This window comes from Nocardia sp. NPDC003183 (assembly GCF_053590715.1).
In genome coordinates this window covers 1-57,328 of the sequence record NZ_JBSFTG010000017.1, presented here as the reverse complement: position 1 = coordinate 57,328, position 57,328 = coordinate 1, and the positions used below count along the sequence as shown (strand labels likewise).

The 57,328-nt window shown below is 67.8% G+C and carries 50 protein-coding genes (1 of these 50 cut by a window edge); 23 read left to right on the top strand and 27 right to left on the bottom strand.

Annotated elements, in window-relative coordinates:
* Together ACWDXS_RS31035 and ACWDXS_RS31030 are read left to right on the top strand one after the other, a co-directional pair.
* Positions 1-693: the 3' end of a molybdopterin-dependent oxidoreductase gene (locus ACWDXS_RS31035; protein WP_449971187.1), read on the top strand. It extends 1,839 nt beyond the left edge of the window; the window shows 693 of its 2,532 coding nt (coding positions 1,840-2,532); its start codon lies beyond the left edge, outside the window; its stop codon occupies positions 691-693.
* A gap of 2 nt (positions 694-695) precedes the next feature.
* A complete protein-coding gene (locus tag ACWDXS_RS31030; RefSeq protein ID WP_378992749.1) occupies positions 696-1,271 on the top strand; it encodes a TetR/AcrR family transcriptional regulator in 576 nt (191 codons plus the stop codon).
* 1 nt (position 1,272) lies between these two features.
* On the opposite strand, the gene ACWDXS_RS31025 is transcribed toward ACWDXS_RS31030, so the two are convergent.
* Entirely contained in the window at positions 1,273-2,406 is a 1,134-nt protein-coding gene (locus ACWDXS_RS31025; protein ID WP_449971184.1) for a helix-turn-helix transcriptional regulator, read from the bottom strand.
* An 86-nt stretch (positions 2,407-2,492) separates the two neighbouring features.
* On the opposite strand from ACWDXS_RS31025, the gene ACWDXS_RS31020 reads away from it, so the two are divergent.
* Together ACWDXS_RS31020 and ACWDXS_RS31015 are read left to right on the top strand one after the other, a co-directional pair.
* Positions 2,493-2,963: a grhN gene (locus tag ACWDXS_RS31020; protein WP_449971181.1), complete on the top strand. Its 471-nt coding sequence runs from the start codon at positions 2,493-2,495 to the stop codon at positions 2,961-2,963.
* Positions 2,964-2,972: 9 nt separating this feature from the next.
* Positions 2,973-3,770 (top strand): MBL fold metallo-hydrolase, encoded by a 798-nt coding sequence (locus ACWDXS_RS31015; protein WP_449971179.1) that lies wholly within the window; start codon positions 2,973-2,975, stop codon positions 3,768-3,770.
* A gap of 3 nt (positions 3,771-3,773) precedes the next feature.
* Here the strand turns inward: ACWDXS_RS31015 and ACWDXS_RS31010 are convergent, their stop codons facing one another.
* Complete coding sequence (locus ACWDXS_RS31010) at positions 3,774-4,358, bottom strand: TetR/AcrR family transcriptional regulator (protein WP_449971176.1); 585 nt, start codon at positions 4,356-4,358, stop codon at positions 3,774-3,776.
* A gap of 105 nt (positions 4,359-4,463) precedes the next feature.
* Here ACWDXS_RS31010 and ACWDXS_RS31005 point away from each other — a divergent pair, with 105 nt between their 5' ends.
* Positions 4,464-5,300 (top strand): SDR family oxidoreductase, encoded by an 837-nt coding sequence (locus ACWDXS_RS31005; RefSeq protein ID WP_449971173.1) that lies wholly within the window; start codon positions 4,464-4,466, stop codon positions 5,298-5,300.
* 4 nt (positions 5,301-5,304) lie between these two features.
* Here the strand turns inward: ACWDXS_RS31005 and ACWDXS_RS31000 are convergent, their stop codons facing one another.
* The 5 genes from ACWDXS_RS31000 to ACWDXS_RS30980 are packed head-to-tail and all read right to left on the bottom strand — an operon-like array spanning position 5,305 to position 9,350.
* On the bottom strand, positions 5,305-5,781 hold the full coding sequence (locus ACWDXS_RS31000) for a nitroreductase family deazaflavin-dependent oxidoreductase (protein ID WP_387447009.1): 477 nt from the start codon (positions 5,779-5,781) through the stop codon (positions 5,305-5,307).
* A 51-nt stretch (positions 5,782-5,832) separates the two neighbouring features.
* Entirely contained in the window at positions 5,833-6,213 is a 381-nt protein-coding gene (locus tag ACWDXS_RS30995; protein WP_449971170.1) for a carboxymuconolactone decarboxylase family protein, read from the bottom strand.
* Positions 6,210-7,097: an NAD(P)-dependent oxidoreductase gene (locus ACWDXS_RS30990; RefSeq protein ID WP_387446586.1), complete on the bottom strand. Its 888-nt coding sequence runs from the start codon at positions 7,095-7,097 to the stop codon at positions 6,210-6,212. The genes ACWDXS_RS30995 and ACWDXS_RS30990 overlap by 4 nt, the downstream gene beginning before the upstream one ends.
* Positions 7,094-7,843, bottom strand: a complete 750-nt coding sequence (locus ACWDXS_RS30985; RefSeq protein WP_378992734.1) for an SDR family oxidoreductase — start codon at positions 7,841-7,843, stop codon at positions 7,094-7,096. The genes ACWDXS_RS30990 and ACWDXS_RS30985 overlap by 4 nt, the downstream gene beginning before the upstream one ends.
* Before the next feature lie 37 nt (positions 7,844-7,880).
* Positions 7,881-9,350 (bottom strand): aldehyde dehydrogenase, encoded by a 1,470-nt coding sequence (locus tag ACWDXS_RS30980; protein WP_449971167.1) that lies wholly within the window; start codon positions 9,348-9,350, stop codon positions 7,881-7,883.
* A gap of 119 nt (positions 9,351-9,469) precedes the next feature.
* Here ACWDXS_RS30980 and ACWDXS_RS30975 point away from each other — a divergent pair, with 119 nt between their 5' ends.
* From ACWDXS_RS30975 to ACWDXS_RS30950, 6 genes are all read left to right on the top strand, one after another.
* Entirely contained in the window at positions 9,470-10,063 is a 594-nt protein-coding gene (locus ACWDXS_RS30975; RefSeq protein ID WP_449971164.1) for a TetR/AcrR family transcriptional regulator, read from the top strand.
* 111 nt (positions 10,064-10,174) lie between these two features.
* Positions 10,175-11,527 (top strand): cytochrome P450, encoded by a 1,353-nt coding sequence (locus ACWDXS_RS30970; RefSeq protein WP_378630323.1) that lies wholly within the window; start codon positions 10,175-10,177, stop codon positions 11,525-11,527.
* A gap of 18 nt (positions 11,528-11,545) precedes the next feature.
* Positions 11,546-12,805 (top strand): cytochrome P450, encoded by a 1,260-nt coding sequence (locus tag ACWDXS_RS30965; protein ID WP_387446584.1) that lies wholly within the window; start codon positions 11,546-11,548, stop codon positions 12,803-12,805.
* Positions 12,805-14,049 (top strand): glycosyltransferase family 4 protein, encoded by a 1,245-nt coding sequence (locus ACWDXS_RS30960; protein WP_449971160.1) that lies wholly within the window; start codon positions 12,805-12,807, stop codon positions 14,047-14,049. The genes ACWDXS_RS30965 and ACWDXS_RS30960 overlap by 1 nt, the downstream gene beginning before the upstream one ends.
* Before the next feature lie 37 nt (positions 14,050-14,086).
* A complete protein-coding gene (locus ACWDXS_RS30955) occupies positions 14,087-14,818 on the top strand; it encodes a class I SAM-dependent methyltransferase (RefSeq protein ID WP_387446582.1) in 732 nt (243 codons plus the stop codon).
* Positions 14,808-15,830, top strand: a complete 1,023-nt coding sequence (locus ACWDXS_RS30950; RefSeq protein WP_449971157.1) for a prenyltransferase — start codon at positions 14,808-14,810, stop codon at positions 15,828-15,830. The genes ACWDXS_RS30955 and ACWDXS_RS30950 overlap by 11 nt, the downstream gene beginning before the upstream one ends.
* A 6-nt stretch (positions 15,831-15,836) precedes the next feature.
* Here the strand turns inward: ACWDXS_RS30950 and ACWDXS_RS30945 are convergent, their stop codons facing one another.
* Positions 15,837-16,493, bottom strand: a complete 657-nt coding sequence (locus ACWDXS_RS30945) for a class I SAM-dependent methyltransferase (RefSeq protein WP_449971154.1) — start codon at positions 16,491-16,493, stop codon at positions 15,837-15,839.
* 88 nt (positions 16,494-16,581) lie between these two features.
* On the opposite strand from ACWDXS_RS30945, the gene ACWDXS_RS30940 reads away from it, so the two are divergent.
* Positions 16,582-16,728: a DUF1059 domain-containing protein gene (locus ACWDXS_RS30940; RefSeq protein WP_378630312.1), complete on the top strand. Its 147-nt coding sequence runs from the start codon at positions 16,582-16,584 to the stop codon at positions 16,726-16,728.
* Here the strand turns inward: ACWDXS_RS30940 and ACWDXS_RS30935 are convergent, their stop codons facing one another.
* Genes ACWDXS_RS30935 through ACWDXS_RS30895 form a run of 9 tightly spaced genes read right to left on the bottom strand, consistent with a single transcriptional unit; the run spans position 16,729 to position 25,213 of the window.
* Positions 16,729-17,301 carry a hypothetical protein gene (locus ACWDXS_RS30935; RefSeq protein WP_449971151.1) on the bottom strand — a complete coding sequence of 191 codons (573 nt, stop codon included), beginning with the start codon at positions 17,299-17,301 and terminating at the stop codon, positions 16,729-16,731.
* Between the two features lie 18 nt (positions 17,302-17,319).
* Positions 17,320-18,276: an MlaD family protein gene (locus ACWDXS_RS30930; protein ID WP_449971149.1), complete on the bottom strand. Its 957-nt coding sequence runs from the start codon at positions 18,274-18,276 to the stop codon at positions 17,320-17,322.
* A complete protein-coding gene (locus tag ACWDXS_RS30925) occupies positions 18,273-19,307 on the bottom strand; it encodes an MlaD family protein (protein ID WP_449971146.1) in 1,035 nt (344 codons plus the stop codon). The genes ACWDXS_RS30930 and ACWDXS_RS30925 overlap by 4 nt, the downstream gene beginning before the upstream one ends.
* On the bottom strand, positions 19,304-20,374 hold the full coding sequence (locus ACWDXS_RS30920) for an MlaD family protein (protein WP_449971143.1): 1,071 nt from the start codon (positions 20,372-20,374) through the stop codon (positions 19,304-19,306). Before ACWDXS_RS30920 ends, ACWDXS_RS30925 begins: the two co-directional genes overlap by 4 nt.
* 32 nt (positions 20,375-20,406) lie before the next feature.
* The gene (locus ACWDXS_RS30915) at positions 20,407-21,414 is read right to left on the bottom strand and encodes an MlaD family protein (protein WP_449971140.1); all 1,008 of its coding nucleotides are present in this window, start codon (positions 21,412-21,414) and stop codon (positions 20,407-20,409) included.
* On the bottom strand, positions 21,402-22,400 hold the full coding sequence (locus tag ACWDXS_RS30910) for an MlaD family protein (protein ID WP_449971137.1): 999 nt from the start codon (positions 22,398-22,400) through the stop codon (positions 21,402-21,404). Before ACWDXS_RS30910 ends, ACWDXS_RS30915 begins: the two co-directional genes overlap by 13 nt.
* Positions 22,400-23,443: an MlaD family protein gene (locus tag ACWDXS_RS30905; RefSeq protein ID WP_378992713.1), complete on the bottom strand. Its 1,044-nt coding sequence runs from the start codon at positions 23,441-23,443 to the stop codon at positions 22,400-22,402. The genes ACWDXS_RS30910 and ACWDXS_RS30905 overlap by 1 nt, the downstream gene beginning before the upstream one ends.
* A gap of 4 nt (positions 23,444-23,447) precedes the next feature.
* Positions 23,448-24,314, bottom strand: a complete 867-nt coding sequence (locus ACWDXS_RS30900; RefSeq protein ID WP_378992711.1) for an ABC transporter permease — start codon at positions 24,312-24,314, stop codon at positions 23,448-23,450.
* Positions 24,314-25,213 carry an MlaE family ABC transporter permease gene (locus ACWDXS_RS30895; RefSeq protein ID WP_449971132.1) on the bottom strand — a complete coding sequence of 300 codons (900 nt, stop codon included), beginning with the start codon at positions 25,211-25,213 and terminating at the stop codon, positions 24,314-24,316. The genes ACWDXS_RS30900 and ACWDXS_RS30895 overlap by 1 nt, the downstream gene beginning before the upstream one ends.
* Positions 25,214-25,446: 233 nt before the next feature.
* On the opposite strand from ACWDXS_RS30895, the gene ACWDXS_RS30890 reads away from it, so the two are divergent.
* From ACWDXS_RS30890 to ACWDXS_RS30865, 6 genes are read left to right on the top strand one after another with little or no spacing between them, the layout of a single operon-like run.
* The gene (locus tag ACWDXS_RS30890) at positions 25,447-26,652 is read left to right on the top strand and encodes a cytochrome P450 (RefSeq protein WP_378992709.1); all 1,206 of its coding nucleotides are present in this window, start codon (positions 25,447-25,449) and stop codon (positions 26,650-26,652) included.
* Complete coding sequence (locus ACWDXS_RS30885; protein ID WP_378992708.1) at positions 26,652-27,449, top strand: SDR family oxidoreductase; 798 nt, start codon at positions 26,652-26,654, stop codon at positions 27,447-27,449. Before ACWDXS_RS30890 ends, ACWDXS_RS30885 begins: the two co-directional genes overlap by 1 nt.
* Entirely contained in the window at positions 27,446-27,673 is a 228-nt protein-coding gene (locus ACWDXS_RS30880) for a ferredoxin (protein WP_379295003.1), read from the top strand. Before ACWDXS_RS30885 ends, ACWDXS_RS30880 begins: the two co-directional genes overlap by 4 nt.
* Positions 27,673-28,224, top strand: a complete 552-nt coding sequence (locus tag ACWDXS_RS30875; RefSeq protein ID WP_378992706.1) for a Cif family virulence factor — start codon at positions 27,673-27,675, stop codon at positions 28,222-28,224. Before ACWDXS_RS30880 ends, ACWDXS_RS30875 begins: the two co-directional genes overlap by 1 nt.
* A gap of 5 nt (positions 28,225-28,229) precedes the next feature.
* Positions 28,230-29,468, top strand: coding sequence for a hypothetical protein (locus tag ACWDXS_RS30870; protein ID WP_387446568.1), 1,239 nt, complete (start codon positions 28,230-28,232; stop codon positions 29,466-29,468).
* 24 nt (positions 29,469-29,492) lie between these two features.
* Positions 29,493-31,103, top strand: coding sequence for an acyl-CoA synthetase (locus ACWDXS_RS30865; RefSeq protein WP_449971125.1), 1,611 nt, complete (start codon positions 29,493-29,495; stop codon positions 31,101-31,103).
* 15 nt (positions 31,104-31,118) lie between these two features.
* Here ACWDXS_RS30865 and ligA read toward each other — a convergent pair whose 3' ends face one another.
* From ligA to ACWDXS_RS30830, 7 genes are all read right to left on the bottom strand, one after another.
* Positions 31,119-33,110 (bottom strand): NAD-dependent DNA ligase LigA, encoded by a 1,992-nt coding sequence (gene ligA, locus ACWDXS_RS30860; RefSeq protein WP_449971122.1) that lies wholly within the window; start codon positions 33,108-33,110, stop codon positions 31,119-31,121.
* Positions 33,111-33,241: 131 nt separating this feature from the next.
* Positions 33,242-33,886, bottom strand: coding sequence for a LysE family translocator (locus ACWDXS_RS30855; RefSeq protein ID WP_449971119.1), 645 nt, complete (start codon positions 33,884-33,886; stop codon positions 33,242-33,244).
* Positions 33,887-33,935: 49 nt separating this feature from the next.
* A complete protein-coding gene (locus ACWDXS_RS30850) occupies positions 33,936-35,594 on the bottom strand; it encodes a bifunctional 3'-5' exonuclease/DNA polymerase (RefSeq protein ID WP_449971117.1) in 1,659 nt (552 codons plus the stop codon).
* A gap of 66 nt (positions 35,595-35,660) precedes the next feature.
* Positions 35,661-37,094, bottom strand: a complete 1,434-nt coding sequence (locus ACWDXS_RS30845; RefSeq protein ID WP_449971114.1) for an MFS transporter — start codon at positions 37,092-37,094, stop codon at positions 35,661-35,663.
* Positions 37,091-37,807 carry a hypothetical protein gene (locus ACWDXS_RS30840; RefSeq protein ID WP_378992698.1) on the bottom strand — a complete coding sequence of 239 codons (717 nt, stop codon included), beginning with the start codon at positions 37,805-37,807 and terminating at the stop codon, positions 37,091-37,093. The genes ACWDXS_RS30845 and ACWDXS_RS30840 overlap by 4 nt, the downstream gene beginning before the upstream one ends.
* A complete protein-coding gene (locus ACWDXS_RS30835; RefSeq protein ID WP_449971111.1) occupies positions 37,804-39,210 on the bottom strand; it encodes a condensation domain-containing protein in 1,407 nt (468 codons plus the stop codon). The genes ACWDXS_RS30840 and ACWDXS_RS30835 overlap by 4 nt, the downstream gene beginning before the upstream one ends.
* Positions 39,210-45,635, bottom strand: a complete 6,426-nt coding sequence (locus ACWDXS_RS30830; RefSeq protein ID WP_449971108.1) for a type I polyketide synthase — start codon at positions 45,633-45,635, stop codon at positions 39,210-39,212. The genes ACWDXS_RS30835 and ACWDXS_RS30830 overlap by 1 nt, the downstream gene beginning before the upstream one ends.
* A 272-nt stretch (positions 45,636-45,907) precedes the next feature.
* Here ACWDXS_RS30830 and ACWDXS_RS30825 point away from each other — a divergent pair, with 272 nt between their 5' ends.
* From ACWDXS_RS30825 to ACWDXS_RS30815, 3 genes are read left to right on the top strand one after another with little or no spacing between them, the layout of a single operon-like run.
* A complete protein-coding gene (locus ACWDXS_RS30825) occupies positions 45,908-48,118 on the top strand; it encodes an MMPL family transporter (protein WP_449971105.1) in 2,211 nt (736 codons plus the stop codon).
* A 17-nt stretch (positions 48,119-48,135) separates the two neighbouring features.
* Positions 48,136-49,704: an ArnT family glycosyltransferase gene (locus ACWDXS_RS30820; protein WP_449971102.1), complete on the top strand. Its 1,569-nt coding sequence runs from the start codon at positions 48,136-48,138 to the stop codon at positions 49,702-49,704.
* Positions 49,694-50,794, top strand: a complete 1,101-nt coding sequence (locus ACWDXS_RS30815) for an alpha/beta hydrolase (RefSeq protein ID WP_449971099.1) — start codon at positions 49,694-49,696, stop codon at positions 50,792-50,794. The genes ACWDXS_RS30820 and ACWDXS_RS30815 overlap by 11 nt, the downstream gene beginning before the upstream one ends.
* Before the next feature lie 64 nt (positions 50,795-50,858).
* Here ACWDXS_RS30815 and ACWDXS_RS30810 read toward each other — a convergent pair whose 3' ends face one another.
* Positions 50,859-52,067: an esterase/lipase family protein gene (locus ACWDXS_RS30810; protein ID WP_387446556.1), complete on the bottom strand. Its 1,209-nt coding sequence runs from the start codon at positions 52,065-52,067 to the stop codon at positions 50,859-50,861.
* Between the two features lie 229 nt (positions 52,068-52,296).
* On the opposite strand from ACWDXS_RS30810, the gene ACWDXS_RS30805 reads away from it, so the two are divergent.
* A complete protein-coding gene (locus tag ACWDXS_RS30805) occupies positions 52,297-52,944 on the top strand; it encodes a TetR/AcrR family transcriptional regulator (protein WP_378997051.1) in 648 nt (215 codons plus the stop codon).
* Positions 52,945-52,952: 8 nt separating this feature from the next.
* Here ACWDXS_RS30805 and ACWDXS_RS30800 read toward each other — a convergent pair whose 3' ends face one another.
* Together ACWDXS_RS30800 and ACWDXS_RS30795 are read right to left on the bottom strand one after the other, a co-directional pair.
* On the bottom strand, positions 52,953-53,765 hold the full coding sequence (locus ACWDXS_RS30800; RefSeq protein WP_449971095.1) for a DUF4129 domain-containing protein: 813 nt from the start codon (positions 53,763-53,765) through the stop codon (positions 52,953-52,955).
* 866 nt (positions 53,766-54,631) lie between these two features.
* The gene (locus tag ACWDXS_RS30795) at positions 54,632-55,447 is read right to left on the bottom strand and encodes an NAD(P)H-binding protein (protein WP_449971092.1); all 816 of its coding nucleotides are present in this window, start codon (positions 55,445-55,447) and stop codon (positions 54,632-54,634) included.
* A 237-nt stretch (positions 55,448-55,684) separates the two neighbouring features.
* Between ACWDXS_RS30795 and ACWDXS_RS30790 the strand changes: the two genes are divergently transcribed.
* On the top strand, positions 55,685-57,328 hold a 1,644-nt coding region (locus ACWDXS_RS30790; protein WP_449971089.1), incomplete at its 3' end, for a (Fe-S)-binding protein.

Below are 57,328 nucleotides of genomic sequence, written 5' to 3'. Positions count from 1 at the left end.
CTTCCGGAGGGGGAAGCCGCGCTGGCGCTGGCATGGGGATTCGCGCTGCTGTGCGTGATCTCCCAGCCCGACGCCGTGGCCAGGGCGGGGTTCACCGGATCCGGGTTCGGGCAGGCCGAGGAGTTGTTCGAGGCTGTGCGCGCGCACCCGGAAGGGGTGCTGTTCTCCGATGACCGCTACGAGGACGCGTGGCGCTACATCCAGCACGCCGACGGCAAGATCCACGCCGCCATCCCGGAACTGCTCGACGAACTGCGCGCGGTCTGCGCTGTCGACCCCGATTACACCAGCGAGGAGTACCCGTTCACCCTGTCCGCCGGTGAGCGGCGCGCGTTCACGGCGAACGTGATCATCCGCAACCCGGATTGGCGCCGCCGCGACCGTGAGGGCGCTCTGCGGATCGCGGTGGCCGATGCCGAGCGGCTCGCGCTGAGCACCGGCGATAGGGTGCGTGTGGTCACCGAATCCGGTTCGGCGACCACGTCGATCGAGATCAGCGAGATGATGCAGGCAGGACACATTTCACTCCCCAACGGCATGGGTGTCGCCTATCCGGGCGCGGACGCAGTCGTCGGTGTCGCGCTCAATACGCTGACCTCGACGTCGCGACGCGACAAGTTCTTCGGCAGCCCCTGGCACAAGAACGTTCCCGCCCGTATCGAGGTGCTCACGGCGCCGGTGAAGGAGGCCTGACGGTGGGAGCTCGCACCAACACTCGGCAGAAGATGCTGGGCAGTGCGATCGAACTGCTGCGCGAACGCGGCGCGGCGGGCGTGACCGTCGACGCGGTACTCGCTCGCAGTAGCGCTCCGCGGGGCTCGGTGTATCACCACTTCCCCGGCGGGCGCGCCCAGATCATGACCGAATCGCTCACTCTCGCAGGCGATACGATCAGCGCCCTCATCGAGGAGGCCGCCGAGCGGGGCGCCGCGGGGGTGCTGGCCGGGATCGCCGAGTTCTGGACGGCGATCCTGCTGACGTCCGATTTCGAGGCGGGCTGTCCGGTGGTGTCGGTGGCGGTAGGCGGGGCGCCCGAGGACCGCCACCTGCAACCCGAGGTCGCCGCCATCCTGCAGCGTTGGCACGACACCCTGGCCGTCGCGATCGCCGCGGAAGGCGTCGCACCGGCACGCGCCGAACGCTTGGCCACGATGGCGATCGCGAGCGTCGAAGGCGCGGTGATCCTGTGCCGTGTCCACCGCTCGACTACCGCGCTCGACGAGGTCGTCGAAGAATTGCGCGTCCTGCTCGCCACCGCCGTCGGCACCTAGGTCAGTACGTCGGCCAGGGCCCACCCCGGATCGGTTTGGTGGCGGTGACGCGCTGCTCGTTGTCCCGGAAGCGGGGTTCGTAGTGGGTGAAGAACACCTTGGCGACCAGGTCTCGCCGGCTGTGGACGCCGGTCTTGTCGAAAATGCTCTTCAGATGCTGCTGCACGGTGTGGGCGGAGACGGTCATGTCGTGGGCGATCTGCGAGGTCGAGGCACCCTGGAGCACCAGCCGGGTGACGTCGCGTTCACGCTCGGTGAGCCCATAGGCCGACATCAGCAGCGGGTAGATGCGGCTGGGGTGGGCCGGTTCGATGATCACCGCGACCCTGGTCTGTGCTGACGAGGTCAGGCGGGCACCGTGCAACACCACCCAGGTTCCCGACCTGGTCAGCGCTCGGGACACGAGTACCTCGTCGGGTCGGTCGTCCGCCGCGTTGCGGAGCGCGCGGGCGGCGAGTGTGATCACCGCACTCGGCAGTTTCTCCCGGTCCCAGTCGCCGTCGGGGAGGTCCGACAGCCAGCGCCGCACCCCGGCACTGGCCGATTCGACCTCCCACGCCGAGTTGAGCACCAGCAGACCTGGCGAGTCCGCGTATTCGGGTTCGCCTGCCTGCCCGATCAGTAGCGCCCGGCGCACGCCGTCGGCCAGGGTCGGCGCCACGGTGGCCACGAACTCCTTCTCGGTGGCGTCGAACATCGCGGCGCCGGGCTCGCGATAGAGCGCGAGCGCTCCCCACACCTCGCCGGATCGGGTGCGCAGTCGCGCGATCAATTCCTGATCCCCACCCATCGTCATATTGCGTTGCCACCGTTCACTTTTCGACGGGTCGCCGCCGACGGTTTCGTGCAAGGTCGACAGTCCGGTCGCCGACCTGACCACATCGACGATGCCGTGGCGTTCCTCACCGTATTCCGCGGCCAGCCACTGCGGCGGAAACTCGGCGAGGCCGAGATGGAAATGACTGGTCATCAGCAGCGACGCGGGATCGAGGGTGTACCAGCACGGCGTCCAGTAGTGCGGGACGGCGGTGGCCAGCACCTCCGTCGTCTCCTGCCACAGCGACACCAGATCGTGCGGCTCTCGGCACAACCGCCCGATCTTGTCGGCGGCGCGTTGCCTCGCATCCGTGCTCACAGATCAACGGTAGGCCGCGGCCGGACCAGGGGAAATACCAGATTTGTGGAATGTCGCGGCGACCGGGATATTCCTAGCCTCGGTGTATGACGAATACCGGAACCACACCTGTGCGCCTCAGTCCGCCACCACCGCAGTTGATGCGCCTGATCAATCCTGTCGTGCGGCGTATCTTGGCGACGCGATTGCTCGGCAGTCGCATTCGCCGGCAGGGAATGGTCGAATTCACCGGCCGCCGCACCGGCCGCACGCTGCGGATCCCGGTCTGCCTGCACCATGTCGACGACGAGACGCTGATCTTCACCGAGCGACCATGGCGCCACAATCTGGTCGGCGGCGCGCCCGTCACCACCACCCATCGCGGGCAGATCCGCCACGGTCACGCCGTGCTCCTCGATGCCGCGCCTGCCCGAGTCGGCGCCGCGATGCGAGCGGCCATGGACGAGGGCGCCAGCCCCTTCGAACTCGGGCTGAAGGTCACGCGCGGCTACGACCCGACCGCCGACGACCTCGCCGTCATTGCGCGCTCGATCATCCGGGTCGATGTCGAGGATTGAGGAAGCATCATGCGTATCAATCGAATCCAGCACGACATCACTGTTCTCGCCGATGAACTGGAGGTTCCCGGCATCGGCCATATCCCGGTCAACGCCTACGTTCTGCACGCGGCGGAACCTGTCGTCGTCGACACCGGTCTCAGCCTTCCCGACCGCGGGTTCATGGCGGCCCTGAGTTCGATCGTGGATCCGGCCGACGTGGAATGGATCTGGCTCACCCATCCCGATCGCGACCACACCGGATCGCTGTTCGACCTGCTCGATGCCGCCCCGAACGCCCGGCTGATCACGACATTCGCCGGCCTGGGCATCATGTCGTGCGCTCGACCGGTCCCGATGGATCGTGTGTACCTGCTGAACCCGGGGCAGTCCCTCGATGTCGGCGACCGACGCCTCACCGCGTTTCGCCCACCGTTGTTCGACAATCCGAGCACTGTCGGGTTCTACGACGAACGCAGCGAATCATGCTTCACCTCTGACTGTTTCGGCGCTCCGCTGCCCAGCGCCGAACTCGCGACCGCCGACGATGTGGGTTACACGCCGCCGGCCGCGATTCGCGCGGCACAGCATCTCTGGGCGGCGGTGGACAGCCCGTGGGTGCACGTCGTGGACGAGGGCAAGTACCTCGCCACCGTGTCGGCGCTGCGCGCCTTCGACCCGCGACGGATCCTCAGTACGCATCTTCCGCCCGCGGGTGGACGCACGTCGCAGTACTGGGACATGCTTGCCGAGGCGCCGCAGGCCGCGCCGTTCGTCGGTCCCGATCAGGCCGCGCTGGAACAGATGCTGGTGAGCTTCGAACCCTGATTGTCAGGCGGTGCGCAGGATCCTCAGCGCGGCTCGTTCGATGCGGTCGGCGATTTCGGAGTACGACTCGTAGCCCATGCCCGCCCGCACCAGCGCGCCCGCGTAGATGATCTCGAGCCATTCGATGACCTCGTTGTCGGCGTCGGGGCCGAGTGCGCGCGCGAGCCTGCTGCGGATCTCGATGCCGATGCGGGTGCGCAGGTGTTCGACATCCGGGTCCGAGCCCAGCAGCGCGCCGGTGACCGCACCGGACAACTCTTGTTCCTCGGCCACCAGCAGTGCGATGTTGCGCAGCTCGGCCAGCACCCGCACCGTCGGGTCGGGGTCCTCGCTCGCGGGCGAGTGCGAGGCCAGCAGGCGCCGCCAGAAGATCTCGGCGACCAGGTGCTCCTTGGAGGAGAAGTAGGTGTACGCGGTCGCGGTGGCGACGCCCGCCTCCGCGGCGACCAGCCGGATCGTCATGCCGGAGAAGCCATCGCGTGTCAGCACCACCAGCGCGGCCCTGGTCAGCCGTTCGACGGTGTCGGCCTGCTTCCCGGTCAATCGACGCCGGGTCGCTTCGAGGCTGATGGAATCGCTTTCAGACATGCGTCCGGATGTTACTCGCCAGTCCCGCAGCGTCGGTGAACCAGACCATGGCGGCGCGGGGGCCGGGGTTTATTCGTAACCCTGTCCAGAATACAATCTGGACACATGTCTGATGCATCGAACACGCCGTCCATCGCGGGCAAAGTAGTCGTTGTCACCGGCGGTGCGCGCGGCATCGGACGTGCGGTAGCGAGCGAACTGGCCGGGGCCGGGGCGGTGGTCGCCCTCGGCGATATCGATGCGAGCACGGTCGCGAGTACCGGGGCCGAGATAGGCGCGACCATGGCGCGACACCTCGACGTCACCGAACCCGCGTCGTTCGCGAGCTTCCTCGCCGAGGTCGAAAAGACCTGCGGCCCTGTCGATGTGCTGATCAACAACGCGGGCATCATGCCGGTCGGCCGGTTCACCGAGGAGTCCGACGAGATCACCCGCCGGATTCTCGGCATCAATGTCTACGGGGTCCTGCTCGGGACCAAGCTCGCGCTGCCCCCGATGCTCACCCGCGGCCGCGGCCACATCGTGAACATGGCCTCGATGGCGGGTGAGAACCCGACGCCGGGAATGGCCACCTACTGCGCGAGCAAGCAGGCGGTGCTCAGCTTCACCGAGACCATGCGCCTGGAACACCGCGGCACCGGCGTGCGGTTCTCCGCGGTGCTGCCGACGTTCACCCGCACCGAGATGATCGCCGGAACTCGCGCTCCGCGTGCGTTGCTCGCCGAACCGGCCGACGTCGCCGCCGCGGTCGCCGCCCTGATCGCCCGGCCACGCCGACGTGTCTCGGTCACCCGCACGGCAGGTGTTCTCGCCGCCGTCAACAAGCTGACCCCGCGCCCGTTCGGCGAGTTCATGGCTCGGCGGTTGGGCGTGCACCGCACCTTCATCGATGTCGACCGCGATGCCCGTCGTGCCTACGACGACCGGCTCGCGGCCGATTGAGGGCTCAGGTGCGCGACAGGATCACGACCGGAATCTCGCGGTCGGTCCAGGACTGGTAGGCATCGAAATCGGCGTAGAGGCCGGTCAGCAACGGCCACAGGCGCTGACGCTCGCCGGCGTCGGCCACGCGGGCCAGCACCGGGTAGTGCTCGCTGCGGATCCGGACATGGGCGTTCGGATCTGCGAGCAGGTTCCGATACCACTGCGGATGATTCGCGAGGCCGCCCTGGGAGCCGACGATGACCAGGTCATCGCCGTCGACGAGATAGAGCAGCGGCGCGGCGAAGATCTTGCCGGACTTGCGACCTCGATGTTCGAGCAGCAGCGTCGGCACCGGGCTGCGGAACCCGGCACCGATGCGCCAGGTACCGCCGACGCGGCCGTTGGTGCGGCGATAGACCCACGCCTGTGCGCGCGACCCGTATCGGATGATCCGGGTCGTCATCGGCGAGTTCAGCCCTTTCGGCTGATTCTTCGGCATAACCATCGTCCGCACGCTACAGCGATCGCGGATCGGCGATAACGGGGTCGATCATTTCTTGCGACGCTCCTGCGCGATCACCTTGCCGACGGTGCCGTCGAGCTTCGTCCCCGCGGGCCAGCCGACATAGTGGCACAGGAACAGCGCGATCTCCCGCAACTGTTCCTCGGACAGCTCCCCGTTGCGCAGAGCGGCGCCGATCTGGATCTCGGCGACATCGACATTGCCCTGCGCGGTGAGTGCCCCGAGCAGCAGCAGCCGACGCTCGCGCACGGTCAGGGCCGGCCGCGACCAGATGTCGGCGAACAGGTGGTCGGCGGTGACGGCGAAGTGCTGGCCGGGGCCGTCCTCGAATTCCCAGCCGTAGACCTCGGCCATCTTGGCCAGGCCACGCTTGCGGACGTCGGCGGGGGCTTCTCCGTGGGCGGTCATGAGATCTCCTTGTCGAGCGCGGGTTCGGCGACGCCGAGTCCCTCGGCGAGACGGGCGAGGGCCAGTTGCGCCAGTGGCAGGTCGACCGCGAGCCGGTCGCCGAGGTCGAGCGCGAGCGAGAGGTCCTTCTCGCCGAGATCGCGCACATGGCCCAGGATGGGGAACCAGAAGTCGTCGGGGTCGATCGGCGCGGTGGTGTCGCGCAGCATGATCGCGCCCGGCCCACCGGTCACCGCGTCGGAGTGGCGGACCACCTTGCCGAGTGCGGTGAGACTGAGCCCGGCGGCCTCGGCCAGGCGCTGCGCCTCGGTGGCCGCGGTGAACGAGATGAAGTGAAGGAGGTTGCGCGCCAGCTTCATTCGTGTTCCCGCGCCGACCGGACCGGCGTGCACGACGAGGTCGGCGAAGCACCCGAACGGCGGCCGGATCCGGTCCACCGCGGCGGCGCTACCGCCGACCATCACAGCCAGGCTCCCCCGGGTCGCGCCGGGTGCGCCACCGCTGACGGGCGCGTCGACGAATTCGACCTCGTGCTCGGCGCACCGGGCGGCCAGCTCCTGCGCCGTCCGGTCGCTGATGGTGGAGTGCACGGCAACCACCGTGCCCGGTGCCGCGGTACGCAGAATTCCCGAGGGGCCGGTGAGCACCTCGGTCACCTGCGCATCGTCGATGACCGTCACGCAGATGATCCGCGCGTGTGTCGCGACCTGCGCCGGCTCGGCGACCGCACGCGCACCCGCGTCGACGAACGGCTCGATGACCTCCGGCCTGACATCGCAGACCGTGAGCCCGCCCGGCCAGTCCAGCAGCCGCCGCGCGATCGGCGCGCCCATATTGCCCAGTCCGATGAATCCGACCGGGGCGCTGACGGATTCGGTCGTCATCGGATGATCTGCCCGCCGTCGACGTTGAGGATCTGGCCGGTCACCCAGCTCGCCTCGTCCGACAGCAGATACAGGCAGGCGCCGACCAGGTCCTGCGGGGTGCCCATCCGCTTGATCGGGATGCGCTTGACCATGTCCTTGACCATGTTTCCCGGCGTCACGGTCTGGGTGGCCTCGGTATCGATCGGACCGGGCGCGATGGCGTTCACTCTGATCCGCGAACCACCCAGCTCGGTGGCGAGTTGCTGGGTGAGGCCGTTGATACCGACCTTGGCCAACCCGTAGAACCCCGAGTACAGCCATGCGGCGGTGGATGATTGGTTGACGATCGAGCCGCCGCCCGCCGCGATCATCGGCTGCCAGACCGCGCGCGTCACATTGAGCGCGCCGTCGAAGTTCACGCCCATGAACTTCTTGTAGTAGTCCCACGGCACGGTGAGCAGCAGATCGAGCTTCATCTCGCCGTAGATGGCCGCGTTGTTGACCAGGTGGTTGATCGCGCCGAACTCGGCGACGGTGAATTCCGCCAGTGCGACAGCGGATTCGGGATCGGCGACATCGACGCGACGGAAGGCGGCGACCCCGCCGTCGGCGACGATCTGCTCGGCCACCTCCTCGCCGCGCTCGGCATTGAGGTCGGCGACAACGACATTGGCGCCTTCGGCGGCCAGTGCGCTCGCGTAGACCGCGCCGATGCCCTGCGCGGCGCCGGTGACGATCGCGGTGCGACCGGTGAAACGTGCCATGGTGTTCAGCTCCTGAGTGTGAATGGGGTCGGTGAGGTCAGGCGGGGGTGGCGATCAGCTTGGTTTCGAGGTATTCCTCGAAACCGGCGACGCCCATCTCCCGGCCGATGCCGGACTGCTTGTAACCGCCGAACGGCGCGTCCGCGTGGTACCAGAGGCCGCCGTTGACGCTCAGGGTCCCGGTGCGCACCCCCGAGACGACCCGGTCGAGCCGGTCGGGGTCGGTGCCCCACACCGAACCCGACAGGCCGTAGGGCGATTCGTTGGCCAGCCGGATCGCGTCGTCGTCGCCGTCGTGTGGAATCACGACGAGCACGGGCCCGAAGATCTCCTCCTGCGCGACGGTCGCGGTGTTGTCGAGTCCACTGATCAGCGTCGGTTCGATGAAGTACCCGCGTTCCTTGTCCGCGGGCCTGCCGCCGCCGACCTCGATCCGTCCGCCTTCGGTGCGGGCGATCTCGAGATAGCGCTCCACCCGGGCTCGCTGACGCTCGGAAATCACGGGGCCGCAGACGGTTCCCGGGTTGGTCGGGTCACCGGCAGCCAGGCCGCGGAGCGCGCCGGCCGCGGCGGTGACCGCGGCGTCGTAGGACTCGCGCGGCACCAGCAGCCGCGTGGTGAGGGCGCACCCCTGGCCCGCGTGGACGGCGACGGTGAACGCGGTGTAGCTCGCGGCGGCAGCGATGTCGGCGTCGTCGAGCACGATCGCAGCGGATTTGCCGCCCAGTTCGAGGAAGGTGCGCTTGAGCGTGGCCGACGCGCCCACCATCACCGAGCGACCGGTCTGGGTCGAGCCGGTGAAGGTGATCATGTCGACCCGCGGATCGAGGACCAGCTGTGCGCCGAGGCCGTGATCGGAGGAGGTGACGATATTGATCACCCCGGCCGGGATGTCGGTGTGCTCGGCGATGAGCGGGCCCAGCACCGCCGCGCACCAGGGTGTGTCCGGGGCGGGCTTGAGCACCACGGTGTTGCCCGCGGCCAGCGCGGGCCCGATCTTGGCCAGGTTGATCTGGTGCGGGAAGTTCCACGGCGTGATGGCGCCGACGACACCGACGGCCTCGCGCCGGATCACCCGGCGACTGGAGATACCCATCAGGTCCCGGGTGCCGAGATCGGTTTCCCACGTGTAGTTCTCGGCCAGGTCGGCGGCGTAGGACAGGTCCGCGATCGGCCCTTCCAGTTGCGGCCCGCTGGTGAGCATGACCGGTGTGCCGACCTCGGCGATCGTGATCGCCCGCAGTTCCTCGAGGTGCTCGCCCAGTACGTCGCGCAGCTGGCGCAGGCAGTGCGCGCGAAACTTCGGGTCGCGTGACCACTGCGTCTCGTCGAAGGCGGTGCGCGCCGCGGCGATGGCTGCCTCCATGTCGGCGCCGGAGGCGTCGGCGGCGTAGCCGAGCACCTCCTCGGTGGCGGGATTGATGGTCGCGAAGACACCGGAGCCACCCGGGATCAACTTGCCGCCGATCAACAGTGGTGTGCCTTCGGCGGGGACGAGGCCGTTCATAGCGAGGCTCCGATACGTGTCTGGACAGGTGTACGGAATATAGTTCGGTTTATCGATCAGACGCAAGACCATGACTCGTTCATTGGTCCGTACACCAGGCTGTAGTACCATCCAGACACATGTCCGAAATCGCGCCTACCGGCATCGAAGCAACTCGACGACGCTTGACCGAAAAGCAGGCCGATACGGTGGACCGCCTGACCCTCGCCGCCGTCGATGTGCTGTCGCGCGAGGGCTATTCGGGGACGACGATCCGGCTCGTCGCCGCGTCGGCGGGCGTCGGCACCGCCACCGCCTACACGTATTTCTCCTCCAAGGAACATTTGATCTCCGAAGTGTTCTGGCGGCGATTGGTCGCCATGCCACCGCTGGCGACCGGCGAGGCCGACCAGACCGCGCGCGTGGTCGCCGTTCTTCGCCAGGTCTCGATGCTGGTGGCCGATGAACCCGCACTGGCCGGGGCGGTCAGCAGCGCCATGCTCGGCGATGATCCCGACGTGCGGCACCTCCGCGTACGCATCGGGCGCGAGATCCGCCACCGGCTCGGCGACGCCCTGGGCACCAAGGATCCAGAGAGCCTGGCCGCGCTCGAATTGCTGTACTCCGGGGCGCTTCTCCAGGGCGGGATGGGCCTGCTGTCCTACGCGCAAGTCGCCGATCTGCTCGAGATCTGCGCGCGACGATTGCTGGCCACGCCCGCCACCGACAGCTGACACACCGTCCGCCGGATTCGGTGCGAACCTTGTCGCGCATCCGGAAGCCGTAGTACTGTCCAGACACATGTCCATTTAGTGTCTGGACAGTATTCCGGGAAGGACTTTCCAATGACGCTGGTCAAACCGCAGCGCGTGTCCGGAGGTGAGGACGAACACGGGCACCTGGCCGAGTTCCGTACCGATCCGATCGCCCTGATGCGACGCGTTCGCGCCGAGTGCGGCGATGTCGGATCCTTCGAGCTCGCCGGACGTGATGTCGTCCTGTTGTCCGGCGCCGAGGCCAACGAATTCTTCTTCCGGGCCGGCGACGACGATCTCGACCAGGGCGCGGCCTACCCCTTCATGAAGCCGATCTTCGGCGAGGGCGTGGTGTTCGACGCACCCCCCGAGCGCCGCAAGGAGATGCTGCACAACCAGGCGCTGCGCGCGGATCACATGCGCGGGCACGCGGGCACCATCGCCCGTGAAGTGGATCAGATGGTCGCGCAGTGGGACGACGAGGGCGAGATCGATCTGCTCGAGTTCTTCGCCGAGCTGACCATCTACACCTCTTCGGCGTGTCTGATCGGGGTGAAGTTCCGCAATCAGCTCGACGGACGTTTCGCGCATCTCTATCACGAGCTCGAGCAGGGCACCGACGCCCTGGCCTACGTGGACCCGTACGCGCCGATCGAGAGTTTCGTCCGGCGTGACGCGGCGCGTGCGGCGCTGGTCGAGCTGGTGCAGGCGATCATGGATCAACGCGAGGCGAATCCGCCCACCAGCAAAGACGATCGCGACATGCTCGATGTCCTCATCTCGGTGAAGGACGAGAACGGGGCGCTGCGGTTCTCGGCCAGCGAGATCACCGGCATCTTCATCTCGATGATGTTCGCCGGCCACCACACCACCTCGGGCACCGCGGCCTGGACGATCATCGAACTGCTGCGCCACCCCGAGACACTGGCCGGGGTGGTCACCGAACTCGACGAGCTCTACGCCGACGGCGCCGACGTGAGTCACCATGCGCTGCGCCAGATTCCGAATCTGGAAGCCGCGCTCAAGGAGACACTGCGACTGCATCCGCCGCTGATCATCCTCATGCGCCTGGCGCGCGGTGAGTTCGAGGTGTGCGGGCACCGCATCGAGCCCGGCGACATGGTGGCCGCCACCCCCGCGGTCTCCAACCGGATTCCGGAGGACTTCCCCGACCCGGACGCCTTCGATCCCGCACGCTATCTCGACCCACGCCAGGACGACATCCTCAACCGCTGGACCTGGATTCCGTTCGGCGCGGGCAGGCACCGCTGTGTCGGCGCGCCGTTCGCGCTCATGCAGCTCAAGGCGATCTTCTCGATTCTGCTGCGGGACTGGGAGTTCGAGCTCGCACAGCCGTCGGACACCTACCGCAACGACCATTCGAAGATGGTGGTGCAGTTGCAGCAGCCCTGCCGCGTCCGCTACCGCCGCAGGCAGCGCTGAGCGCGAGCGGAGGTCACTGTGTCCGCGACATCCATCCCCGCCGGATTCGATTTCACCGATCCGGCCCTGTGGGAATCCCGCAACCCCGTCCAGGAATTCGCCGAGCTCCGCCGGACCGCACCGGTGTGGTGGAACGCCCAGACCGACGCGCAGTCGGGCGGCTTCCGCGACGGCGGCTACTGGGTGATCACCAAACACGAGGACATCAAGGAGGTTTCGCGCAATCCGGAGCTGTTCTCCTCCGAGCGAAAGGGCTCGGTGATCCGGTTGCCCGGCGAGGTGACACCCGAGCAGATCGAACTCACCGGTGCCCTGCTGCTGAACATGGATCCGCCCAAACACACCAAGATCCGGCGCATCATCGCCAAAGGGTTCACGCCGCGCGCGGTCGAGGGGTTGCGCGCGGCGTTGACCGAACGAGCGGGCGCGATCGTGGCCGCGGCGCGCGCGGCCGGCGGTGGTGATTTCGTCGAACAGGTGGCGTGTGAGCTTCCGCTGCAAGCCATCGCCGAACTCGTCGGCGTCCCCCAGCAGGACCGCCGCAAGCTGTTCGACTGGTCGAATCAGATGCTCAACTACGACGACCCGGAGTACGGCGACGCCACGACCACCGACGCCTCGTCCACCGCGGCGATGGAGATCCTCGGCTACGCCTGGAACATGGCCGAGCAGCGCCGCACCGATCCCGCCGACGACATCGTCAGCAGGCTCGTGCACGCCGATCTCGACGGGGAGGCGCTGGGCTCCGACGAGTTCGGGTTCTTCGTGATCCTGCTCGCGGTCGCGGGCAACGAGACCACCCGCAACGCCATCACCCACGGGATGAAGGCGTTCATCGACAATCCGGATCAGTGGGAGCTCTACAAGCGACAGCGGCCACGGACCGCGCCCGACGAAATCGTGCGCTGGGCGACGCCGGTGACGGTCTTCCAGCGCACCGCGACCGCTGACACCGAGCTCGGCGGGCAACTCATCCGCGCCGGTCAGCGGGTCGGATTGTTCTACAGCTCAGCCAATTTCGACGAGGATGCCTTCGAGAGCCCGTTCCGTTTCGACATCTCACGCGACCCCAATCCGCATCTGGGCTTCGGTGGCACCGGCGCGCACTTCTGTGTCGGCGCGAACCTGGCCCGGCTCGAGATCGAGCTGATCTTCAACGCCATCGCCGACGTGATGCCCGATTTGTCCCAGGTTTCGGAGCCGCAGCGGCTGCGATCGGGTTGGATCAACGGCATCAAACACTGGCAGGTCAGCTACGAGTCGGGAACGGTGCACTGATGCGGATCGCGCTGCTGTCATATCGGAGCAAGGCGCATTGCGGCGGGCAGGGTGTCTACGTCCGATACCTGAGTCAGGGGCTCGTCGATCTCGGCCACCAGGTCGAGGTGTTCTCCGGCCAGCCCTATCCCGAGGATCTCGACCCGCGGGTGCGGCTCACCGAGGTACCGAGCCTGGACCTGTACCGCGACGAAGACCCTTTTCGCACACCGCATCCCCGCGAGATCCGGGATCGTGTCGACCTGCTCGAGCTCGCCACCATGTGGACGGCCGGGTTCCCCGAACCGCGCACGTTCAGCTTGCGGGTGGCCAAACTGCTGGCCGCGCGCGCCACGGAATTCGATGTGGTGCACGACAATCAGTGCCTGGGCTACGGTCTGCTCGCCATCGCCGAGCGGTTGCCGCTGGTGGCGACCGTTCACCATCCGATCACTCGCGACCGCGCGGTCGATCTGGCCGCGACCCCGTGGCGGCGCAAGCTGTTCGTGCGGCGATGGTACGGCTTCCTCGGCATGCAACAGCAAGTGGCACAGCAGATTCCGGACCTCATCACGGTGTCCTCGTCTTCGGCCGCCGATATCGCGCAGGACTTCGGCGTGCGGCCCGGACAGTTGCATACCGTCCCCCTCGGCGTGGACACCGACCTGTTCCGGCCGCGCGAGACACCGCGGGTGCGCGGGCGCATCGTCGCGGTCGCGAGCGCCGACAAGCCGCTCAAGGGCATCGCACACCTGCTGAGAGCCGTGGCCCGGCTGCGCCATACCTGCGATGTCGAGCTCCGGCTGGTCGCGAAGCTGGAACCGAACGGCCCCACCGAGAAGCTGATCGCCGAACTCGGTATCGCCGATATCGTCACCCCGGTCAGCGGAATGAGCGACGAGCAGCTCGCCGAGTTGCTCGCCTCTGCCGAGATCGCCTGCATTCCGTCGATGTACGAGGGGTTTTCGCTGCCCGCCGTCGAGGCGATGGCCAGCGCGACACCGCTGGTCGCCAGCCGGGCAGGCGCGCTGCCCGAGGTCGTCGGCGAGTGCGCCGAGCTGGTCGAGCCAGGCGATGTGGACGCACTGACCCGGGTGCTCGGCGAACTGCTCGACGATCCCGACCGCCGTGAGCGCCTCGGCGCGGCGGGTCGTGTCCGCGTTCTCGAACTGTTCAGCTGGTCGGCCGTTGCCGCGCAGACACTCGCGATCTATGACCAGGCGATCACCCGCCACTGCCCTACCCCGCCGGGCACCGCCCGATGACGACACCGCCCGACCCCGCGCAGCACCTGGAGGCCTCATGTTGACCGTCGATTTCGACCGCTTGGGCATCGGCCCCGGATCACGGGTGATCGACATCGGCTGCGGCGCGGGCAGACATTCCTTCGAGGCCTACCGCCGCGGAGCCGACGTCGTCGCGTTCGACCAGAATGCCGCCGACCTGGCCGATGTCGACATCATGTTCGAGGCCATGGCCGCGGCGGGCGAGGCACCGGAGTACGCCAAGGCCGAGACCGTGCGCGGCGACGCGCTCGATCTGCCCTACGGCAACGACGAATTCGACGTGGTCATCGCCTCGGAGATCCTCGAGCACGTCCCGCAGGACACACAGGCGATCGCCGAACTGGCGCGGGTGGTCAAACCCGGTGGCGCGCTGGCGGTCACGGTGCCGCGCTGGCTGCCCGAACGCATCTGCTGGGCGCTCTCGGACGAGTACCACGCCAACGAGGGCGGTCACGTCCGCATCTATCGCGCCGACGAGTTGCGCGACAAGATCACCGCGCGCGGTCTGCGCTACCACCACCAGGACTTCGCGCACGCGCTGCACGCACCCTTCTGGTGGCTGAAATGCGCTGTCGGCGTGCGCAATGACAAGCACCCGCTGGTGAGCGCCTATCACCGCATGCTGGTGTGGGACATGATGTCGGCGCCCGCGCTCACGCGCACCGCCGAACGTGTGCTGAATCCGCTGGTCGGCAAGTCGGTCGCGCTCTACTTCACGAAACCGGCGGTGCGCGGCGATGCCCGTTGAGCTACCGGCCGTTCCCGGGGTCGTCTCCGCGCGTGAGATCCGGCAGACCGCCGAATCCATCGCCACCGCACAGGAACCCGACGGTGCGATCCCCTGGTTCAGCGGCGGCCACACCGATCCGTGGGATCACATCGAGTCCGCGATGGCGCTCACCGTGGGCGGGTTGTGGGACGTGGCCCGTGAGGCCTACATCTGGTCGGCGAAATCGCAGCGCTCCGATGGGTCGTGGCCCACGCAGGTACGCGCGGGCGTGATCGAGAACCACGACGCCGACACCAACTTCTGCGCCTACCTGGCAACCGGTGTTCTGCACGCCCTCACGATCACCGGCGATACCGGGTTCGCCGCGGAGATGTGGCCGACGGTCCGCGCCGGCATCGACTTCGTCCTCGGGCTGCAACAGGGCGAGCACGGCGAGATCCATTGGTCGGCCGGCGAATCCGGATCATCGGGGGAAGCTCTGCTGACCGGCTGCTCCAGCATCTTCCACAGCCTCGGCTGTGCGGTGACCCTCGCCGAGCGGGTAGGCGACCCGCGACCGGATTGGGCGGCGGCTCGCAGCCGGCTCGGTAACGCCCTGCGCCATCATCCGGAAGCGTTCCTGGACAAGAGCCGTTACTCCATGGACTGGTACTACCCGATCCTCGGCGGCGCGGTGCGCGGCGCGGCGGCCACGGATCGGATAGCGCGGCACTGGAACGAATTCGTGGTCGCCGATCTCGGCATTCGCTGCGTGTCCGACGCACCGTGGGTCACCGGCGCCGAGACCTGCGAACTGGTGCTCGCCCTCGATGCCATCGGCGATACCGCCGCCGCGAGCACACTGTTCACCGCGATGCAGCATCTGCGCGATTCGGACGGATCCTATTGGACCGGACTCGTTTTCACCGACGGCAAGCGCTGGCCCGAGGAGCGCACCACGTGGACCGCGGCGGCGGTCGTGCTCGCCGCCGACGCCCTCAGCCGCACCACCGCGGGCAACGGCATCTTCCGCGACGCACTCCCCCGGTGATCCGGCTCAGTTACACGCGGCGGTTCGCTGCAGGATGCGCAGCGAACCGGTGACCGAGAGTTCGCGGAACTTGCCGCTGTCGATCGCGCGTCGATAGATGTTGTACGGCGCGCGACCACCGTCGGCGGGATCGGGGAAGACGTCGTGAATGGCGAGCAGCCCGCCACCGGCCACCCAGTGCACCCAGTTGTCGTAGTCACGCTGGGCGGCCTCCTCGGTGTGGCCGCCGTCGATGAACAGCATGCGCAGCGGGGCCCGCCAGATGCGGGCGGCGGCACTCGACGAGCCGATGATCGCGGTCACCGTGTCGGTGAGACCCGCGCGAATCATGGTGCGCCGGAACGTGGTCACGGTGTCGAAGACGCCGGTCTCCGGGTCGATCATGCTGGTGTCGTGGTATTCCCAGCCCGGCTGGTGCTCCTCGGAGCCACGGTGGTGGTCGACGGTGCACACGGTGGCACCGATTTCGCGGGCCGCGGCACCGAGATAGACGGTCGACTTGCCGCAGTAGGTGCCGATCTCCATGATGATTCCGTCACCCGCGTACGCGCGGGCGGCCGTGTAGAGCGCCTGTCCCTCTTCCGGCGGCATGAATCCGACGGTCTGTTCGGCGAGGGCGAACAGGTCGCTGGTACCGGCGGAGATCTCGTCTACAGCTCCCATGCGGGTGACGCTAACACATGACCTGGAATACAATCCGGACTACTGTCCGGAAAGATGCTCGGATAGCCGGAACCCAAGGAGAACATCGATGAAGACTCGTCTCAACTGCCCCTGTGGCGTCAGCATTCGCGGCACCGACGAGGCAGATCTGATCAAGCAGACCCAAGAGCACCTGGCCGCGAACCACCCCGGCCACGACTACACCCCGGACGAGATCCTCTTCATCGCCTACTGATCATTTCGTCGGCAGGGCGTTCTGCAGGCCGCCCACCTCGGTGATCTGCCAGTCGGAATTCCGGTCGACGGTGAGCGAATAGGTGACGGTGGTCCGCGTTCCCTCTGGCGTCTGGGCGCTGGTGGAGACCACGTCGAGGTAGGCATTGACCTTGTAGATGCCACCGGCTTCCGAGATCACCTTCGCCGAGAGCGGGTTCGCCTTCGACGTCCACTGCAGCGGGAGCAGGATCTGCTCCAACTGCGGTGCGGTGGCGTCGAATTTGGCGGCCAGAGACCCGGTGGTGCCGGTTTTGAGCCGGGCGAACCAGGCGGGCACGTCGCGGTAGTCGATCGTGGACGCGCCGACGCCGTAGCCGGTCGCGATCTGCTCCACGCGCTCGGCGTCGGCCGCGCGCGCGTCGCGCTCGGCGATCGTCGCCCGCGCCGAGAAGTACAGCGCCGCGAACGTGACGACCGCGGCGACGAGCACCGCGATCGTGCCGCTGACCAGGACGGTCGAGAGCCGGACGGAGACGGTGCGCGGTGTCTGTTCGTCGGCGGCGGTGGCTTCTACTTCGGTCGCTGTACTCATGGTCAGTCCTTTGTCCGGCTATTTGACGCCGAGGCGGAAATGCACGGTGCCGTCGGCGTCCACGTTCTGCAGTGCTTGGTCGATCAGGGTGCTGATGTCGATGGCCGGCGTCCGATGGACCGCGTCGGTGACCACCGGCCCGAGAAGCTGTCCCAGCGGGGCGATACTCGGGCCGATCTCGGTGATCAGGGCGGTGAGGTTGTCGAGGAAGGGGACAAGGCCGTCGCCGGTGAAGTAGTCCTCGACCGGGCGGCTTTCCACCAGCTCCGCACCGGACTCGACGATCGCGTTCAGCGTGACACCGAACTCGCCGAACAGCGGGCCCGCCGTGGCGAGCGACGGCCCGAGCCACGCCATGTCACCACCGAGGGCTTGGATATCGGCGAACAGCTGCCGGATCGCCTCGGTGCGGCTGAGCAACGTCGCCGCGAGCAGCGTCGATGACCGCTGCAGCGTCCCCATCGCGGCGTCGGTACCGGCGAGCGCGCGATCGAAGGTGTCGACCAGGTTCGCGATCGTCTCGGGTCGGAGCTGGCCGAGCAGCTCGACCAGCCGGGCCGAGAGCGCGGTGATGGTCGTCGGCAGGTGGACGCGGTCCGCCGCGACGACCTGGCCGTCCTCGAGATACGGGCCTGCCCCTGACTCCGGTGCGAAGGCGATGTAGGGCTCGCCCAGCGCCGACAGCTGCTCGATGCGGACATCGCTGGACACCGGGATGCGGTGGCGACTGTCGATCCGCAACCGGACGAGCACACCCCCGTCCTGTTTGCGCACCGACTCGGTGCGCCCGACCTGGACACCGGAGAGCAGGACCGGCGAGTTCGGCGCCAGCCCGCCCGAGTGCGCCAGCCGCAGATCCGCGGTGCGGTAGCTGATGCGCGGATCGAGCCGGAGCACACCGAGCGACATGTACCCGACCCCGAAGACCAGCACCGCCATGATCGCCGAGAGTGACACTGTCGCACGAAGGTTCATCGCACCAGACCGATCATTCGCAGGGAGTCGACGATCCGGGCGGTGTGGTCGCCGGGCGTGATCGACAGGTCGATCGCGGGTCCGTGCTGCGCGAACGGGACCAGGTCGGTGTTGATCAGGTCGATGAGCGCCTTCATGTTCGAGGGCGCGTCGGTGTCGAGGGGGCGGCTGCCGAGCAGCATGGGCACCACGGCGCGGGTGGTGTCGTCCAGGGAGGACAGCAGCGGGCCGAGCCACTGGACGCTCGGCGCGACCGGGCCGAGGGCGGTCAGCACGAAGATGACGCTGATCTGGGTGTTCACCGCATCGGTGGTGTGCTGGACGCCGTAGGGGGTGAGTAGCTCGTCGAGAATCGGCAGGTTGTGCCGCATCCCCTCGTCGACGGTGGCTTCCAGGCCGTCGAGCAGGGCGTCGACCGAGTTCAGGTGATCGCCGAGGTCGGTGATGTCGGCTCCGAGAGTGTCTGCGATTCTGGCTGTTTCGCGCGGGTCGTCGGGGAATACCCCGTTCGTCGTGCGCACGATGTCCTGGAAGTCGGTCACCGCACCGCTGCCGATGAAGGTGGACAATCCGGCCAGGATGTCCTCGATCGGCGGCGACTGGGTGGTGTCTTCGAGCGGGATGGTCGCGCCCGCTGTCAACTCGCCCGCGGTCGGGTCGGCGGGCTCGCTCAGGGCGATGTGGACGTCGCCCAGCGGCGTCTCCTGGCGCAGTTCGGCGGTGGTGCCGATTGGGAGCCGGACCGACCGCTGGATCTCGACATCGACGACGGCATACCCGGGCACGGCGGCCCGCTCCGCCGTGCCGGGGACGGGGTCGACCAGGGTGACGCCGGTGAGCCCGCCGACGCGGACACCCGCCGCGATCACCTTGGCGCCCTGCGGGAGATTGAGAACGTCGGCGAACTCGATCCGCAGCGGATAGGTGGGTCCGCCGACATCGGCTCCCGGCACGGGCAGATCGGCGGGCTGGAATCCGCAACCGGTGGCGGCGAACAGCACCGCGAGGACGAACAGGGCGACACGTTTCATCGGGCGCTCACCGCTCCCAGTAGGACGGGCATCGCGGAAATCGTCATCGCACCGCTGTCCGAAGGCAGGCACGGCTGCCCGGTGACGACCTGCACGGCCGCGCAGATCCGGTCCGAGTCCTGCTGGGCGAGTGCGAGTTTCGGCGGCGCGTAGCCGATGGTCAGCGCGCCGGTGGCCGGGTCGACAGCACCGGCGAAGCCACCGGCGACGGCAGGCGCCATCGCGATCACGTCGGCCAGCGAGCCGACCCCCGCCGCGATCATCCGCGACAGGTCGGGCACCGCGTCCAGTGCGCGCAGTCCGGGCGAGCCGAACATCATGATCACATCGTTGAGCTGGGGCAGCAGATCGGCGAGAGTGGCGACGATCGCGATGACCGGCGGAAAGGCGATGGTGACGATGTCGTTGAAAGTCTGCGGCAACCCGGTCACCGTCGTCTCCACCTGCGACCAGCCGCCGCGTGCGCGGTGGGCGAGCTCGGTGAGCGCGTCGAGCAACTGCCCGAGGTGACCGATCGCCGCATCGGGTGCGGCCAGTGCCCGGCTCAGCGCCACGATCACGTCGTTGATCTGCTCGCCCGTCCCCGCCGTTGCGCGTTCCAGGGCCGTGATCCCGGCGCCGAGGGCGGTCCGCTGCGCCGGATCGCCCGCGCCGTTGAGCTGGTCGGCCAGGCCGGCGAGGGCGTCGAAGGTCTGCGTAAGGCTCTTGGGCGTCAGGGTTTTGGTGATGCACGCGCTCGAATTCCAGCCCGGCCCGACAGGTTCGTTGCCGATGAGGGCCAGTCGGCGATCGGCGATCAGGGTGTCGCTGACCGTCACCGCCCCGACCTCGAGCGGCAGCTTCCGATCGGCGCGGACGGTGAATTCGACGCGCGCCGAGGCTCCGTCGACGCTGATGCCGGTGACTCGCCCGACCTGCACCCCCAGCACCGTGACGGCGCTGCCTTCGTAAAGTCCGATGCTGTCGGGCATTGCGGCGCAGTAGGCCCGCATCGGCGGGTTCGGTGTACTCAGTCGCAGACCCAGGGCACCGGCGAGGACGAGAGTCAGAACCACCGCGACCGACATCAGCCCACGCGATCCGAGTAGCTGTTTCGATATCAACAGCCGCCCCCCGGCAGTGGCACACAGACGGCGGGCAGCTGGATCGTCGCCCCGGACTGATCGACACTCACCCCGCCGCCCGGTGGGAGCAGCGGGAGCAACCGCTCCTCCAGTGCGCGTACGGAATCGAACAGGGCGCCCAGGCGCGTGCCGAGCTCTTCGAGCGCGGGGACCGCCGCGGCGAGCGGGGCCACCCGCTGCTGGATCGAGGCATCCCACGCGCGGCCGAGCGGCGTGACCTGTTTCAGCACGACCGCCAGATCGATCAGGGAATCCGCGACCACCACCTTGTTGGTCTGGATGATCTGCTCGAGCGTGCCGAGGGTGATGATCAGGTTCGCCAGCACATCGGCGTTGGCCCGCAGTGCGCTGAGGTACTCGTCGGCGATGGACAGGGTGCGCGAGATGTCCGCGTTCTGCTCGTCCAGGATCGCGACCACGTCACCGGCGGCGCGCACGGCCGAGCGCACCGCGTCCGGGCTCTTGTCGATCGCGGTGGACAGCGCGGCGAGATCGCGCCGGAAGACCTCGCCGTCGATGCGGCGCACCGGCTCCACCGCGTCCTGGAATGCCCGGGTCAGGTTGTAGGGCACGATCACTCGCTGCGCGGGCAGCACCGCATCACCCAGCGGTTGCGTGCCCGCGGGCAGTACCGCCACGTAGTAGCCGCCGACAAAGGTCAGCATCCGGATATCGAGGGTGGTCTGATCGCCGATGAACGCGTCGGCGGCGACTGTGAACCTCATCCGGACCCGGTCGGGCAGCAGGTCCAGCGAGGTCACTTTCCCGACGGGGATCCCGGCGAGCCGCACATCGTCGCCGACGCGGACCGAACCCGCCTCTGTCAGGTCGGCGGAATAGGTTCTCTGCGAGGTGGTTCCGGTGACATAGACGAAACCGATCGCGACCAGGAGCAGTACCGCGGCGCACATTCCCGCTATCCCCCAGCGCAATTCACCGGCGCGGGGATCGTTGATGGCGCGTCGGCGCGTTATCGGTGACACAGCACGATCCCCTGTCCGGCGATGAGCACTTGCAGCGGTGGCGGTGCGGTGGCGTCACCGTGCGAGCAGGTGAGGTCGGGCCCGGTCTGCGGAATCGCCCGCGTCATCGACTGGATGAGGCCGGGCAGGCTCTCGAACGCGGCCACCGCCTCGTACGGATCGGGGAAGGCTCGGGTGAGCGCCGCGTCGAGATCGCTGTTCGGCTCGCCGGTGACCCCGAAGACGGTCAGCATGCTGCGCAGCGGTTTCAGCACGCCGGGAATGCCGATCGAGAAGTCCACCAGCCCGGGCAGTTTCGCGGTGATGGCCATGAACAGGTTGGTCAGATTGGTCAGCAGCGTGATGGCGTTGCCCGACTTTCCGTCGAGATGATCGGCGACCTCGGCGAGGTTGCGCGCCAGGGTCGACAGGACCATTTGACGGTCGGAGGCGAAGCGGCTGAGCTTGTCGATGGCGCCCAGTGCCTGCCCGAGACCTGTGCCCTCGCCCTGGATCACGGCGAGGATGCTGGTCGCGAACTGGTTGAGATCCTCGGGAGAGAGTTCGGCCAGCACCGGCTGCAAACCCTTGAACAGACGGGTGATGTCGAAGTCCGGCACCGTCTCCGCGGTACTGAAAACCGACGCCGGATCACGTCGGCCCGTCGGCTGGTCGGGTTGCTCGACGCCCAGATACCGGAAACCCGTGAGGTTCTGGTAGCGGATGGCGATCCGGGAGTTGAGGAACAGCGTCCGATCCCGCGCGACGGTGAAGCGCACGCGGGCGAGCGCGCCGTCGAGCTCGACGGCCTGCACCTTGCCGACCTGCACCCCGTAGAGGCGCACGTCGTCACCGCTGCGCAGGCCGTTCGCATCGGTGAACAGCGCTGTGTAGGTGTCGGTTTCGCCGTCGACGGGTCGTTCGATCACGCGCAGGACACCGACCAGCACCACGGCCATCAGCGCGACCGCGGTGGCTACCCGGATCAGCAGGGCACGCGTCGTCATCAGCGCCCGCCCCCGAGCATCGCGGCCAGCGGCGCCGCCAGACCCGGCACACCGTCGAGCGCGACCTCGGCCCGGAGCACCGGGCCCTCGGGTGTGTCCTGGAAGGCTGTGTCGAGTCGGGTGAGCAGCTCGCTCAGCTGCTGCGCCGAACGCTGCGGGGTGCTGACCGAGGCGGCGAGTCGGTCGAGGACAAGGCTGAGCATCGGCAAGATCTCCCCGAAGTACTGCTGAGAGGTGCTGAACAGTCGCGTGACCGTCGGCAGCAATTGGTACTGGACGCCCTCGAACATCCGGCCGAACCGCTGGAGCTGATCGGGGACCGCCAGGTATTTGTTCGTGTACTCCGCGTTCAGCAGCGTCAGGCCACCGGTCAGCATCGGCGGCAGACCGGTCAGCGCCGAACCGAACTGTTCGAACAGCACCGAGGGCGGTAGCTGTCTGGTCTCCGCGTAGGAGCGGGCGGTCGTGCCGATCGCTTCCAGCAGCGGGGTGAACGCCGTGAGATCGCGGGAGACGGTGCTGAGCAATGCGACGAGTTTCGGTGTCAGTACCTCGTCGGTGAGTTGTCCCGTTGCTTTCAGCAAGGCGGAGAGCGTGGCGTCGTGTACCCGAGCAGCGTCGCGACCGGTCAGGTCGACGGTCGAACCGTCGACCAGCTCAGCACCGCCCACCGTCGAGTGCAGCTCGATGGCGCTGATGCCGAACAGGTTTCCCGGCGCGTAGTCGACGGCCAGCGCGTCGGTCAGGCCGAACAGTTGAGACCCGCTCAGCGTCAGCTCGATTCGCTGCTTGCTCCGGCCGGCGAAGTCGATCGTGTCGACCGAGCCGACCCGCACGCCGTCGAGCCGGACATCGGTGCCCTCCCCCACACCCTCGCCGACCGCGCCGACCAGCAGCGCGACCCGGATCTGGTCGGCGGGCACGCTGTCGGGCACCACGCGCCAGACCAGCACGGCGAGTAGCGCGAGCGCGATGGCGAGCGCGCCGAGGATCCGGGCGCGCAGCGGCCCGACTTCGGTTCCCGGCAGGGCGTAAGCAGGCATGGCATCACCCGGTGAACGTGACGGGGGATTGAAATCCCCACAGTGCGATGGTGGCGACCATGTCGAGCGCGATGATGGCCACCAGGCTCGCCCGAATGGCGCGCCCGGAGCCGATACCGACGCCCTCGGGGCCGCCCGTGGCGAAATAGCCCTGATAGCAATGGATCAGCACGACGGCGATGGCGAACACCATCACCTTGACGGTCGCTGCGAAAACGTCCCACCCGACCACGAACTGATCGAAGTAGTGGTTGTAGGTTCCGGTCGGTGTGCCGTGGATGGTCGTGACGATGAAGGCGCAGGAGGCGTAGCTCAGAATCAGCGCGACCACGAATGCCGGTGCCACGGCGAAGATCCCGGCGATGACCCGCGTCGTGACGACGAAGGGCACCGACCGGATCCCGAGTGATTCCAGCGCGTCGATCTCCTCGGAGATGCGCATCGAACCGATCTCGGCGGTCATCCGGCACCCGGCCTGGGCCGCGAAGCCGATCCCGGCCGCGATCGGCGCGAGCTCGCGGGTCACGCCGAAGGCCGAGATCAGGCCGCTGAGCTGACCCAGCGACAACAGGTTCAGCGCGCTGAACGCCTCGATGCCGATGGACGCTCCCATGGCGGCGCCGAGCAACAGCATCAGGGGCACCACGCCGCCGCCGATGATCACCGAACCGCGACCCCACGTCATGTCCGTCACCATCGTGACCGTCTGGCGCCGGTAGTGCACGAGCGTGTAGGGCACCGACGAGAGCACCTGCCAACCGAAGCCGATCACGAAGCCGATCGACTCGATCGGACCGAGTGGACGGATGCGGCGGCGCCGCAGTCTGCCCACCCAGCGCAGCCCGGCGGGATAGTACGGAGCGGCGCTCATCAGGCCATCCTCACCGGGAAGAACATGGTGACCACCTGGGTGATCACGGTGTTCAGCACAACGGCCGCGGCGATCGACATCACCACGGCCGCGTTGACCCCGTCGGCGACGCCGCGCGGCCCGCCCTTGGCCTCCAACCCGCGCTGACAGGCGATCACGACGACCAGGAACCCGAAGATCAACGCCTTGACCAGCGAGACCCACACGTCGATCGAGGTGGTGAAGGAACCGAAGGACTGCCAGTAGCTGCCCGGGGTGACGTTCAACGCCGATACCGCGACCACGAACCCGGAGCTGATGCCGACGAAGATGATCAAGATATTGAGCAGCGGCGCGACCAGCATCATGGCCGCGATGCGGGGCACCACCAGCCGTTGCACCGGGTCGATGCCCATCACCCGGAGCGCGTCGACTTCTTCTCGGATGGTTCTCGCCCCGAGATCGGCGGCGATCGCGGCGGCGCCCGCACCGCCGAGCAGCATCGCGGTGGCCATCGGCGCGCCCTGTTTGATGACGCCGAGACCACCCGCGGCACCGATCATCGAATCGGCGCCGAGTTCGGACACGATATTGCCCACCTGGGCGGAAACGATGACACCGAACGGAATGGCCATCAAAATGCTCGGCACCGCGGTGACTCTGATCAGAAACCAGGCCTGCGCGAGAGTTTCGTGTATCTGGAATCGGCCGCGAACGGCGTCGTTCGCCCCGAGATAGACGGCGCCGGCGCCCATCCGCAATGCCCGGCCGAGCGTCGCCACGCTCGAAAGGACGGTCTCGGAGAAGTTGCGCCGAATTATCCGGGCCGCACTCGCCTGTTCCGCCTCCGATACAGCCGGGTCGCCCGTGTCCGCCGCACCGACCCGAGCCGGTGCGACTTCGCCGTCTACCCCTGCCATGGCGGTGACCGTACCATATGATTTGGACCACATTCCAGACACTGGTCCAGATTTCTGACCGGCCTCGAAATCCGCCGACAACGGCCGGTCGAGGCCCTTCTTCAGCCCGGAAACCGTTGTGCTGAACTTGTGTCGATGGTACCGTCCAGACACATGTCCAGCTACCTGTCTCCTTCGGTGCGATCGACCCCAGCACCCGGCGGCGACGACCTATCGAAACCGGGGTATTCACGATGACGAGCGCCGCTGTGCAACCCCTGACTTTCGACCCGTACGACTACGGATTCCACGATGATCCGTATCCGACTTACCACCGCCTGCGCACCGAGGCGCCGCTTTATCACAATCCCGATCTCGATTTCTGGGCCCTTTCCCGGCATTCCGATGTGATCGCGGCTTTTCGGGACAGCAACCGGCTCTCCAGCGCCAATGGCGTCTCCCTCGATCCGGCGGCCTGGGGTCCGCACGCGCATCGGGTGATGTCGTTCCTGGCGATGGACGATCCACGGCATATGCGGATGCGCAGACTCGTCTTCAAGGGATTCACGCCGAAACGCGTCGCCGAGATGGAAGTCCGCATCCGCGAGATCACCCTCGAGCATCTCGAGCCCGCCCTCGCGCGCGGCAGCTTCGACTGGATCGACGACGTCGCGGGCAAGTTGCCGATGGACGTCATCTCCGAACTGATGGGCGTGCCCGAACCCGACCGTGCCGAGATCCGCCGGTTGGCCGATCTCGTGGTGCACCGCGAAGAGGGCGTCCTCGATGTGCCCGTCGACGCGATCGACGCCTCGATTCGGCTGTTCGGCTACTACGCCGACATGGTCGCCCAGCGCCGCGCCGCGCCCGCCGACGACCTCACCTCGGCGCTGCTGGACGCCGAAATCGACGACGACACCCTCACCGACGAGGAGATCATCGGCTTCATGTTCCTGATGGTCGTCGCCGGAAACGAAACCACCACCAAGCTTTTGGGCAACGCACTCTATTGGGCGGCGGCCAATCCCGCGGAGTACGCCAAGGTGGTCGCCGACCCGGAACTGGTGAGCGACTGGGTGGAGGAGACGCTGCGCTACGACACCTCCAGCCAGATCGTGGCCCGCACCGCGGCGGTCGACCTCGACTACCACGGCGGCACCATCCCGGCCGGCGCCAAGGTGCTGCTGCTGATCGGCTCGGCCAATCGCGACGCGACCGCCTTCGACGACGGCGACAGCTACGTGATCGACCGCAACGACAGCAGCGCGCTCGCCAGTTTCGGCGCGGGCGTGCACTTCTGCCTCGGCGCGCACCTGGCCCGGCTCGAAGCCACCATCGTGCTCGGCGAATTCGCCTCGCGCGTCACCGGATACGAGGTCGACGCCGACGGCATCGAACGGGTGCACTCCACCAACGTCCGTGGCTTCGCCAAACTCCCCATCACAGTAGAGGTCAGCTAGTGCCCCGATTCGAACCCCATCCCGACCGCAGGCCCGCGCTGATCGCCGGCGCGTCCTCCGGTATCGGCGCCGCGACGGCCGTCGCGCTCGCCGAACTCGGCCATCCGGTGACCTTGGGCGCGCGCCGGGTCGAGCTGTGCGAGGAGATCGCGGCCAAGATCCGGGCCGGCGGCGGCGAGGCGTACGCCCACCGTCTCGACGTCACCGATGCCGACTCCGTCGACGAGTTCGTGACGGCCGCCGAGCGCACGCTCGGCCCGACCGAGATCCTCGTCTCCGGCGCGGGCGACATCGAATTCTCCCTGGTCGGGGAGATGGACCCGGAACGCTTCCTGTTCCAGGTGCAGGTCCATCTCGTCGGCGCGCAGCGTCTCGTCCACCGGGTACTGCCCGGGATGACCGCGCGGCGCCGTGGCGATCTCGTCGTGATCAGCTCCGATTGCGCCGACAACCCGCGGCCACGGTCCGGCGCCTACAGCGCCGCCAAGAACGGGCTGGAGGCGATGGTCGGTCAGTTGCGCATGGAACTGGAGGGCACCGGAATTCGCGCCTCGCTGGTACGTCCCGGCCCGACCCTCACCGGGATGGGCATGGATTCGACTCCCGAGATCGTCGGGCCGGTACTGCAGGACTGGAAGGACTGGGGCCTGGCCCGCCACCCCTACATGCTGCGACCGCACCACCTCGCCGACGCGGTCGCGACGGTGGTCTCGGTCCCGCGAGGTGCCCACATGGTGCTGGTCGAGGTGCAGCCCGAGGCACCGCTGCGGCCGACGCCGGACGGAGGCGCGTCATGAGAATCGTGGTCGACCTCGACCTGTGTCAGGGACACGGCGTCTGCCAGGACGAGGCGCCTGCGGTCTTCACCGTGCCCAAGCGCGGCCCGGTCCAGATCACCGACGCCACCCCCGACGCCGCGGAGCACAAGGCCGTCGAGGCCGCGATCCGCTACTGCCCCACCCGAGCTCTGTCGATCGCCGACGGCGGCGAATCCGACTCCCCTGCGAAAGGCACAGACTGATGGCAAATTTCGAGCGGGCCGAACTCGACGAGATGGTTCGGCGCTGGGTCGTGGAGAACCAGCGATGTGAGGAAAAGGGCGACTGGAAGCCCCTCGCCGAGATGTACACGGCCGACGCCACCTACGGTTGGAACTACGGCCCCAAGCAGGAGTTCATGGCCGTCGGCCGCGACGAGATCCGCGACTACGCCCTGGGCCAGGAGATGCTCGGCCTCGAGGGCTGGACCTACCCGTATCAGGAGTTCGTCGTCGACGAGCGCAGCGGCACCGTCATCGGCTTCTGGAAGCAGATCAACGAGGGCAAGCGCGCCGACGGCCGCCACTACTCCCCCGAGGGCATCGGCGGCAGCTGGTTCCGCTACGGCGGCGACTTCCAATGGTCCTGGCAGCGTGACTTCTTCGACTTCGGCAATGTCTCGGCGATGTTCCTCGACATGATCACCGACAACGCGCTGTCGCCGGGCATGCACCAGCGCATCGAGCGCTCCGTCTCGCGGGACCCGCTGCCCGGCTGGTACCCCATCGGCGAATCGCCCGCTTCCCTGTGGTGACGTCGATGAGCAGGTACGCGGAGCTGTCCCGGGACCAGCTGGCCGCACTGGTCCCCGAACTGCTGCTGTGCGGTCACCTCATCGACCGGTCCGGGATGGCGCACACCATCGCCGCCTTCGGCCGCGAGGGAATGACGGCGGTCGCGATCGAGGAGTGGCAGCTGGCCAGTCCGATCTACACCCGCCGGATGCAGCGCGCGCTGCGCTTCACCGGCGACAGCGTCGAAACCATCTTCAAAGGGCTGCAACTCGACATCGGCGCGCCACCGCAGTTCATGGACTTCCGGTTCCGCGTCGATGACCACGATCACGGCGAGTTCTGGCTCGATCACTGCGGGGCACTGGCCGATGTGGAGCCGATGGGCGAGGAGTTCGTGGTGGCGATGTGCCACGACATCGAGGACCCCACCTTCGATGCCACGGCGCTGGCCACCAATCCGCACGCCCAGGTGCGGCCGGTGCACCGCCCACCGCGCAAGCCCGCCGACCGGACCCCGGTGTGCGCGTGGACGGTCGTCATCGATGCCGCGCACGTCCCGCCCGAGGTTCCCCGCAACGCCGCGCTGCTCACGAACTCCGTTGCCGCGCAGCTCGAGCTGGCCGACATCGACGTGGGTGAGGAGGGCAGGGCCGACTACACGGGGCCGCTGCTGAGTGATCTGCGGTTCGCCGATTTCTCCCATGCCGCGTTGCGCCGGATGGCCGACGAGATCTGCCTGCAACAGCACCTGCTGACCCTCGGGTTCATGGTCGCCATCGGGGAACGCGCCGATGCGGCGACCGCCCTCGGGATCGGGCGCAAGCAGTTCGCCGGAATCGCCGGACTGACCTCCGAGCGCATCCGCAACTGCCTGAACCTCGGCCGTGATCCGGACGCGCTGGCCCGGGTCTTGCGCGTGCATCCGGCGCTGAACCCGCTGGGCTACACGGGAATCGACATCTCCGTCGTGGAATCCGGGGTGCGTCTGCGGTTTCCGCATGCCAGCGGGGCACGGACCGACGGTGCGTGGCCCTCGATGCTGACGCCCGAGGACCTTCGCCCTCTCGATGCCCTTGTTCGCGGGGTCGACCCACGGTTCGTCGCCCGGGTCGCCGCTACCGACCAGCACGGCTGGACCGTCGAGATCGACCTGGCCGAACAACCGTTCCGCGAAGCGTCCGAGGTCGCGGTGACCCGCTTCAGCACCGGTGCGGGCTTCGCCTTCACCGACCGGGGCAAACCCCTGCCGCTCACCGTCGTGTGAGAGATCGTCGAGAGATGGATTGACATGGCCAACAACTTCGCCGACCTGTTCGAACACTCCGTCGACGCCATGCCCGATCGGATCGCGCTGATTCAGCGCGATCGTCGAGTGACGTTCCGGGAACTGGATATTCGCGCCAACCAGCTCGCGCACCGGCTCGCCGAGTCGGGCGTCGGCCACGGCACCCACGTCGGATTCCAGATGCACAACAGCATCGAGACCATGGAGACGTTGCTCGCGTGCTTCAAGTTGGCCGCCGTCCCGATCAATATCAACTACCGGTACGGCCCGACCGAGCTGGCCTATGTCTACAACAACGCCGACCTCGAAGTGCTGCTGTACCACGCCTGTTACGCCGAGACAGTCCGCGCGGGCCTCGCGCTCGCGCCGGGGGTGCGCCTGTCGATCTGTGTCGACGACGACCGCGACGTCGGCACCCCCGAGACCGGCGCGGTCCTGTACGAGCAGCTCGTCGAGGCGGGAAAACCGTTCCGCCCCTCGGTCACTCGCACCGCGGACGACCTGTTCATGATGTACACCGGCGGCACCACCGGCATGCCGAAAGGCGTCATGTGGCGGCAGGAAGACATGTGGCGTGTGCTCGGTGGCGGTGTCGACTTCTACAGCGGTGAACCGGTGCGCGACGAATATCAGCAGTCCGCGACGGGCGCCCAGGGGGTGCCCGCCATCTGGTTCGTGCTCCCGCCGCTGATCCATGCCGCGGCGATGATGCCGACGTTCAACGCACTCTGGTCGGGCAATACCGTGCTGTTCGAGCCGCGCTTCGACCCGGCGCGGGTGTGGGAATCCGTTGCCACGCACAAACCGCACGTCATGGTCATCACCGGCGACGCGATGGCTCGCCCGCTCATCGACACCTACAGCGCGGAACCGGTGGACGCCTCCTCGCTGCTCGTCATCGCCTCCGGGGCCGCGCTGCTGTCCCAACCCGTGAAGAACGCACTGCTGGAGCAGTTTCCGACGTCGATGGTGTCGGACTCGATCGGGTCGTCCGAAACCGGCTTCGGCGGTATCGGTTTCGCGCAGAAGGACGACGATCCGGCGCGCGGACCACGAGTGCAGACCGGGCGCGGCGCGGTGGTCGTCGACGAGGACGGGCGGCCCGTCGCGGCCGGCGAGGAGGGTTGGCTGGCCAAGACCGGCGCGGTCCCGCTCGGCTACTACAACGACCCCGAACGCACCGCCCGGCTGTTCAAGACGGTGGACGGTGCCCGCATCGTGGTCACCGACGACCGCGCCCGCGCCGAGTCCGACGGCTCGATCACCCTGATCGGGCGCGGCAACATGGTGATCAACACCGGCGGGGAGAAGGTGTTCCCGGAGGAGGTCGAGGCCGTCGTGAAGTCACACGACGCGATCTACGACGCGGTCGTCATCGGCGTCGCGCACGAACGGTGGGGCCAGCAGGTGGCGGCGATCATCTCGATCGCCCCCGACCACACCCTGGACTTCGATGCCGTGCGCACCCACCTGCGCCCCCATCTCGCGGGGTACAAGATCCCCAAACGCATCTGGGTGGCGGAGACGATCTCCCGCTCCCCCAGTGGCAAACCCGACTACCGCTGGGCCAAGGACTTCGTCACCGACCGAGCCCCCGACCATCAGTCCGAGTGAGGCATCGCGGGCTCGTCAGATGATCTTGGCGTCGATCAGCAGCTTCCAGATCTCGCCTTGGTCGACGACCTCGACACCGAGCTTCTCGGCCTTCGCCAGCTTGCTGTCACCGACTCCCGCGCCGGTGATGAGCATGTCGGTGTTCGCCGAGACCGAGGAGGCCGCCGTCGCGCCCGCCTGCTCGCACAGGCGCTGGAACGTCGGGCGAGCCACCTTCTCGCCGGAGCGTGGGTCGCTGATCGCACCGGTGATCACCACTGTTCTGCCTTCGAGGGGTGCGCCTGCCGCGATGACCGGCGGCAGGTCCTCTTCGCGCACATCCAGGCAGACACCGAGCTCGCGCAAGCGGTCCAGTTCCGGACGCAACCGGGTCAGGTGGGCGACCAGGGAGGCGGCGACCTTCGGGCCGATGTCCTCTACCGCGACAAGGCGTTCCTCGCCCGCGTCGGCGACCTCTTCGAGAGAGCCGAAGCCCGACCGGGCCAGGCGCGCTGCAGTTCCGTCGGAGGCCATCGGGATGGCGAGGCCGATCAGGGCGCGGCGCAGGCCGACCTGGCGGCTGGCGTCGATCGAATCGATCATGCGCGCGGCGGAGACCTCGCCGATGCGATCGAATTCGAGCAGGCGTTCCTTGGTGAGCGTGTAGAAGTCCGACGGGCTCTCGAGAATGCCCGCCTCGGCGAGGCGTTCGATCCACACTCCCCCGATGGCGTCGATGTCGGCCGCCGCGCGCGAGGCCCAGTGGATCAGCCTGCGCACTGTTTGGGCGGGACAGGCGACGTTGGTACAGAACAGTTCTCGGCTGTTGCCCTGCTCGATGACCGGCTGAGCGCACGAGGGGCACTCGGTGGGCGAGATGATCTCGAGCTCCTCGCCCGTGCGCTTGGCGGCGTCGAGCACGCCGGCCACGAACGGGATGACATCACCGGCGCGACGCACCAGCACCGTGTCACCGACCTTGATGTCACGGGCGCGGATCACCTCTTGGTTCGCCAGCGTCGCCTTCGTGACCGTCGTACCGCCGACGAACACCGGCTCGAGCCACGCGACAGGGACGATCTTGCCTGTCTTGCCGACATCCCAGATCACCTCGCGCAGCAGCGTGGTCTTCTCCTCGGCGGCGAACTTGAACGCCAGCGCCCCGCGCGGGGAGTTCGACCGGGTTCCGGCCGCCGCGTAGGCGTCACGGTCGGCCAGCCGCAGGACGGCACCGTCGATGTCGTAGTCCAGGTCGTTGCGACCCTGCTCGATCTCGGTGATCGCCGCCTGTGCCCGCGCGGCGTCGGCGCACAGCCGCATCTGCGCCCCCGCGACGCCGATCGCCCGCAGTCCTTCTCCGAGGTCGTGCGCGGCGTCGTCGGCGGCGGTATCCAGGTCGAAGCCGAAGAACTGCAGGCGCCGTTCCGACACGGTCGCCGGGTCTTTCGCGCGCAGGGTGCCCGCCGCGGCATTGCGCGGATTGATCAGCGGCTTGTCCGGGTGTGCGGCGTTGTAGGCCAGGAAGGTCGAACGCAACATCACCGCCTCCCCACGCACCTCGACGCGGCCCGGCAGGTCGATCCGCTCGGGGACCCCGTCGACGAGGGCACGGACCAGTGGGGTGACGTCGTCACCGGTGGTGCCGTCACCGCGGGTGACGGCACGCGCCAGCCGCCCGTTCTCGAAGACCAGAGCCAGCGACAAGCCGTCCAGCTTGGGCATCACGACCACCGGCTGACCGGGGAATCGATCGAAGAACGCCTCGACCTGCTCCGGCTTGGTCGCCTTCTCCAGCGACAGCATCGGCCGCGAGTGCCGGACCGGGGCGTGCAGCACCGCGGGCGCACCGACCTGCTCGAGCGGATTCGGGTCCGGGGCGAGATCGGGGTGCGCCTCGATCAGTGCGCGCAACTCGTCTTCGATCGCGTCGAATTCCGCGTCGGCGACCAGCGGCGCCCCCTGGTAGTAGGCGTCGCGCAGCGCCACCATCCGGTCGGCGAGTTCTCGGATACGTTCCCCTGTTTCCACGGACAAGACGCTACCGATACCCACCGACATCTACGGACCGACATTCTCGAGCTGTCAGGATCGGGGGAAGCTCACCCCGTTCGGCCGAATCCCGGGAGCGGCAGATGTCGCCGTTCGAACTGGTCACAACGCTACTTCGCATGGTTGCCGGTGAACGCCACCGAGACGCCGAGCCCGATCATCGACAAGCCCCCGACGGTCCCGAGCGTCTCCTCGCGACGCGGAGACCGGCGGAACCAATCGCGCAGCCGTGCGGCCAGCACCGCCCAGAGGCTGTCCGACACCAAGGCGATCACGACCGCGATCAGGCCGAGCAGCAAGATCTGAAGCTGGACTTGCCCGGCGCCTCGATCCACGAACTGCGGTACGACGGCGGCGGCCAGGATGAACGACTTCGGGTTCGACGCGCCGACGACGAAGCCCTGCCGCACCGAGGTCCGCCACGGCAACGCGGAGCGTTCCGGGTTCAGGTCTCCCGCTCCGAACGCCGCGCGGTGTCGGATCGCGGTGGCCCCGAGGTAGACCAGGTAGGCCGCCCCGGCGATTTTCACGATCCAGAACACCGTGGCCGACTCGGCGACGACCGCACCGAGCCCGACCGAGACCAGCGCCAGCACTGTGAGCAGACCCAGGGTGTTGCCGGCCACGCTGGCCAATGCGACGGACCGGCCGTGGGCGAGAGCCCTGCCGATGGCGAAAACTACGCTGGGACCGGGAATCACGATGATGATCAAGGATGCCGCGCCGAAGGTGACCAGCTGTTCGAGACTGAGCATGCGACCACGCTAGACCCCACCTGCGGGAAGTACTGATCTAGCGGCGTTCCTACTTGGCATCGCCGTAGCACTGCACCACGGCGGTGGTGAACGGGAAGCGGACCGGCGTCTGCCCGAAGGCGATCCGGCCCGCGGTGTCCGCGGCGGTGGCGATCGCTTCGGCCACCACAGCAGCTTCCTCGGTCGGGCAGTGCACGATCACTTCATCGTGCTGGAAGAAGACCAGTTCCGCACGGAGGTCGCGGATCGCGTGCCGGATTCCGGCCAGGACCAGCAGCGCCCAGTCGGCGGCGCTGCCCTGCACCACGAAGTTGCGGGTGAAGCGGCCACGGGCGCGGGCGGCGGAGTCGAACTCGGTGCGGGTGTCCTGGGGCGGGTCCGTGTCGTCGAGCGCGACCGACAGCGGCGTGCAGGTACGCCCCAACCAGGTGCGCACGAGGCGGCCTTCCTCGCCGGCGCGCGCGGCGTCGTCGACGTAGGCCACGGCGGCGGGATAGCGCCGGCGCAGGCCCGCGAGGTGGGTCAGGGCGTCGCCGGAGGTCTGGCCGTAGATGGCGCCGAGCAGAGCGATCTTGGCTTGATCGCGGTCGCCGCCGAATCCGCGAGCGGCCAGGTCCGCGTAGAGGTCCTCGCCACGACCGGCCACTTCCATCAGCCCCGGGTCGCGCGAGATCGCCGCGAGGATCCGCGGCTCCATCTGGTCGGCGTCGGCGACCACCAGCGACCACCCGGGGTCGGCCCGGATCGCTTGCCGGATGATCTTCGGAATCTGTAGTGCGCCACCACCATTGGTGGTCCAGCGCCCGGACACTGTGCCGCCGGGTAAGTATTCGGGGCGGAAGCGGCCGCCGTGCACCCACTGTTCGAGCCAGGACCAGCCATGCGCTGTGTAGAGACGGTACAGCGATTTGTAGGCCAGCAGCGGGGCGATCGCCGGGTGGTCGATCCGCTGGAGTTCCCATTTCCTGGTGGAGGACAGCAGGATTCCGGCGCGACCGAAAGCCCTGATGATGTCGGCGGGCAGGTCGGGCCGGACTCGGACCCCGGTCCCGAACGCCCGCGACACCTCCTCGGCCAGTTCCGCCATCCGCCGCGGTTCCGATCCCCCGGGAAAGCGCTCTCCCAGCATCGAATCCAGGAGTTCGCGGTGGACGTCGGCGCGCCACGGAATGCCGAGCTGCCCCATCTCGACGGCGACGAGCATGCCCGCCGATTCGGCGGCGAGCAGCAGTCGCATCCGCTCGGGGTGCTCGGCCCGGGCGGTGCGCGCGACCTGTCCCGCGTACACCGCCAGCAGGGCGGTGAACTCGTCGATCCCCGGCGGCAGTGGCACCGGGCCCGACTCGAACAGCGACGGCTGCGTCTCGGCGGCCCGCACCGGCGCATCCGGCGGAACGGCAAGGTTGTGCAACCGCGCCCAGCCCGCCGCCAGCGAGCGCGCCTGCCCGGACTGTCCTTCCTCGTGGCCGATCAGCAGCGACTCCGCCGCCTGGACGTCGTAGCACCGTTCGACCCACACGCCCGCTGCCAACAACACACGGTAGATGTCGGCCGTGGACCGCCAGACCCACCGCTGCACGTCCGGGCGGGTGCGCACCGCCTCGACGAGCGAGGGCTCGTCGAGCACCGGTCCCGCCGGGTGACCGTCCTGATCGAGCGGACACAACCGAGCGCCGCCCTCGCCCGTCTCCGCTATCGCCCATCTCACGTGCCAGAGTCTGACACCGGGGTCCGACAACCAGCGGCACCCGCACGCCGACGACCAGCGAAAACCCTACGAAACGCCGATCGCGGCCTGTTCTCGACGCTCGCGCGAGGGCATCGCCAAGGTGAGCACCGCCAGCACCAGCGCCACGGCGGCGATGGCGCCCATCATCATGATGCTGCCGCCGAGGCTGTGCGAACTGAAGAACACTGTGGTCAGCACCGCGAGTCCGACCGCATTGCCGACCTGTTCGATGGTGGGCAGCACACCGGAGGACTCGGCCATCCGGTTCGCGTCCAACCCGGACAGCATCATCGGCTGCAACTGAACGCCGAACAGGCCGACACCGAATCCGGCCGCGAACACCGGACCCGCGCAGAGCAGCGCGTTCGCTACACCGTCGACCAGATACAGGTACACCCCACCCGCGCCGATACATCCGCCGAACAGCGCGATCCCGGCGGCCAGCGCCCAGATATCCCAGCGCGGCACCAGAATCAGCGAACCGAGGGCGCCGGCGCCCGCACCGAGGGCGAACAGGGTCATCACCATGCCGGTGAGCAGCGGCGAGTAGCCGAGCACATCCTGCATGGTGATCGAGGCGGCGAACACGAACGCGGTGAACAGCCCGAAGAACGCGCCGACCAGCACCGAGCCGATCCGGAAGCCGTGGTTGCCGAACAGGTCCAGCCGCACAAGGGGGTCGGCACCGCGCGCGGTGCGGGTGCGCTGCTGGGCGAGGAACACCGCCGTCAGCACGAGCCCGGCACCGGTGACGGCGAGCAGGTCGAGCCGCCACCCGTGCTCCTGGATCTGAGCCAGGCCCCCGATCAGGGCGAACAAGCCGAGCCCGGACAGCGCGGCACCGACCAGATCGAGGGGGTGACGACCGGCCGGACTGCTCCGGTCCAGGAATTTCCAGGCCAATCCGAACGCGAACAGCCCGATCGGCAGGTTGATCAGGAAGACCGACCGCCACCCCCACCCACCGATATCGACGGTGAGCAGCACGCCGCCCACGATGGGTCCGAGCATCCCGGCGAATCCGGCTACTCCCCCGTACAGCGCGAAAACCAGGGGATGGCGCTCGCGCGGAAAACCGGCGGTGAGAATGGCGATCGTCTGGGCGGCCATCCCCGCCCCCGCCGCACCCTGGACCACCCGCGCGAGCACGAGTTCGGCAGGGCCACCGGCCGATCCACACCACACCGAAGCCGCGGTGAAGGCGACCACCGACACCAGGAACATCGTGCGCCGACCGACCATCGCACCGATCCGCGCGGCGGTGAGCAGGGTGCAGGCGAACGCCAGCGCGTACCCGGAGATCACCAGCAGCTGTGCCGACCTGGACGCACCGAGGTCGGCGGTGAGACTCGGCAGCGCCGTGTTCACGATCGTCACGTCGATCATCTGCATGAACACCGCGATCAGGCAGGCGCCGAACGCAAGCCACGCGCCGAGCTCGGGCACCTGCGCCTTCGCGACCCCGGTGGTGTCGCTCATGACACCAATTCCATCGTGGCGCGCGGGGCCGACATCGACATCTGGGTCGGGAAGCTCAACTGCACCATCCGGTGCGGCGCCGCCACCTCGAACAGGGCGATGAACGGCGGCACGACCGAGCCGACCATCTTGTCCAGCATCCCGTTCACCTGGTCGAAGCCGGGCCGCAACCGCACCTGCCAACACGGGAACACCCCGGCCGGTCCCGCGAACACGACCTGCTTCTCCACCCGGACGAGCAATGGCCAGTGCACCGACGCCGCGAGCCACACGTCGACCGTTTCGACCAGCCCGTCGGCGAAGTCCAGTCCACGCAACATCGTCAGCCCACCGGCGATCGGCATCACATTCGGCGGGAACGGTCCGGGCAGGCCACCGAACTGCAGGTGCACGGTGTCGACGAAATTCACTTCCTCGCGCGAAACCACCGTCGACCCCGACCGGGTCTGCGCGCGATAGCTTTCCGCGTGCAGTCGGCCGTCGATACGCCCTATGCGCTGCTCGACGGTCATCACCAGTTCACGGTCGCGGCCGCTCTTGTCCTCCGGGCTCGCCTCGAGTGTCGTGTGGTAGCCGCCCCGGTCGTGCACGACGACGTGCGATATCTCGAAGCCGCCGGGCTCGCCGGCGATGCCGACGCGGTATCTCGACTTCTCGCCATCGGGAATGGCGGGGTCGCGAAAGATGGTCGGGACGAATTCTTCTCGGATCATGGGTGCTCCGCGGCGCTGTCGATGATGGCTCCGAATACGGACTTCATGGTGGCCAGGTAGCGGCGCACCGACTCCTGCGCGATCGCGGTGTCGGGGAAGATGACGCTCAACGAGGTCCGGCCCGGTAGCCGGTTGATCCAGATGAGTGCTTCCTCGGAGGCAGCCCGGTTGGCGAAGACCCCGGCGTTCATGCTGTCGAACAGCTCGTTGCCCAGGAAGTCCCTGGCGTCGATGAACGAGATCATCGGGGTGACCCACCCCGGCTCGGCCTTGATCTCGGAATCGGGGGGCAGTAGATCGAGAACACGGTGAAAAGAAGTGGGCGCCAGCAGGAGTCCGCTGTCGTAGGCCCGCTGCGCGAGCGCGAGCGCGCGGGCGACCGTGGTGCGTTCGCCGAGCGGGAACGCGACGGGAACGAGCGTCACGTACCAGCCCACCGAATTGTTCTCGGCCGCCGAGGTCCTGGTGCTCACCGGGGTCATGCCGAAGTAGTAGTCCGATCCGACCAGCTCGCGTTCGGCCAGTGCGGCCGCGGCGAACACACCGCCGACGAATTCGGCGCCGTTGGCACGGCAGACCTCGTCGAATCGATCGGCCTCGTCGTCGTCGAACAGCACGACGCTGCGGTGGGCGCTGCGATGGTATCCGTCGGTCTTCTTGCCGAGGTCGAGCGGGAAGACCGGAAGCTTGTTGTCGTTGCCGCCCAACAGCGCCAGCCATTTCTTCACACCGGGAGAGGAAAGGCTCTGCTGGTCGCTGAAGAACCGCTCGTTGCGGCAGTAGTCGAGATAGCTCGCCGCGGGCGCGAGCGGTTCGGCCTCGTCCCACAGCTGCGCGGCGTAGAGCTGGGCGAAGTCGGCCGCGGACAGGTACTGCCCGAGTCCGTCGGTGTGCAGGTGGTCGACGGCCAGGTACACGGTGGTGGAATCGCCGTGCTCGATGGCACCGAAGGTGAAGCAATCCCACTGGAACGGGCCCGGTGTCGTCTTCTCCACGTGCCGGCAGATCGACTCGGGATCGTCGATGTGGCCGTAGTCGACCGGCACGAACTCGACATCGGCCTCGGGCACCAGATGACGCCGCACTGTGCCACCGGCTTCGACAGCGAACCACGTGCGAAAAGTGTCGTGGCGCAACAGGAATGCGTGGATCGCCCGGGTGATCGCGGCGCGGTCGAGGTCACCGGTGGGGATCTCGGCGGTGACCAGGCACAGGCCGGAGAACCGGAAGTCCGCGCCCGCGTGCCGGTCGGCCAAGCGCAGATACTGCTCCTGCTGGAGCGAGGGCGGCGCCGGATGGACCGGCGCCCTGGCCGCGCGCGCGACCGAGTCCGCCGAGGCGAACCAGGTCACGAGCCGGCCGGGCGCCGGGCGCCATTCGTCGATCAAGCCGAAGTCGACCATCAGTGCGATCCCACCATCGAGACCTCCGCCGGTCGCTCGACGGTCCACTGGTCGGGCACGTCGACGATCCGCGGGGCGGATTCACCGGGCGTCACCTCCGGAAGTGGCGGTGTGACAGCGGGTTCGGAGGCCAGAATCAGCTCCGCGACCTTCGGGCCCGCCTGTTCCAAACTGAACGAGCGGCCCATCTGCATCGACATCAGGTCGATGCCGAGCGTCTTGGTGACCCGCGCGCCCAGTTCGACCGCCATCAACGAGTCGAGCCCCAGCTCCGGCACGGGCACCGTCATGTCGATCGATTCGACCGGCACCCCCATGACCACCGCGAGTTCGTCGGCCATCTTGCGGGCGATGGCGGGTCCGCGCTTGGCTTCCTCCATCGCGGCGAGTTCGGCGCGGAGCTTGGCCAATTCGGAGGTGTCCTTGGCCGAGGACTGCGCCAGGGCGGCGGTGCGGCCGGTGCGTACCAGCTGCGGGAAGGTTCCGGTCAGTTTCGCCCAGTCGGTGGGAATGATCGCCGCGTTCGTCACGCCGAGGCGCAGGGTCTGTTCGAGGTAGGCGGTGGCGTCGGCCATGTCGATCGGACCGAAACCCACCAGGTCCAGATACTTTTCGGCGGTTTCATCCGATGCCATGCCGCCCGAGGCGCCGGACAGGTGTCCCCAGCCGATGCACAGTGCGCGCTCCCCCGCGGCGGCCCAGCGCCGGGCCAGAGTTTCGACGGCGACGTTGGCAGCACAGTAGTTGTATTGACCGTAGATCCCGTACATCGAGCCGCCCGAGGAACACAGCACGAACATGTCGAGGGTGATGCCCGCATCGGCTACCGCCTGGTGGATCACCTGCGCGCCATGGACTTTGGGGCGATAGACCCGGTCGAGCTCGTCGCGCGCCATGCTGGCGAGACGGTTGTCGGCCACCGCGCCCGCGGCGTGGAACACCGCGCGCAACGGGTGTTGTTCGGTGTGCGCGCGGGCGACGATCGCGGCGACGGCGGCGGCATCGGTGACGTCGGCGTGTTCTTCGATCACCTCGATGCCGACCGCGCGCCACACCTCGAGCTGGCGGCGCGCCGTCTCGGTGGCGGCGCCGCTGCGCCCGGCCAGTACCAGCCTGCGCGCACCGCGCAGCGCCAGCCAGCGGCCGATCGCCATGCCGAACCCACCGAACCCACCGGTGATGAGATAGTTTCCGGCGCCGTCGATGTCGAGCGGCGGCAGCGAGGGCCGCACGGGCGGGCGCGGATCGTCCATCCGCAGGGCGACCCGGCCGACGCGCGAGGACCGCAGTGTCTCCTCGAACGCCTGACTCACCTCGTGTGTCTCGAACATCTGGTACGGCAGCGGGGTGTAGACGCCTTCGGTGACCTTCTCGAACACCCGCTCCAGCAGTCGCGACAGCCGTTGCGGGCGCACCGCGACCAGGCGGTCCAGATCCATCGAGTAGTAGGCGAGGTTCTTGTCGAAGTTGGCCAGTTCCAGCAGCCCGCCGGTGTAGATATCGGCCTTGCCGACCTCGACGATGCGACCGAATTCGGCTGCGGCGTTGAAGTTCTGGCGCAGGATCTCACCGGGTGCGCTGCTGACGATCACATCGGCACCGGCGCCGCCGGTCAGCGCGAGGACATCGTCGACGAAATTGAGCGAACGCGAGTTCACCGCGAAATCCGCGCCCATGGCCAGGACGTGTTCGCGCCGCTCGGGCGAGCTCGCGGTGCCGATGATGCGGGCGCCGATGGACTTGGCCACCTGGATGGCCGCGGTGCCGACGCCGCCCGCCGCACCGTGGATCAGCACGGTCTCGCCCGGTTCGAGGCGGGCCAGGTCGTGCAGGGCGTATTCGGCCGTGCCGAAGGCGATGGTGCTGGTGCAGTAGCCGGGATCGGTGTCGGCGGGCACGATCACCGCCAGCGCCCGATCGACGACGGCGAATCGGCGCATCATGCCCTTGGACGCCACCGCGACCTTGTCGCCGACCGCGACATCGCTGACCTCGGCACCGACCCGAACCACGGTGCCGATGCCCTCCATACCGGGCACGGTGCCGAAATACGTCGGCGCGAGTTCGCGTTCGCCGAGCAGGCCGATGACCTTGAGCGGATCCTTGTAGTTCAATCCGATCACCGCCATCGCGACCTCGATCTGGCCCGCGGCCGGCTCCGGACGTGGGCATTCACGCCACGCCACCTGCGAGAGCACCCGCGTGCGTGGCATGTCCAGCTCGAAGTTCGCCGCCGGATCGGCCAGCGGATGCGACGTCTCGAGCTCATCGATGCGCTCGGGCAGCGGCTTGGTGACCATCGGCGCCCAGCGCCTGCCGTCGCGCAGCAGCACCTCGTCGCTGTTGTCAAGGGTGAAGGCACCGGGCACACCCAGTTCGGCGACGAGTTCGGCGACGGTGGTGCCGGGCTCGGTGTCGACCAACCGCCAGCGCAGCGGGGTCTGTTCGTTGAGCAGCACCCGGCGGCCACCGGCGAGCGCGGCCTGGCGCGGGTCCGGTGCGACATCGCTGCCGGGAACCGTGAAGGCGGATTCGGTGACCAGCGTGGCGTGGACGTTGCCGTCGCCGAAGCTGATCTGTGGCGGGGCGCCTTCCACGGTCGGGGTGACGTACTCCGACACCGCGACCGCGACGCGCTTGAGCGTCCACAGGTCGGCGACGTCGTCGGTGCCCGCACCGACGACCACACAGACGTGGGTGCGCTGCGTTTCGTCGGCTTTCGCCGCCTCCAGATTCGCGACGAGCTCCGACTCCAGTTCGTCGCTGTTCGGGTCGACGAGCTGCACCCGCGACCCCGGGATCGCGGCGGCCAGTTCGGCGGTGCGCGGGCTCTCACCGAGCGCGACGATCACGGTGGACACCGACCCGGCTTCGGTCAGCGCCGCGGGGTCGATCGGGTCGCGCTCTTCGAGCACCTCGGTGTAGTAGAAGTCGGCCATCCGGTGCAGCGGGCTGTCACCGGGCTTGAGCGCACCGATCTGCAGGCCGGTCAACCGCGCCACCAGGTTTCGGTCCCGGTCGAGCAGGTCGACATCGGCGCGCAGGCGGGCACCGGGGTCGCGGCGGGCGATGACGGTGATCTCCGCGGGGAGTTCGGCGAGCAGCCGCACCGCGTTCACCCCGACGGGCACCATCACGCCCTCGTTGATCCTTTCGTCGGTGAAAAGCATCGCCGCGCACTGCATCGCGGCGTCGACGACGGCCGGATGCGCCAGATGTCGCGAGCCTTCGGCGATGCTCCCGTCGACGGTGGCCAGCACCACGTCGCGTCCCACCCGCACGGAGGTCACCCGCTGGAACGTCGGACCGTATTGCAGCCCGGCCGAGGCCAGGCCCGCGTAGAACATCGCCGGGTCGACGTCGACCCCGACCTCGATGGTGGGCAACGCGACTTCGGTCTGTTCGTGGCTGCCGGTCAAGGTGCGCCCGGTCGAGTGCACCGTCCACGCCGTTCCGGTCGCGCTGCGCGATCTGATCATGAAGCGACCGCTGGCCTCCTCGACGCTCATCGCGACCAACGGCACATCGGGGGCACCCATGATCAGCGGCGCGACGAACCGAACGCCCTCCAGCGCAACCTGTTTGCTGCCGATCCGCGCGGCGGTGGCGCTCAGCGCGGCGTCCAGGTACGCCGCGCCGGGCATGATCTTGACGCCGTTGACGACGTGGTCGGCCAGCCACGGCAGCAGCTCGGTGCCCACCTGCAGCAGCCACTCGGGGCGGCCCTCCACATCGGGGTCGCCGAGCATCGCGTGCCCGCCGGGTGTGCCGAGGCGGGCCTGCTCGAACAGTGGCAGCGCCGAGTGCAGGCGGGTGCGCTGCCAGGGATAGCGCGGCAGCGGTACGTGCGCGGTGACGCCACGCTCGGCGGGAAACAGCAGTTCACGGTCGAGTACCCCGGCGGCATGCAGACCGACGAGGGTGCGCCGGATGCTGTGCGAATCGGACTGCTCGCGGTCGAGGGTGGGCACCGTGGTGCCGTTCACGTCCGCGTCGACCAGGGCCTCGCGGATATTGCCCGACAGCACCGGATGGGGACCGACCTCGAGGAAGATCCGGTTGCCCGCGGCGATCAAGCTCGCGATCGCGGCGAAGAACCGCACCGGCTGCCGGACATTCGACCACCAGTACTCGGCGTTCCAGTCGCCGTCGGTGACGAGTTCCCCCGTCACCGAGGAGTACAGCGCCACCGTGGGCGCCTGTGGCGCCAGATCGGCCAGCGCCGTGCGCAGTTCGTCGTGGATCGGATCCATCAGGCGACTGTGATACGGCACCTCGACCCGCAGCCGACGCGCGAATATGCCGTCCTCCGTGAGCTTCTCGGCGATCTCGTCGAGTCGGTCGACGTCGCCGGACAGCGTCAGGGAGGTGGGGCTGTTGATCGCGGCGATGTCGACGCGCGGATCGTCGGCGACGAGCGCGTCGGCCTGTTCCTTGGTCAAGCCGACAGCGAGCATCCCGCCGGTTCCGGCGGTCGTGGCCTGCAGTCGCGCTCGGTGATAGGCCACCCGCACCGCTTCGCGCAGTGTCAGCATGCCGCTGACGTACGCCGCCGACACCTCGCCCACACTGTGTCCGACGATGGCTGCGGGGACGATGCCGTATTCGGCCAGCTCGCGTACCAGGCCCACTTGGACGAGGAAGTTCGCGGGCTGCGCGACCTCGGTGCTGGTCACCCGGGACTCGTCCTCCGGCTTGCTCAGCTCCTCGATGATCGACCAGCCCGCGATCGCGCGAAATTCCGCGTCGATCTCCTCGGCGGTCTCGGCGAACACTCCACCGGCGGCGAGGAGACCGCGGGCCATCTTCCAGTGCTGCGGTCCCATGCCCGAGAAGACGAACACCGGCTCGGCGGCGCTGGAGGACACCGTGCGGCCGGCGTCGCGCCCGGTACCCGAGGCGTACTCGTGCAGTTCACGGACCAGGTCGTCGGTGGAACCGTCGAGGAGTACACCGGTGCGGAACGGGTGGTGCGCCATCCGGGTCCACGCCGCTTCGGCCAGCCGGTCCGGGTCGGCCCCCGCGGTGATCAGGTCGGCGAACCGGCCCGCCAACGCACGCGCGGCACCCGTACTGCGGGCCGAGATGGGCAGAATGCCGAGGTGGCGGGCCGGTTCGGTCGGCGATTCGGGCGCGCGGAACTCCTGCAGGATCGCGTGGGCATTGGTGCCGCCGTAGCCGAAGCCGTTGACCGCCACCGACATCGGCGCGGCATCGGCGGGCAGCGGTTGCGCCTCGGTCTGGACGTGCAAGCCCAGCTCGTCGAACGCGATGTCGGGGTTCGGCTCGTTCAGCCAGCCCTGCGGCGGCAACGTGCGATGTCGCAGTGCCAGTGCGGCTTTGATCACGCTGGCCACGCCCGCGGCGGCCTCGGTGTGACCGATCGTGGCTTTCACCGAGCCGACGCCGATGGTGCCGGTGCGCCCGGACGCGGCACCGAAAACCCGGCCGAGAGCGCGCAATTCGACCGGATCGCCGACCAGCGTGCCCGTGCCGTGCGCCTCCAGATAGGTGATCTCGTCGGGCGCCAGGCCCGAGCGTTCGCACACGGTGCGGGCCAGCGCCTCCTGCGAGTCGGCGTTCGGCACCGTGATCGCGGTCGTTCGCCCGTCCTGATTCGACCCGGTGGCCTTGATCACCGCGTACACGCGATCACCGTCGCGGACAGCGTCTTCGAGCTTCTTCAGCGCCACCATGCCCGCGCCCTCGCCGCGACCGTAACCGTCGGCGGACGCGTCGAAGGACTTGCAGCGGCCGTCGGTGGCCAGGAAGCCGCCTTTGCACATGAGCACGAAGGTTTCCGGCTGCAGCATCACATTGACCCCGCCCGCCAGCGCGACCTCGCAGTCGTCGTTCTCCAGCGCCTGGCAGGCCAGGTGCAGCGCCACCAGCGACGACGAGCACGCGGTGTCGACGGTGATCGCCGGACCGACCAGGTTCAGCGCGTAGGCGATGCGGTTGGACAGCATCGTGTAGGAGGCGCTGGCCGGGGTGTGCATGTCGGTGTGGAACAGCGCGGGGCCCACCACCCCGATCACCGACTGGTCGACAACGAAGCCGCCCACATAGACTCCGACCTGCGCACCGGCCGAGCGCCCCGCGATCCCGGCATCGTCGAGGGCCTCCCAGGTCACCTCGAGCATCAACCGCTGCTGCGGGTCGAGCACCGTGGCCTCGCGCGGTGAGATCCCGAAGAAGTCGGGGTCGAACTCCCACGGATCGTTGGTCATGAAGGCGCCGTGTTTGGTGTAGCTGCGCCCCGGGGTTCGCGGTTCGGGGTCGTAGTAGCGGCGCCAATCCCAGCGATCGGCGGGCATCTCCACGACGCCGTCGCGCTTGTCGACGATAAAGTCCCAGAACGATTCCGGGGAATCGATTCCGCCCGCGAACCGACATCCGATTCCGACAATGGCAATATCCGACACGAAATTTCCTCCGGCTCGACCGGCCTGTGGCATGTGACCGTTGGTGTCAACGTAGAAGCCCACCCCCGCGGCGATCGTGGCGATTACCGACCTCTGGAATTTCGGACGGGTAATCGCGCGGTCTCCTGTGATCGGGCCCAGAGCGCGAAGTCATGGCTCACAACAGCATTCCGAGAATCGTTGTGACCGGCCGCAACATTGCGCGGTAGCGACCGAAAAGGCAGGCGACTCCTGACAAGTTCGACCACATCGCGAGCAGTTGGGAGGCGAATGTGTTCGCCGAGTTGACACAATGGGCAGACACCGTCGTGCGGCGGCGATATCTGGTGATCTTGATAATGGTGACCGGATTACTGGCACTGGGCACCTACGGGCTCGGACTCGGCGCGGATCTCAGTGCGAAGGGCTTCGACGATCCGTCCTCGGAATCGGTGCGCGCGGCACACGTGCGCGACAACGCGTTCGGCCGTGATCACAGCAGCGACGTGCTCCTGCTGGTGCGGGCGCCCGAAGGCACCACCATCGACGATCCGGCTTTCGCCGCGACGGTCGTGGCGGGCCTGAACACTCTGCCGCAGCGGTTCCCGAACGAGATCGACCGCGTCAACGGCGCGTATTGGCCGACCGATACCGGCGTGGCGATTCCCGAGGTCTTCGGATCCCCCGACCGTGACTACGCGTTCGCCTCGGTCGCGGTCAGCGGCCTCGACCCCACCGAACAGGGCCGCAATTACCGCAAGATCGCCGAGGAGTTCGTGATCCCCGGAGTCGAGGTCGAACTCGCCGGCGGACAACCGGTCGCACTCGCGTTGAACGACACCATGGTTCAGGATCAGCGCCGGGTGGAGTTGTTCGCCGTCCCCGCGGTCGCGATCCTGCTGTTCTTCCTGTTCGGCGGCGTCGTCGCCGCGGCGCTGCCGCTGATCGTCGGCGGACTCACCATGCTCGGCGCGTGGGGACTGCTGCGCTGCCTCACCGCGGTCACCGAGGTGAACTCCTTCGTCTCCCCGGTCGTTTCGATGATCGGGCTCGGCCTGGCGATCGACTACGGACTGTTCGTGCTCAGCCGGTTCCGCGAGGAACTCGCCGACGGACGCACTGTCGACGATGCGGTCCGGCGCTCGGTGACCACGGCGGGACGCACTGTGTTGTTCTCCGCCTTGATCGTGGTGGTCGCGGCAGCCGGAATTCTGGTGTTCCCGCAGGGCTTCCTGCGGTCGTTCGCCTACGGCGCGATCATCACCATCTCCCTGGCCGCACTGACCTCGATCACCCTTCTCCCCGCGATGCTGGCCGTACTGGGCAGGCGCGTCGACTGGCTCGGCGTCGACTGGTTCCGTAAACCGGTCGCGAGAGATCGTGTTCCCGGCAACGGCTGGGGCCGATTCGCCGCGGGAGTCATGAAACGTCCACTGGTGGTGGCCGTTCCGATCTGCCTCGGGCTGCTGCTGCTCATCGTCCCGATCCAGAATCTGGCCTTCGGTTCCATCAACGAGCGGTTTCTCCCGCCGTCGCATCCGACGCGCCTGGCCCAGCAGCACTTCGACGAACTGTTCCCATTGCGCCAGATCGACCCGATCGACCTTGTCATCGTCACCTTCGACCCCAAGACCGCCGATACCGTGCGCGCCGACGCCAACCACGCCCCCGGCCTGGCCGCGCCGTTCGCCGAACCGATGCAGTCGCCGTTCCAGCCCCAGGTCCTCACCACCCAGACCGTGCTCGCCGGATCCGGCGATGCCGAGGCGACCATCGACTACCTGCGCTCGATGCCTTTACCGCCCGGCACGACGCTGATGGTCGGTGGGCAGCCCGCCGTGGAGAAGGACAGCATCGACGCGCTGGTCGAGCGGATGCCGCTGATGGTCCTGTTCGTCTTCCTGGCCAGCACGCTACTGCTGGCGCTGACGTTCGGTTCGCTGGTGCTGCCGCTCAAAGCAGCCGTGCTGAATCTGCTCGGGCTCGGCGCCACACTGGGCGTGCTCACCTGGGTCTTCATCGACGGGCACGGCGCGGGGGTGTTCGGCTTCACCCCGCAACCGATCATGTCGCTGGTCCTGGTCGTGATCGTGTCGGTGGTCTACGGGCTCTCGACCGACTACGAGGTATTCCTGCTGTCACGCATCGTCGAAGCCAGGGCCGCGGGCGCTTCCACCACCGAAGCCGTGCAGGCGGGTATCGCCCGGACGGGCCGCATCATCACCGCGGCCGCGGTGATCCTGCTGGTGGTCACCGGCGCGTTCGCACTGTCGGATCTGCTGATGATGCAGTACATCGCCTTCGGCATGGTGACCGCACTGTTCATCGACGCCACCATCCTGCGGATGCTGCTGGTGCCCGCGTCCATGCGGCTGCTCGGCGACGCCTGCTGGTGGGCGCCGGCGTGGCTCGAACGCCTGCGGCCCGCGCCGCAACACCAGACCCTCACCCACCCGACACCTTCCGGAGCTGCTCCGACGCCAGTCCGCGGCGACCGGGACTGAACCCGCGGAGTACCACCATGAACGTCCGGAGCGGCACCGTCGAGGTGCCCGCCGCCCCCCTCCGCACGCTGCCCGCCTTCGCGTGGCGCGAGGTATCGATCGTCGCCGCCGTGGCCGCCATCCTGTTCCTCGCCAGGATCGACCGCTATCGGATCGGCGGTGACGAACTGTATTTCCTCGCGGCCGGACGGCATCCGTCGGTGAGCTATGCCGATCAGGGCCCGCTGGTTCCGCTGCTGGCGGCACTGTCGAACCACCTCGCACCGGGATCCACAGTGGCACTGCGGGTACCCGCGCTGCTGTTCACAGTGCTGGCCATCGTGCTCAGCGCGGTGATGGCCAGGGAGTTCGGCGGCGGCCGACTCCCCCAGACCGTCGCCGCGCTCGCCTACGCGACCACCCCGATGGCGGTGATGCAATCGGCGATGCTGAGCACCTTCGCCCTCGACATCACCTTGACGGCGGTGCTCGCGTGGCTGCTGATCCGCTGGGTGCGCACTCGCGAGGACTACCTGTTGGTCGCGGCGGGGTTCGTCGCCGCCGTCGACTTCCAGGTCAAGTGGCTGATTCCGATCATCTGGGCAGTGCTCGCGCTCGGCGTGGCCGTGTTCGGGCCGCGGGAGATGCTGCGCAGGCCCGCGTGGTGGCTCGGCTCGGCTCTGCTCGCGGGGTCGGCGGTCCCGATTCTGTGGTGGCAGCACAGCAATGGCTGGCCACAGCTGGCGATGGGCGCGATCGTGCGCGATGAGCAGCTCGCCACCGCCGGGGTTCTCGCGGCGCCGTGGACGATGATTCAGGTCACCGGTGCGGCCGGTCTGCTGTTGCTCGCCGGCATGTGGGCCGGGCTGCGCGCGCAGCGGTTCCGTCCGTACTACTTCCTGATCCCGATGATCGCGATCGGGCTGGGCGCGGTGGTGCTGGCGGGCCTGCGCCCCTACTTCGTGGCCGGTGCTTTCCCCGGGCTGTTCGCCGCGGGCGCGGTGTATCTGGCGGACCGGGGTATCACGCGACGCGGCGCGATCATCGGCGGTGGCTTCGGCACGCTGGCTACCGCGATCTGCGTCGCGCTCGTCGTCGCGCTGCCCCTACCGGAGTCGGCGTTGCGGCAGTCGACGACCGACTATTCCCAGATCCACTCGCGCAGTGTGCTTTTCGGTCCGAGCGGTTGGGACGACCTGGTCACCGCGGTTGCCGAGACCTATCACCGGATACCGCCGCGGCAGCGCGAGGGTGTGGTGATCGTGACCCAGAACTATTGGCAGGCAGCGGCACTCGAGGAATTCGGGCCTGCCGCCGGTCTTCCCGCGGTGTTCAGTCCGAACCGCGGCTATGGCTACTTCGGCGCCCCACCCGACACCGCGACCACGGTGCTCTACCTCGGGGTCGACGGTCCCGACACCGCGCTGCGTACCCGTTTCACGCAGACGACGCTGCTGACCCGCGTCGACGAGCCCCTCGGCTTTCCCGGCGTGAACCGCGGCGTCGCGCTGTGGCTGTGCGACGGCCCGAGCGAACCGTGGTCGGCGCTGTGGCCCGACGCCAAGGAACTGCGCCTGGTCGACGGAACGAGTCGGCATGGGCGATAACGACGCAGCAGTGAACGGAGACAAGACAGTGCGCAATTCGATGGTGCGACGGCTCGCGCTCACGGTGGCGGTCGCCGCCGCGGGCCTGCCCGTCGTCGCGACGGCGCAGGCGGCCCCGGACCTGGTGGCCGCCCGTGCCATGGCGGCGGCGCTGCCCGCACCGAACGGCTCCTACGCCGTCGCGGCCGCGGCGAACGGGCCGGGCACGGTGATCGATGTGACCGTGCACTCCGCGGCGATGAATCGACCGGTCACCGTCGCGGTCATTCCCGCCGCCGACCCCGAGGCGCCCGCCGGCTCGCTGTATCTGATCAACGGCGTCGACGGTGGCACCGACACCCCCGACTGGCGCGAGGGCAGCAACTGGTTCACCAAGACCGACGCCCTCGACTTCTTCGCCGCGAAACAGGCGAACATCGTGATGCCGATCGGCGGTGCGGGCACCTTCTACACCGACTGGCAGGCCGACGATCCCGGTACCGGACGCAACCGCTGGCTGACCTTCCTCACCACCGAACTGCCGCCGATCATCGATTCGGCCTTCCACGGGACCGGCCGCGACGCCGTCGCCGGACTGTCGATGGCCAGCTCGGCGGTCTTCCGGATGGCACAGCAAGCACCGCAGCGGTTTCAGATGGTCGGCTCGTTCAGCGGCTGCATCCAGACCAGCAACCCGGCCGGACAGGCGATGGTGGCCTCGATCGTCACCGCGCGCCGCGGCAACCCGCTCAACATGTGGGGACCACCCACCGATCCGGCCTGGACGGCCAATGACGCCGCCCTCAATGCCGAGAAGCTACGCGGAGTTCAGGTGTATGTGAGCACCGGCAACGGCCTGCCCGGCCCGCTGGACACCTTGAACGGCCCTGGTATCCAGCGCAATCCGGTGAAACTGCTCGATCAGCTGCTCATCGGCGGCGTACTCGACGGGATCACCGTGGTGTGCACCGCGTTGCTGCGTGACCGCCTGGCCGCCCTGGATATCCCGGCGACCTTCGATTTCCGCCCGGCGGGCACGCATTCGTGGGGCTACTGGGAGCAGGACATGCACACCTATTGGGAACGCGCCGCCGCGCTGCTCGTCCCCTGAACACACGAAAATCGGGTGCATCGCGACCAAGCCGTGCCGCGATGCACCCGAATCGTCCGCTCGTCTACAGGGAGCCACCACCCCCGATCAGCCACGGATTGAACGTGCAGGTCAGGTTCGGGTTCTGCACCGGATCGAGCGCGCGCAGCGCGATCGACAAAGCACGCGGCGAGTACATCATCGTCAGGTGATCGGAGATGTCCTGCTCGCACCCTTCCTGCAGCACAACGTTGTTGACCGTCGAGCCGGGGCCCTGGTCGAGGAACGTCAGCTCGTACGGATTCGTCACCTCGTCGTAGCGCGTGCCGACCACGGTGTAATCGACACCGGGAACGGTGTCACCGTTGGCGTTGAGCGTCTTGACGAAATCCGAACCGACGGTCTGCTGGATACCGGCGTGGCCGACGAAGATCTCGATCGGACCCAGCACATCGATACCCAGGTTGTTGACCATGCGACCCAGGGCGCCGATGCCGTCGAGGCTGGTGCCGTGGTGGGTGGCGCCGAAGGTGATCAGCTTGTTGACCTTGGCCGCGCCGCCCTCGTACTTGGTGTACCAGTTCGCCATCGACCCACCTTGGGAGTGCGCGATGATGTCGACCTCGTCGGAACCGGTGGCCGCGAGGACCCGGTCCACGAACGCCGCGGTCTGCTTCGCCGAATCCTGGATGTAGCCGGTGCCCATGACACCGGGCAGGAACGAACCGAGCCCGCCGCCTTCGACGATGTTGGAACGGCCGTAGTTGAACGTGAACGTGCAGTAGCCGGCGTCCTTGATCGGCTGGCCCATGTAGGCGTACCCGTTGTAGGCGTTCATCCAGGTGCCGTGCAACAACACCACCGGTCGCGGATGCTGCGCGGTCGGCTTGCAGTTCCAATCGTTGGTGCCGGGAGCACCCGCGTCGGGATTGAGCAGTCCGTAGCCGAACGCGGGCAGGAACGCCGTCGACGCGGGGCCGATAGCGCCCGGGTCGGAGGAGTAGCCGCCCGAGGAGCCCGAGCTGGAGCCGGAACCACCGAGGCAGTCGCCGGAGCCGTTACCCGAGCCCGCACCGCTACCGGAGGTACAGGCCGACCCCGTGCCGCCGAGCCCGCCGTCGGTACCCCAGGCCACATCGCGGCCCTGGTGGATGATTTCGGCCAGCTGCTGTTCGGTGGGTTCGGACGCCGGGTCAGCCGCCGCCCCCGCCCCGGAGAGGGCGACAGCAACAACGCTGACGCCCATCAGTATTGCCGCACGCACCGAGCGTGTGCGGCCACGAGTAATGGTCATGCAAGGTCTGCCTTTCCGAATGCGAAAAAGGAATCGGCTCGTAAGCCGTCCCGAACGTATGCCGGAACAACCGGCACGGAAATCGCTTCCGGTCAGGTGTGTGCACCTCACCATTCACTGTCGCGGAACCCCATGGCCGCGCACAGGAAATATTATTCCGCGCAATGCGGACCACCTTTCGGAATATTTCCACGAGAATCAGTGCAGCAGATGGCCGAAAGGAATACCGATGCCACCGAAACCCGTCGACCGGCGGATCCGGCCGAAGCAGGAGCGGGCGAAGGCGACCCGGGAACACATTCTCGACACCGCCGCCGAACTGTTCGGGCAGCGGGGAATCGACAACACCTCCACCAATGTCATCGCGGCGCAGGCGCACGTCAGTATCGGAACGCTGTACCGCTACTTTCCGGAGCGGTCGTTTCTCGTCGACGAACTCCTCGATCGGCTCATCGCCGATGTCGAGCAGGAGTTCACCCAGCGGGTATTCAGCCTGCCCGTGGCGACGTCGCCCAGGAGCAGCGACGACTTTGTCGCCATCGCCTCCGAGATACTCGATGTCTTCGCCGAGGTGCTGATCGCGAAGTCGGATCTGGTTCGCGCGCTCGTCGGCAGTGTGCAGTTCTACAGCAGCGGGTTACCCGAATTCGAGCCGCGATTGCGAATGCTGGTCAAGCTCATCGTGATCCAGTTCGTCGGGCCCGGCGACGACCGTGACAACGACATGATGTCCTGGGTTCTGGTCAACACCGGATTCGCCGCGGTCGTGCGCGCTTCGGCCGACGACGTGGCCGACGGCGACCGCGCCGCCGCCATCGCCATGACCGCGCGGATGATCGGCACCTGGCTGTACGGCGAGATGCGGGGCCGCGACTAGCACTGGGCTCACACCGGCACCTCGTCGCGGGACTGGAGGTCGGCGAGAACCAGGCGCAGCAGCTGTTCGGCCCGGATACGCTGCCAGCCCAGCATCGCGTGCGGACTGAACCTGGCTTCCTCGAACAGCGCGACCAGCTCGTGTGCGCCGTCGTCGTGCAGCACGCCGCTGTCGAAAGCCCGCTCCAGCACTTCCCTCGGCGTATCCGAGATCAACGGCGCCGCGGCACGATCCGCGGCCAACCCGGCCTCCATGGCCACATAGCAGGCGATCACCGCGGTCCGTGGATCCTGACCTGGCGCGTTCATCGCCGCCAGTCCCATCTCGGCGGCCCTGGTCAGCGAGTCGACCGTCTTCGAGACCTGCTCCTCGGTCAGTTCCACGCTGTCGACCAGCGGCGCCCGGCCTGCGACGGTGACGCCGACGAGACCGGCCACCGCGATGCCGATCAGCACGATCGCCAGGCCCGCGGCTCCCAGCAACGCCATCCCGCTCAGACGCGACGAGTCGACCGCCGAATCGACCACCTGCACATCGACAGCGGCGGGCGCACCGGGCTGTCCCGCTTGCGCCGGTGTCACCGAGGCGACCGGTGTCGGCTGACGCCGTGCGCCGGGCAAGACGAACAGCATGGTGATACCGACCGCGAACGTCAGCGCGACGGTACTGAGCGCGATCGGGGCCAGCACCGCGAACCGCGTGAACGACAGACGAACCCGGAGACCGTGTTCGACCGCGGGCATCGCCAACGGCAGCCGATGCTGACTGACGATGACGCCCGCGAGCAAGATCACCACCGATACCAGCAGCAAGACCGGCATCAACGCGACAGCGACCGGCGAAGTCCCACCGGTTTCACTGGGAACAACGGTCCCAGGTAAACGCCCGTGCAGCGCGATAATCGCCGCGACAATCAGAACGACCGCCGCTACCAGACGACCTATTGGCGCCAATACTTTTCCCACAGACCTACCGCCGAACCCCTGGATGCCACCCGAAATGCCCACATAATGACATTTCCCCCGGCCCTCGGGAACCGACCGCACAAGATTTGGTCGAATTCCCTCAGGGCCCCCGGATTCCTTGTCTCCGACAACATTTCCTACCGCGAGGCAAGAAATATTCCCGCGCGATCATCTCTGCTCGGGGCGTCCCCACACCGTCGGGTCCGGCGGTGGCCAGCCATCCGCCCCCGGCAGCGGAAGGTCTGACACGGCACTTGATCGATCGGGGCTCGACGAATCGGCTATCCGATGCCATCCACCTCGAAGCGGACGTGGCGCCGGCGGTGTCGCGGAGCTCGGCGGCGCCACGACAGGGGGAGCCGCTACCGGCGGCGGTGCCGGTCGCGGGTGCCGGCTCGGCTCGGTGCGGCGCGACCGCGTCACCCGCACGATCACGAGGACGACGATGATCACGAGCACCGGGACCAGCAGGAGCGCGAGCCACGACAGGTAGCGCACGAGTTGCAAGTATCTCGCGGATTCCGGCGGCGGCTCGGGCGTCGGAGCCTGTGCGAGCACGGGACCCACAGCGTCGTGTACGGCGAGAAGGACAGTGCTCACCGGACCCCCTCCCGGAAAACCAAGCGCCGCAATCGGATACCCGACCAGTGTGCACCCCGTCCGGCGCCTCCGCATCGTTTCCGTGACCGGTTTCCTCGATGGCCGCCGCAGCCCGGGGTGTGTCAGTCGGCGAGAAACCGGGCGGCGTTCGCGTGCGCCCATCGATCGAACGTGGTGGCGGGGTGGCCGGTGATGTCTTCGACACTGGTGGTGGGCAGGGATTCCGGCGGCGGGGCGAAATCGAGCAGGACGTTGTCGACATACCAGGCCGAGTTGTCGCCCATGGTGGGTTGCAGCGCGGTGATGGTCTCCTCGCGGGTGGAGGTGCGGAAGGTGATCTCGCGGTCGAGGGCATCGGAGAGGTGCGCGACCAGGTTCGCGCGAGTGAGGACCTGCGGGCCCGCGAGGGAGTGCGCGCGGCCGAGGTGACCGTCCTCCAGCAGGGCGGTCGCGGCTACGGCGGCGATGTCGTTCATGGCGATGGGAGCACTGGCGGTGCCGGGGTGCGGCTCATGAACAGCACCGGTGTCACGGATCTGCTGAGACCACGTCAGGGTGTTCTCCATGAAGTCGGCGGGCCACAGATGAGTCCATGCCAAGCCGCTGCCCTCGACGGCGTTACACACACTGCCCCACCAGCTTTCGGGCTCGCCCGACAGATCCACGACGTGCCGCACCCCGGCTGCCCGCGCCAGCTCGAGGACCTCGGTGACATTGTCCGGCGAAGGTGCGAGATACATCCGGTCGACACCCTCGAACGCCGCGGGCAAGCCGGCCGGTCGCCCCAGATGCCCCCGCGCCACCTGAACGCCGGCGGGCAGCGCCGCCTTGGTGGGGTTGATGGTCAGCGCGCGAATGTCGGTCACACCGCGCGCGATCAGCTGATCCACGACCATGCGCCCGATATTGGCCGTCGCCCCGGTAACCAGGATTGTCATCGGTTTCCCTCCGTCTCGGTTCGTTGGACCACTCGATCCTGCCAACGAAATCCGAGCCGCGCACATGGCAATTTCGGGTGGGATCGCAGGCAGGTTCCCAAGTCCGCAGCGCTGCACCGAATCTGGTTGCCCGGGGCTTTCGCCGCTGCCGAATCGGTGCTAATTTGGCACCAGACATCAAGTTACTGGCCAGTAACATACTTGTGTTGCAGGTCAGCGGGGACAGGGGGCAACACTGTGAGCACTGTGACGATCACACTCGGCGTCATCGGCGTCATCATCACCGCGATCTGCTGGGGGTCACTGGCTCTCGGCCTGTCCCGGATGATTCGCGTTCTCCGCAGCGGTCAGCCCGACCGGTCACGGATCGGCCCCGTGCTGCCACGGATGAAGACCGTCGTCGTCGAGGTTCTCGCGCACACGAGAATGAACAAGTTCCGGACTGTCGGTTGGGCCCACTGGCTCGTGATGGTCGGGTTCCTGCTCGGCATGGTGTTCTACTTCGAGTCCTACGGACAGACCTTCGACCCGGAGTTCGGCTGGCCGATCATCGGCGACACGTTCGGCTACCACCTGCTGGAGGAAATCCTCGGTCTCGCCACAGTGATCGGAATCCTGGTGCTGATCACCATCCGGCAGCGCAACCACCCCCGCAGGCCCGAGCGCCTCTCCCGGTTCAGCGGGTCGAATCTCGTTGCCGCGTACGCCATCGAGACGATCGTGCTCATCCACGGCCTCGGTGACGTCCTGCTCAAGGCGGGCAAGATCGCCACTTACGGTGGTGGACACGCGTCGAGTGATCTGTTCACCATGCAGATCGCGCGGCTGATGCCTGCCGCCCCGCTGATGATCTCGCTCTTCGCGTTCATCAAGATGCTGGCCGGGGCGGCGTTCCTCTATCTGATCGGCCGCCACCTCACCTGGGGTGTTGCCTGGCACCGGATTTCGGCCTTCTTCAACATCTATTTCAAGCGCGAAGGCGACGGTGGCGTCGCGCTCGGCGCGGCCAAGCCCATGATGTCCGGGGGCGGTGTCCTCGACCTGGAGACCGCCGACCCCGACGTCGACACGCTCGGCGTCGGCAAGGTCGAAGACTTCACCTGGAAGGGCTTGCTCGACTTCACCACCTGCACCGAGTGCGGTCGCTGCCAGTCGCAGTGCCCCGCCTGGAACACCGGAAAGCCGTTGTCCCCCAAGCTGCTCATCACTTCGCTGCGTGATCACACCTATGCCAAGGCGCCCTATCTGCTCGATGGTGCCGACAAGATTTCCGAGGCCGCGCGTGCCGAGGCGGATCGTCCGCTGGTCGGTGGCGAGGATGTCCACGGCATCATCGATCCCGAGGTGTTGTGGTCGTGCACGACCTGTGGTGCGTGTGTCGAGCAGTGCCCGGTCGATATCGAGCACGTCGATCACATCATCGATATGCGCCGCTACCAGGTGTTGATCGAGTCGGAGTTCCCCTCCGAGCTGGCCGGTTTGTTCAAGAACCTCGAGAACAAGGGCAACCCGTGGGGGCAGAACTCCAAGGACCGCCTCAACTGGATCAAGGAAGTCGATTTCGACATCCCGGTCTTCGGCAAGGACGCCGACAGCTTCGACGGCTACGAGTACCTGTTCTGGGTCGGGTGTGCCGGTGCCTACGAGGACCGGGCCAAGAAGACCACCAAGGCCGTGGCCGAGCTGCTGGCGACCGCGGGCACGAAGTTCATGGTGCTGGGTGCGGAAGAGACCTGCACCGGTGACTCGGCGCGTCGTGCGGGTAACGAGTTCTTGTTCCAGCAGTTGGCGTTGCAGAACATCGAGGTCATCAACTCGGTGTTCGAGGGTGTCGAGCAGTCCAAGAAGAAGATCGTTGTCACGTGCGCGCATTGCTTCAAC

What these genes read in the sequence shown, in the direction of transcription:
- ACWDXS_RS31020 (WP_449971181.1), top strand. Translation starts at nt 2,493, where the DNA reads ATGACGAATACCGGAACCACACCTGTGCGCCTCAGTCCGCCACCACCG.
- ACWDXS_RS31015 (WP_449971179.1), top strand. Translation starts at nt 2,973, where the DNA reads ATGCGTATCAATCGAATCCAGCACGACATCACTGTTCTCGCCGATGAA.
- ACWDXS_RS31010 (WP_449971176.1), bottom strand. Translation starts at nt 4,358, where the DNA reads ATGTCTGAAAGCGATTCCATCAGCCTCGAAGCGACCCGGCGTCGATTG.
- ACWDXS_RS31005 (WP_449971173.1), top strand. Translation starts at nt 4,464, where the DNA reads ATGTCTGATGCATCGAACACGCCGTCCATCGCGGGCAAAGTAGTCGTT.
- ACWDXS_RS31000 (WP_387447009.1), bottom strand. Translation starts at nt 5,781, where the DNA reads ATGCCGAAGAATCAGCCGAAAGGGCTGAACTCGCCGATGACGACCCGG.
- ACWDXS_RS30995 (WP_449971170.1), bottom strand. Translation starts at nt 6,213, where the DNA reads ATGACCGCCCACGGAGAAGCCCCCGCCGACGTCCGCAAGCGTGGCCTG.
- ACWDXS_RS30990 (WP_387446586.1), bottom strand. Translation starts at nt 7,097, where the DNA reads ATGACGACCGAATCCGTCAGCGCCCCGGTCGGATTCATCGGACTGGGC.
- ACWDXS_RS30985 (WP_378992734.1), bottom strand. Translation starts at nt 7,843, where the DNA reads ATGGCACGTTTCACCGGTCGCACCGCGATCGTCACCGGCGCCGCGCAG.
- ACWDXS_RS30980 (WP_449971167.1), bottom strand. Translation starts at nt 9,350, where the DNA reads ATGAACGGCCTCGTCCCCGCCGAAGGCACACCACTGTTGATCGGCGGC.
- ACWDXS_RS30975 (WP_449971164.1), top strand. Translation starts at nt 9,470, where the DNA reads ATGTCCGAAATCGCGCCTACCGGCATCGAAGCAACTCGACGACGCTTG.
- ACWDXS_RS30970 (WP_378630323.1), top strand. Translation starts at nt 10,175, where the DNA reads ATGACGCTGGTCAAACCGCAGCGCGTGTCCGGAGGTGAGGACGAACAC.
- ACWDXS_RS30960 (WP_449971160.1), top strand. Translation starts at nt 12,805, where the DNA reads ATGCGGATCGCGCTGCTGTCATATCGGAGCAAGGCGCATTGCGGCGGG.
- ACWDXS_RS30955 (WP_387446582.1), top strand. Translation starts at nt 14,087, where the DNA reads ATGTTGACCGTCGATTTCGACCGCTTGGGCATCGGCCCCGGATCACGG.
- ACWDXS_RS30950 (WP_449971157.1), top strand. Translation starts at nt 14,808, where the DNA reads ATGCCCGTTGAGCTACCGGCCGTTCCCGGGGTCGTCTCCGCGCGTGAG.
- ACWDXS_RS30945 (WP_449971154.1), bottom strand. Translation starts at nt 16,493, where the DNA reads ATGGGAGCTGTAGACGAGATCTCCGCCGGTACCAGCGACCTGTTCGCC.
- ACWDXS_RS30940 (WP_378630312.1), top strand. Translation starts at nt 16,582, where the DNA reads ATGAAGACTCGTCTCAACTGCCCCTGTGGCGTCAGCATTCGCGGCACC.
- ACWDXS_RS30935 (WP_449971151.1), bottom strand. Translation starts at nt 17,301, where the DNA reads ATGAGTACAGCGACCGAAGTAGAAGCCACCGCCGCCGACGAACAGACA.
- ACWDXS_RS30930 (WP_449971149.1), bottom strand. Translation starts at nt 18,276, where the DNA reads ATGAACCTTCGTGCGACAGTGTCACTCTCGGCGATCATGGCGGTGCTG.
- ACWDXS_RS30925 (WP_449971146.1), bottom strand. Translation starts at nt 19,307, where the DNA reads ATGAAACGTGTCGCCCTGTTCGTCCTCGCGGTGCTGTTCGCCGCCACC.
- ACWDXS_RS30920 (WP_449971143.1), bottom strand. Translation starts at nt 20,374, where the DNA reads ATGTCGGTCGCGGTGGTTCTGACTCTCGTCCTCGCCGGTGCCCTGGGT.
- ACWDXS_RS30910 (WP_449971137.1), bottom strand. Translation starts at nt 22,400, where the DNA reads ATGACGACGCGTGCCCTGCTGATCCGGGTAGCCACCGCGGTCGCGCTG.
- ACWDXS_RS30905 (WP_378992713.1), bottom strand. Translation starts at nt 23,443, where the DNA reads ATGCCTGCTTACGCCCTGCCGGGAACCGAAGTCGGGCCGCTGCGCGCC.
- ACWDXS_RS30900 (WP_378992711.1), bottom strand. Translation starts at nt 24,314, where the DNA reads ATGAGCGCCGCTCCGTACTATCCCGCCGGGCTGCGCTGGGTGGGCAGA.
- ACWDXS_RS30895 (WP_449971132.1), bottom strand. Translation starts at nt 25,213, where the DNA reads ATGGCAGGGGTAGACGGCGAAGTCGCACCGGCTCGGGTCGGTGCGGCG.
- ACWDXS_RS30890 (WP_378992709.1), top strand. Translation starts at nt 25,447, where the DNA reads ATGACGAGCGCCGCTGTGCAACCCCTGACTTTCGACCCGTACGACTAC.
- ACWDXS_RS30880 (WP_379295003.1), top strand. Translation starts at nt 27,446, where the DNA reads ATGAGAATCGTGGTCGACCTCGACCTGTGTCAGGGACACGGCGTCTGC.
- ACWDXS_RS30875 (WP_378992706.1), top strand. Translation starts at nt 27,673, where the DNA reads ATGGCAAATTTCGAGCGGGCCGAACTCGACGAGATGGTTCGGCGCTGG.
- ACWDXS_RS30870 (WP_387446568.1), top strand. Translation starts at nt 28,230, where the DNA reads ATGAGCAGGTACGCGGAGCTGTCCCGGGACCAGCTGGCCGCACTGGTC.
- ACWDXS_RS30865 (WP_449971125.1), top strand. Translation starts at nt 29,493, where the DNA reads ATGGCCAACAACTTCGCCGACCTGTTCGAACACTCCGTCGACGCCATG.
- ACWDXS_RS30855 (WP_449971119.1), bottom strand. Translation starts at nt 33,886, where the DNA reads ATGCTCAGTCTCGAACAGCTGGTCACCTTCGGCGCGGCATCCTTGATC.
- ACWDXS_RS30845 (WP_449971114.1), bottom strand. Translation starts at nt 37,094, where the DNA reads ATGAGCGACACCACCGGGGTCGCGAAGGCGCAGGTGCCCGAGCTCGGC.
- ACWDXS_RS30840 (WP_378992698.1), bottom strand. Translation starts at nt 37,807, where the DNA reads ATGATCCGAGAAGAATTCGTCCCGACCATCTTTCGCGACCCCGCCATT.
- ACWDXS_RS30835 (WP_449971111.1), bottom strand. Translation starts at nt 39,210, where the DNA reads ATGGTCGACTTCGGCTTGATCGACGAATGGCGCCCGGCGCCCGGCCGG.
- ACWDXS_RS30820 (WP_449971102.1), top strand. Translation starts at nt 48,136, where the DNA reads ATGAACGTCCGGAGCGGCACCGTCGAGGTGCCCGCCGCCCCCCTCCGC.
- ACWDXS_RS30815 (WP_449971099.1), top strand. Translation starts at nt 49,694, where the DNA reads ATGGGCGATAACGACGCAGCAGTGAACGGAGACAAGACAGTGCGCAAT.
- ACWDXS_RS30810 (WP_387446556.1), bottom strand. Translation starts at nt 52,067, where the DNA reads ATGACCATTACTCGTGGCCGCACACGCTCGGTGCGTGCGGCAATACTG.
- ACWDXS_RS30805 (WP_378997051.1), top strand. Translation starts at nt 52,297, where the DNA reads ATGCCACCGAAACCCGTCGACCGGCGGATCCGGCCGAAGCAGGAGCGG.
- ACWDXS_RS30800 (WP_449971095.1), bottom strand. Translation starts at nt 53,765, where the DNA reads ATGCCGGTCTTGCTGCTGGTATCGGTGGTGATCTTGCTCGCGGGCGTC.
- ACWDXS_RS30795 (WP_449971092.1), bottom strand. Translation starts at nt 55,447, where the DNA reads ATGACAATCCTGGTTACCGGGGCGACGGCCAATATCGGGCGCATGGTC.